Below are 55,565 nucleotides of genomic sequence, written 5' to 3'. Positions count from 1 at the left end.
GACTGCCGCGTTCACGGCGGAAGCCGGCCGCGCTGCGCTTGTGCCGTGGGGGACGCGCACTCGGTAAGGCTGAAATTAGGTAGATCAGGTAAAGCGACCGATGGAGGAGAGTGAACGCACGGTGAACCTCGGCCATCGGCTGGGTGCGGGCCGATAAGTGCCGTTCGAGGGGTACAAAACGGCACGTCACCCTGTTGAATTACCGGCCGGTATGGCAGCATCCGCGCCTGAGACGGCGCGAATTGGTGCGGTAGGACCGGAGGTGGCTGGTGGGGAGTCAGGGGGCGCAGCGGGACGTTCGGGACGTGCAGGAGATTCGGGGCAGATGGGGCATACGGGGTGGCCGGGTGGTGGCGTGCACCGCCGTCGTCCTGTGCGCGACGGGGCTGCTCGGCGGTACGGCCACGGCCGCCACCGCTGATGACCCGAAGAACCCGTCCGCGGACCCGGCGCGGACCGCGGACGCCGACGCCCGCCACCTCGACGACGTACGCAAGAAGATCGACGCGCTCTACCGCAAGGCCGAGCAGGCCACCGACGCCTATAACGCCGCCAAGGAGCAGGTCGACGTCCAGCAGAAGCAGATCGTCCAGCTGGCGCGCACCATCGACACCACCCAGCACAAGCTGGCCGCCCTCAAGCGGCAGGCGGGCGCGTTGGCCAGTGCCCAGTACCGCGGCGGTGGGCTGCCCGCCGAGGCGAAACTGGTGCTCAATGCCGACCCGGAACGCTTTCTCGACAACGCCACCCTGGCCCGTAAGGGGCAGCTCGCCGCAAAACGAGTGATCAGTCAACTGGCGCATCTCAAAGGCGACTTGCAGCGGTATTCGGCCTCCGCCACGGACCGCTGGGAGAAGCTGGAGGCGAACCGCAAGAAGAAGGAAAGCGCCCAGCGGGACATCAAGAAACAGATCGACGCGGCAAAGGAACTGGAATCCCGGCTGGCCGCCAAGGAAAAGGACCGGCTGAAGAAGCTGGAGGACGAGCAGGCCTTCAAGCAGCAGCAGAAGTGGCTCGACTCGGGCGTTCTCAAGGACATCAGCAACAAAGCATCGGCCGAGGGCAAGAAGGCGATTTCGTACGCCACCGCGCAGATCGGCAAGGACTACGTGTGGGGCGCGGTGGGGCCGGACACCTTCGACTGCTCCGGGCTGACCCTGCGGTCCTGGCAGTCCGCCGGCCGCACGATTCCGCGGACCTCACAGGAGCAGTGGCGGCAGCTGCCCCGGGTCGCCCTGAAGGACATGCGGCCGGGCGATCTGATTATTTATTTCTCCGATGCCAGCCATGTCGGGATGTATCTCGGTGACGGCGCGATTGTGCATGCGCCGCGCCCCGGCCGGCAGGTCACGATCACCGGTGCCGGTTCGATGCCGATCCTCGGCGTCGTCCGCCCCGATGGTGACGCGGGCCACGATGGCGCGGCTCACACCGGCGATAACTGACCTGATTGTTTTGCTCTCCGAGGGTTGCCGCCGCGTCGCTGAATGCACTCAAGCGGGGTGATGTTCGTCATTCCGCATTCAGCCCTCTCCAGGTCAAATGGCTGATCGGTCGCGGCATATGACGATGGCCGATTGCTGTCGGGCATTCCATCCCACTCCGTACTGACGCTATGGTCGCCTCTCAGTGCCCGTCAGCACCCGGCTCAATTGACCGACGAGTGGTGGGAGCCGGGCACGGTGGAGCGCCGGTCGGCGTCCCATCGCACCCCTCGGGGGGAGGGAAGGAAGCAGACCGATGCCCGTACCCGTACCGCACCAGCGGACGGTCGTGCTGCCGCACCAGGCAGGACCGGTGGATGACGCCTGCGCGGTTACCGCGCGGGTCGCCGACGCACCGGGCGCGGGGGACGCGACGGCCCAGGGCGTGCGCGCGCCCGCCGCAGGCCAGGAGGGCGCCCAGTCGGCCGTACAGGGCTTCCCTGAGCCCACTCAGCCGCTGCCGGCCGAACAGCGACTTTCGGCCGACCACGGACCCGCCCCCCAGGGCCTGACCCTGCTCCTCATCGGCGAGGACCCCAACAGCCATGTCCCCGACATGTGGGACTGGGCGGGCCACAAGGTGCGCCTGCGTACCGCCCGAAACCTCACCGAGGCCGAGCGGCTGCTCACCGACGATGTGCACTGCATCCTGCTCGACCTGCCCCCGCGGGCGCCCGAGGGCCGCGCGGCACGTGACGCCGGTCACGGCGCCCGGGATGACGAACTGGGCGTCCTGCGCGACGTCCTGCGCCTGGCGCCGTCGCACGCCGTCCTGGTGCTCACCTACGAGACGGACGCCGAGCGCGCCGCCGACGCCGTACGCGTCGGCGCCCAGGACTACCTTTTCCGGGACGAACTGGACGGCGCGGTGCTCAGCCGTGCGGTCCGCTACGCCGTCGAACGCAAACGTGCCGACCTCGCCCAGCGCCAGCTCACCGAGTCGCGGATGCTCGCGCAGGAGAACGCCCGGCTGGAGCGGGGCCTGCTGCCCACGCCCCTGCTCGACGGCTCCGATCTGCGCTTCGCCGCCTGCTACCGCCCCGGCCGCAGCCGCGCCCTGCTCGGCGGCGACTTCTACGACACCGTGCGCACCCCGGACGGCGCCGTCCACGCGATGATCGGCGATGTCTGCGGCCACGGGCCCGACGAGGCCGCGCTCGGCGTCGAGCTGCGGATCGCCTGGCGCGCGCTGACCTTCGCCGGCCTGTCCGGTGACGAACTGCTCGCCACCCTCCAGAAGGTGCTGGAGCACGAGCGCGCCGACGACGAGATCTTCGCGACGCTGTGCACCGTCGACATCTCCGCCGACGGCCGCCGCGCCGGGCTGTGCCTGGCCGGCCACCCCGCACCGCTGCTGGCCAAGGCCGGCGAGAGCCCGCAGCTGCTGCCCTACGAATTCGGCGGCCCGGCACTCGGCCTGCTGCCGCACGCCCGCTGGCCGCGCCGGCAGGTCGAACTGGGCGGCTCCTGGAGCCTGATGATGTACACCGACGGGCTGATCGAGGGCCGGATCGGCGTCGGCAACCAGCGGCTCGGCCAGGAAGGTATGACCGAACTGGTCAGCCGCCAGATGGCGGCCGGCCTCAGCGGCGAGGAACTGCTGGACGCCTCGGTCAGGGAAGTACGCGACCTCAACGGCGGCGAGCTGACGGACGATGTGGCCGTGCTGCTGCTGGACCGGCGCTGACACGGCCGCGGGTGAAACGGCCGGGGGCGCAGGGCCGCGGGGCCAGGGGCTGCCGCGAGTGAAGCGGCACTGAAGGGCCGAGGGCGAACGGCCCGCGAGGGAAGCGGCTCAGGCCCTCCGCGGCTCATGCCCTCCGGAGCCTCGCCGGCCGGGCTCAGCGCCCGCCGTTGAAGGGCCCGTACGGCCCGTCCGAGCTGGAGCCCCCGCGGCGCGGGCCGCTGCCGCCACCGGAGACCTCCCGGAGCGCGGGCCGTACGTCAACCGTGTAGACGATCACCGCGATCACGCCGATGATCGGCAGGAACGACATGATCGGGAGAATGAACAGCAGCGCCGTGGCAAGGGCGAGGAAGATCAGCCACATGCCCTTGGTCTGCTTGCTCGCGGCGCGGTAGGCGTCCTCGCGGCGCACGGCGGCATCGATCAGCATCACTGCGGCGTAGACGCCCAGGGCGAGCTGCACCCAGCTCAGAATGCTCTGGAACCCGTAAACCAGCACGCCGTCCACCGCCCGTTCGCCGTTCGTCTTCGTCGGTCCGTTCTCGGCCGTCTGTGGCCCGTGCCGCCCCACGGTACCCGCACAACGGGCCGGGCACCTGAAGGGTGCCCGGCCCGACCCCGGAAACGGGGGCCCTCACGGAAGCGTGAGGGACGTCACATCGCGCTCACTTCGCGGACGGCGGGGTGCTCTTCTTCGTCTGCGCCGGCGCCGGCTTGCGCTGCGAGACGGGCTTCTTCGGCGACGCGGGCTTGGGCTGGGCCGCGGGGGTGGCCTTGGTCTGCGCCTTGGCCCCGTTCGCGGACTGGGGCTTCGGGGTGCTCTTGGCCGCCGGCTTCGGCTCCGGCTCGATCGCCACCGCGAGGTCCTCGACCTGGTCGGCGGCCTCGCCGCGCCAGGTCGCCACCGCGCCACGGCCGCGCTCGGCCAGCTCCTCGTAGCCCTCGCGGGCCCGCACGACGGCCTCGGCCGCCCGGCCCACGCCCTGCAGCGCCAGCTCCTGCGCCTGGTCGCGGACCTTCTTGATGTCGCCGTCCAGCGAGCCCAGCAGCTCGGAGAGCTTCTCCTGGGCGTCCTTGGCCTGCTTGCTGACCAGGGCCTGGACGTCCTTGGGGTCGGTGCTGCGCACGGAGTCGAAGCGCTTGGGGGCCTCGGCCCGGATCTTCTCGACGAGCTGCGGCACCTCGCCGAGCTTCTCGGCGGCCAGGTCGACGGTGCCGGCCAGGGCGTACAGCGGGGTGGCGTCGGTCAGGGTCTTGCGGAGGTCATCGGAGATGGCCATGACGTTCTTCCTCCTGGAAACGGAATCGGTTGCTCAGGTGGCGTGCGGGCCGCCGTCGGCCTCTGTGTCGAGGGTGTCCGTGCCGCGCCCCTTCTCGCGCCCGCTCGCAGTGCTGTCCTTGCCGCCGCTCCCGAGCCCGTTCTCCTTGCGGAAGGACTCGTAGATCTGCAGCAGGACCTGCTTCTGCCTCTCGTTCAGCGCCGGGTCGGTGAGTATCGCGGTCTGCACCTCGACCCCGTCCAGACCGTGCCGCTCGTCCAGAATCCCGGCCTGGACGTACAGCGTCTCCGCGGATATCCGCAGCGCCTTGGCCAGCTGCTGCAGAATCTCCGCGCTCGGCTTGCGCAAGCCGCGCTCGATCTGGCTGAGGTACGGGTTGGACACCCCGGCGGCATCCGCGAGCTGCCGCAGACTCAGCTGCGCCGTGCGCCGCTGCTCCCGCAGGAACTCGCCGAGGTTGCCGACGTTGAGTGATGCCATACCCCGATGGTGCCTCCCGGTGCTAACTTTTGCAAGCAAGCGCTAGCAAAAGTGGCCTGGCGGGGTGAGGGGCGTGGACAGGGGGGCGGCTTCAGCCGTCGTGACCGGCGGTTCGGCGCTGTTCGGCGCGGTGGGCGAGGGCGTCGAGGACGCGTTGCCAGGCCGGGGACGCCTCGGAGATCCGGGAAGAGATCAGCGGCAGGGACCCTGCCCGGTTGCTGTCCCGTTCGTGGGCGATCTCCCATGCGTCCAGGTCGTCGATGAGCCGGTCCAGGCGTGGATCGTGCGGGTCCCAGTCGACCGATTGATCACAGGCGAGGTACAGGCGCGTCGTCTCGGGGTCGTCGAAGGCCGCGTGCTTGTCCCGTATCCGCTGCGGCATGGCGTGCGGGTCCAGTGCCTGCATCAGGATCCACGCGTCGCGTTCGAGGCGTATCCGCAGTTCGCTGATGCCGAGACTGCGCATCCGGTCCAGGATGGCGACCACCTCGGGGGGCAGGACTAGCCGTTCTCCGCCGGCCAGTTCGGCGATCCTGTGGCGGTTTGCGGTGAGCTGGTCGATCTTTCGCTGCAATGCGGCGTCGATCTCGGTGACGGCCGCGGCGAATTCGGCCGGCTCAGCATGCAGCAGCGCGTCGATACGGGCCAGCGGCACCCCGGCATCGGCGAGGGTCCTGATCCGGATGAGATCCACCGCTGCCTGCGCGCTGTAGCGGCGGTAGCCGGAGGCATCGCGTTCGGGCTCGGGCAACAGGCCGATGTGGTGGTAGTGGCGAACGGTGCGCACGGTCACGCCGGCGGTTGCCGCGAGCTGGCCGATCGTGAGCACCGTCCCCCTCGGATCTTCGTGCAACGTGGTCGCGCCGAGTCTAATGAGGGGCGAGATCGGCCGACTCAGGGGTGAGCCCGGTCGACGTGGGGGCGAGCCCGCCCGATGACGTCGCGGATCGCCTGGACCACGGCATCGGGGCGGTCGAAGCAGAGCCGGTGGTGGACGGTGTCGGAGAGGATGCGTTGTTCCCCGTGCGAGACCGCGCTCACCAGGGCCGCGTCCATTCTCGTGCGGCCGGCCTGCATCTCTTGCACCGTCCGCTCCGACGTCAGTGCCTGCTGGGCCGGGTCGCTGCCGACCACGGTGAGGGCAACCACCGGGACGTCGGGAATGGCCGGGCCGGCCCGCAGTTCGGTGGCGAGGGCGGCCAACTCGGTGCGCTCGGCGATGCCGACGTGGGTCCATGCGTCGCTCGCCTTGGCTTCGATCAGCGCCTGCCGCATGTGTTCCGGGTAGTCCGCGAGCAATTCGGCGCTCATCTCGCGCAGGGCCGGGCGCATCCGTGCCAGCTGCTCCCGATCAGGTGCCATCCGCTCGACCGCGGCCAGGCCCGCAGCGGGCGGCATGAAGTCGTCCCAGTCGCGGTGGAAGGCATCCAGCCAGACCAGCCCGGCCACGTCCTGCGGGTACAGCTGCGCGAACCGATGCGCGTAGAAGCCGCCGAGGGAGTGCGGCACCAGCACGTAGGGGGCGGCGATGTGCTGGGCGCGCAGCAGCTCGCGCAGTTCCGCGGCGACCGCGGCGGCGGTGCGCGGCAGCGGGAGGGGATCGCTGTAGCCGGTGCCGCCGCGGTCGTACACCACGGCGGTGGTGAACTGCGAAACCCCCTGCTGCACACCGAAATAGTCCAGGCCGACCGCGCCGGCGCCCGGCAGGAACACCACGGCCGGTCCGCCGCTGCCCGACCGATGCACGAAAACGCGGCGGCCGTCGATCTCCTGGAACCCTCCGATCGGCGGCGCGAGCCGAGGGAAGGAAGTGCTGTTGTTCGTCATGCGACCAGCCTCCAACCCTGACGCAGGGTCAGGGTCAAGGGTCAGGGGCACCCTCTTCCGTCGCCGTACCCGAACCAGACGCATGAGACGGGGGAGTGGGGCATGGGCGGGGTCATGGCGTGGGGTGAGGGGCGGGCGGTTGCCTCGTCCCGTGCGGAGGTGGGGCGGTCCCGATGATGACCGTGGCGTAGAGCTCGTCGGAGACGGCCACACGGGGCAGGAGCCCGTTGTGGGTGAAGGCTTCGACGGCCGGTGACGCCTGTCGTTCGCTCGTTTCGACCAGCAGGTGCCCCCCTGGCGCCAGCCACTGCGGCGCGGCCGCGGTCACCCGGCGCAGGACGTCCAGCCCGTCCGCGCCGCCGTCCAGGGCGACCCGCGGCTCGTGCTCGCGGGCTTCGGGCGGCAGCAGCCCGACCTCTTGGGTCGGCACGTAGGGGACGTTGGCCACCAGCACATCGATACGGCCCCGGAGGCCGGCGGGCAGTGCCTCGAAGAGATCGCCCTCGTAGACCTCGCCCCCGACGGCCGTGACGTTGCGACGGGCGCAGCGCACGGCGGCGGGCTCGATGTCCGCGGCGTACAGCTCGACCCGGTCCAGGGCGGCGGCCAGCGCGGCGCCCACCGCACCGGATCCGCAGCACAGGTCGACGACGACCGTGGGCCGTCCGGTGCGGGCGGCGGTCCGGCGGCCGAGGCCGATGGCCTGGCCCACGAGGAATTCGGTGCGGCGCCGCGGCACGAAGACGCCGGGGTCGACGGTGACCCGCAGTCCGTGGAACTCCGCCCAGCCGACGACGTGTTCCAGGGGCAGGCCGCCGACGCGGTGTTCCACCATGGCGGCGAGTGCGTCCGCCGTACGCGCGGTGGCTATCAGCAACTCCGCCTCGTCCTCGGCGAATACGCAGCCGGCGGCGCGCAGCGTGGCGATGACGGTGGCGCGGGAGAGCGGCGGGCAGGGGCGCGGGGAGAGACGCGGAGGGAGGGGTGACGTGCCGTCCGGGCGGTGCGGCGGCGGTGCGGACAGCACGTGGGGGGACGGCATACGAGGTGGGGACGGCATACGAGGTGACGACATGTGAGCCTTTCGGGGCGCCGAGGGCGCATCCCGGATCACGTGTGTCGGGTGGTCACCTGCATCGGGTGGACCTGAAGGGCGTGAGCCGGGAGCGCCTGCCTGGTCTGGCGGGGAATCGGTCTCACCTCCTCGTTCGGTCCACTACTGAGGGGGCAACAGTACCTGACCTGGGGTGCGGGGCACAGGTGGGTGGCGTGTGGCGGGCGGTTCCGGGCGTCGGGTTCGGCCCGTCGCTTCCCGGGCGTCCTCGGTGCCGGTCACGGGGGCAGCGAGTCGTTCGCCCGAGTCGGTCTTCACGCGGTCCGACCTCAATGCGCGCGCGAGAGGGCGGAGAGCCGGCGCGGCGGCAGCTCCGAGGGACCCGTTGACCCGACGCGAAGCCAACGACCCGAAAGTACTTGTCATATTGGAAAGTACTTGTCATTCTGGAGTCGGAAGTCGAGTTCACCGGCGGCCGGTTGGGGCTCGTTCGCGCTCTTCGCGGAACGACCGTGTGCGAAGCGTTGGCGAAGCGTGGAAACGGGGCGCGGGATTCCGGGGCTGCCCGGGTCGTTGGCCCAGCGAAGCCCGGAGAAACCGGCGGCAGTGGACACAGTGAAAGCAGCAAGGGGGATGACATGGCGGAGTACGCCTCGAAGGACGCGCTGGCCGCGCTGGCCCGTGCGCAGGAGCTGCGCTCGACCGTGCGGGACGGCACGAAGTGGTACGCCTGGTACCAGGTGATCTTCGGCGGCGCGGCGGCGGTCATGGTGCTCAGCATCGGGCTGATCAGCAGGCCCTATGGAGTGGCCATCGGATGCGGCATGTGGGTCGCCGTCATCAGCGGGCTGTCCGTCTACGCCGCCCGGCAGCGCGTTGCCCGGTTGGGTTTCCAGCGGCGGCATGCGAGTTTGATCATCGTGGGAGGGCTGCTCTACGGAGGGGTGCTGAGCGCCGGCCTCATCTGGTTTCCCGGCGTCGTGGCGTGGTGGGTGCCCGGGGCGCTGCTGGTCGCGCTTCCCGGGTTGATAGGCGGCTACTTGGAGACCCGACAGTGAACACCTCGCAGTCCGGCATACATCCGCGTCACGGACTCGACGAGGTGATCCACGCACCCGTCCGGTTCTCCATCGTGGCGACCCTGGCGGCCGCCGACAAAGCCGAGTTCGGTTTCGTCCGTGACACCGTCGAGGTGAGCGACTCGGTCCTCTCGCGGCAGGTCGCCACCTTGGAGAAGGCCGGTTATGTCGCCGTCACCAAGGGGTACGTCGGCAAGCGCCCACGCACCTGGCTCGCCCTCACGCCCGACGGCCGCGCCGCCTTCGCCGCCCATTGCCAGGCTCTGCGGGCGATAGCGGATACGGCGGCCGACCACTGACGCGTGGACGGGCGTCCCGCGACGGGCGGGCCTCGGCCGAGAGGCGGAGGGGGTGGACGTCTCGGTGACGAGCTCTCGTCGTGCTGTCGTGATGCTTGGTTGACTTGGAGCGCTCTCCAACTCATAGCGTTCCAGACGGATTCCGGGACCGGGACCACGGCACACGGCCGCCGGTGGGGAGGTCGCTGCCGTCAGCCGGTAGGTGGCTGCCGACAGCCGACAGCCGACAGCCGACAGCCGACAGCCGACAGCCGACAGCCGACAGATGGCTCGGGCTCGGGCGGGGCGGTTGGCTCCGTTGTCGCAGTCCGGGCCCGGGCTCAGTGTTCAGGGGCTGCCGGTCCGGGATCCAGATCCGTCCGTCGTACGCCACGTCCAGGAGGCAACAGCATCATGACCACGACGAGCATTCCGACCCGTCACCTCGGTGAGCTCGCGGTTTCCGCGCAGGGGCTCGGGTGCATGGGGATGAGCCATGGGTACGGCGCGTCGGACGACGCGCAGTCGATCGCGACCATCAACCGGGCCCTGGATCTCGGCGTCACCCTGCTGGACACCTCCGACTTCTACGGGGCGGGCCACAACGAGGAGTTGATCGGGCGGGCCGTCGCCGGCCGGCGGGACGAGGCGGTGCTGGCGACGAAGTTCGGGTTCGCCAACCGGCTCGGCGAGCCGACGGCGATCCGGGGCGACGCCGCCTATGTGCGGGAGGCCTGTGACGCGTCCCTGCGCCGGCTCGGGGTCGACCACATCGACCTGTACTACCAGCACCGCGTCGACCCGAACGTGCCGATCGAGGAGACCGTCGGTGCGATGGCCGAGCTCGTCGCGGTCGGCAAGGTGCGGCACCTCGGGCTGTCCGAGGCGAGCGCCGCGACCGTCCGGCGGGCGCATGCGGTGCACCCGATCGCCGCGCTGCAGAGCGAATGGTCGCTGTGGACCCGCGATCTGGAGCACGAGATCGCGCCGGTGTGCCGTGAACTCGGCATCGGCCTGGTGCCGTTCTCGCCGCTCGGCCGCGGCTTCCTGACCGGCCGCTACACCTCGGTGAAGGGACTGCCGGAGTCCGATATGCGCCGCAGCCAGCCGCGCTTCGCCGACGGCAACCTGGAGCAGAACCTGGCCATCGTGGAGAAGCTCGACGAGATCGCCGCCGAGAAGGGCGTCAGCGCCGGGCAGCTCGCCCTGGCCTGGGTGCAGCACCGCGGAAGCGATGTGGTGCCGATTCCCGGCACCCGTCGGCAGAAGTATCTGGAGGAGAACCTCGGCGCGCTCGCCATCGAGCTGACCGCCGAGGAACTCGCCGCAATCGACGACGCAGCCCCCGCCGGCCGGATAGCCGGCACGCGGTACGACGAGGCCAGCATGGCGTTCGTCGGGGGATGAGGCACCGGTCGGCGGCTGGGTGGCTCACGCGCTCCCGGGGCTCGCGTCGAGGGTGCCGTGCAGAAGGACGGAGATGAGTTCTTCGGGGGTGAGCGGGGCGTCGTCGCCCTCCGCGGCCGGAGACTGCAGCCGGGTGAAGAGCAGGCCGAGGAACGCGGAGGCGACCTTCTCGGGGCTCAGGCGGAACGCGGTGCGGTCGGGTGCGAGCAATTCGATGATGCCGTGGCGCAGGGCGGCGAAGGACCGGGCCCGGGCGTCCGGCGGCGGGCCGTCACCGGCGTCCCGCGCCGCCGGGCCGGCCGCGCGGCCGCGGAGGTGGCCGGAGGCGTGCAGGGCGCCGATGACGGTGCCCATCCGCTCCATGTGGGCGCGCAGCGCCTCGGCGGCTTCGGTCAGCCGGGTGGCAAGCGGCTCGTCCAGGGAGATCGAGGCGAGCTCGCGCAGCACATGGTCCGGGCCCACGGCCTCGGCGACACAGGCCTCCAGCACCTCCTCCTTGTCCTTGAACGCGCGGAAGATCGTGGCCTCGCCGATACCGGCGGCGCGGGCGATCTGGCTGGTGGTGACGGTCGCGCCGTACTCCGCCACGAGCGGCAGCGCGGCGGCCACGATCATGGCCCGGCGCTGCTCGACGCTCATGCCGGGGGCGCGTCGACGTGAGGATGGTGAGTGTGGGGTCATGCGTCCATGGTGCGGAGTGAGTGCTCACTCCGTCAATGGGCGCGCGCCTTCGCCTCCGCTGCCCGTGCGTGCCTCCGCCCCCGCTGCCTAGACTTTTTGCAGCGCGGAGAGCCGGTGCCGACGGCAGCCGTTCCTGGTCCGTCGGCCGAGCGGAAGGACGGCGCGCCATGGACTGGAAGCTCGAACTGGTGCCGATTCCGGTCGCGGACGTGGAACGGTCGAAGCGCTTCTACAGCGAGCAGATGGGCTTTGTCGTCGATCACGACATGTGCGTCGGCGGTGACGTCCGCATCGTGCAGCTGACGCCGCCGGGGTCGGGCTGCTCGATCGTCATCGGCGAGGGCGCCGATGACCCGGAGGCGAAGCCCGGTGCGGTGCACGGGCTGCAGCTGGTGGTGCCCGATATCGCCGCGGCCCGTGCGGAGTTGGCCGAGCGGGGGGTGGCGGTCGGCCCCGTACAGCATGTCGAGAACGGGACGATGGTCGACGGTCCCGGCGGCGCGTGGAACTCCTTCGTCTACTTCAGCGACCCGGACGGCAATGGCTGGGCGCTCCAGGAGCGCCCCTCTGTGGGGTGAGAACTCCCCCAGAGGGATGGGAAGTTGGGTTCCCGACGGAAGGGCGGAGGCGAGGGTCGGGGTCCCTAGGATCGGCGGATGGCGACGAACCAGGAAGAGACGGCGACGGATGAGAAAGAGACGGTGACGGACCGGGAAGGGACGGTGACGGACCGGGAAGGGACGGTGACGGACCCGGAAGCGTTTCTGCGGGCCTTTCATGACGCGCATCCCGCGGTGACCGTGCAGGCCATGGCGCACGGGCGGGCCGAGGGCGGCCGGTCCAGTTACGAGATCCTGCGGGACCGGGTGGCGGCATGCGACCGGGTGCTGGATCTCGGCTGCGGCGACGGGCTGCTGCTCGAACTCCTCGCCGAGCGGGACGGGGGTTCCCGGCGGGAGCTCGCCGGGCTCGATCTGTCCGCCGAGGAGTTGGCGCTGGCGAGCCGCCGGCCGGGTGTCGACCGGGCCGACCTCCGTAGGGGGCGGGCGCAGCAACTGCCTTTCCGGGACGGTCGGTTCGATGGCTGTGTGTCCCATATGGCGCTGATGCTGATGGGCGAGGCGGACCGGGTGGCGGCGGAGCTGGCGCGGGTGCTGGAGCCCGGCGGCACGCTGGCCGTCGTCCTGGGCGGTGGGGCGGCCGGAGGTGAGGCGTGCGAGCTGTTTCTGCGGCTGGCGAAGCCGGTGTTCCTGGCAGCGCCCGCGGAACAGCAGATTCCGCGGCTCGGGGACCCGCGGCTGCGGACCCGCGAGGGCTTCGACGCGGTCTTCCGCCCGGCCGGATTCGGCCCGGTGGAGTGGGAGACCGTACGTGTCGATCTGACCGGCCCGCCCGACCGGATCTGGGGCACCGTGAGCACGTTCTACGACCTCGGGCCGCTCGATGCCTCGGTCACGGCGGATCTGCGGGCCCGCTTCGAGGCGGAGTCTGCGGCGATGGCGTTGCCGGACGGGCGCATTCCGTGCGCGATGCGCATGCATGTCGCGACGGCGGTGCGCTGACCTCGGGCACGTCCGACCAGCAGCTAGCTCACGTAGGGGCACCGGCGCAGCTCAAGGCCTACGCCGAAGACGGTCGGCCGGGCCTTGCGGTGGGAGACGAAGACCTCCGGGGTGGTGGAGTCCTGGACGGCTCCGCCACGCCGGAGGTCTTCGTCATGGACCACACCGAGCGGGGTGTGGACGGCGGGGTGTGGACCACGCTCGTGAGCGATACGGCCTAGCCGCCGTAGGGGCGGGCGGCGCGGGCTTCGCGGAGGGTCACCGCCCACCAGGTGAGCTGGCGGAGCAGGGCGTCGGCGGCCTGGGTGGCGGCGGCCGGATCGTGGAGCTCTCCGGCGTCGTCGAAGAGGTTGCCGGCGAGCGGGAAGCTCACCGTTTCGCGCACCGTGGTGGCGTGCAACTCGGCGAAGACCAGCCGCAGTTGTTCGACGGCGCGGAGGCCGCCGGAGATCCCGCCGTACGAGACGAAGCCGACCGGCTTGGCCTGCCACTGGGCGTGCAGCAGGTCGATGGCGTGTTTGAGCGGCGCGGGGAAGGAGTGGTTGTACTCCGGGGTGATCACGACGAACGCGTCCGCCTCGTCCACGCGCTTGGCGAAGGACTCGTACTCCTCACTGCCGTAACGGAGTTCGTACGGGCGGACCGCGTCCAGATCGATGACGTCCACGTCGGCGTGCGGGTGGCGTTCGGCGTGCCGGGTGAACCAGTTCGCGATGACGGGTGCGAACCGGCCCTCCCGGGTGCTGCCGATGATCACTGCGAGGCGGTACGGGTGCTCGGACATGCGGGCCCTTCATGGTGTGGCGTGACGACGCGTGAGTCGGTGACGGCTGGGGTGCCGTCGGGGCCCGACGCTAGGACCTCAAGCGAACTTGAGGTCAAGCGCGGGCAGGGGTGCCCCTGCCCGCTTGCCGGGCCATCTGCCGTGCCGTCCGCCGGGCCAGGTCACTCCGTCCCGAACAGCTTCAGCAGCTCCGCCTTCTCGAACATCCGGGCCGTGTCGATCGCCGAGGGGGTGCCCGCCGACGGGTCCGCGCCGTGCGCCATCAGGACCTTGACGACCTCGTCCTCGGCCTTGAAGACCGCGCCGGCGAGCGGGGTCTGGCCGCGGTCGTTGGCGCGGTCGGCGTCGGCGCCGCGCTGCAACAGGGCCTCCACGGTGGCCGGGTGGCCGTGGTAGGCCGCCAGCATCAGGAGCGAATCGCCCTTGTCGTTGGTCAGGTTGGCGGGAACGCCCGCGTCCACGTATGCGGCGACGGTGTCGGTGTCACCGTTCCGTGCCAGGTCGAACACCTTGGCCGCGAGTTGCAGGACCTCGGGGTCGTGCGCGTGCTCGATCGCCTCGGGCCCCTGCGGCTCGGAATTCGCGTCGCTCATGGTCGCCGGCCTCCTGCTGTGGTGGGTGGTGCGTGCGCTGTCATCGCCACCTTATGCAGGCCCACGCCGTTGCGGCAGCGGGCACGGGCACGGGCACGGGCACGAGCACGGGCACGGGCGGGGCGGGCGTGCGGTGGCTCAGCAGTCGCGCCCCCGCCGCCACAGCCCCGGGGCCGCCGCCCCGCCCGCAGCCGTCGTCCAGGACGGCCCCCGCCCCGTCGCTCAGAAGCTGGCGCGGATTTCGCCGACCCGGGCGCCGCCGCCGAGGAGCGGGGCGTCTTCGAGGCGGGAGAGTACGGGGTGGTCGATGCCCATGAGGCGCAGGGTGCGGGCGAGGACCGGGCCGAGGGTGCGGGTGGCGCCGTCGTCGATCTTGAAGGCCAGGGCGCGGCCGTCGGGGAGGGCCAGGGCCTGGACGGCCTCGGCGCCCATCTTGGCGAGGGTCCCGGGGAGGGCCTGCATCAGCCAGGTGTCGGGGCGGCGGGTGCCGGCGACGAACTCCGGGTGGGCGCGCATCGCGTCCGCGACCCGCCGCTCGGGGGTGCCGGGCGCGGCCAGGACGAAGTGCCGGAAGGCGCGGGCCAGCCCCGTCAGGGAGAGCGAGAGCAGGGGCGCGCCGCAGCCGTCCGTGCCGATGTGGGCGACGTCCTCGCCGCCGGCGGTGCGGACCCCTTCGGCCACCAGCTGCTGCAGCGGATGGTCCTGGTCGAGGTAGGAGGCGAGCGGCCAGCCGTTGAGGGCGCAGGCGGCCAGCATGGCGGCGTGCTTGCCCGAGCAGTTCATGGTGAGACGGTCACGGGCCCGGCCCGAGGCGAGGTAGGCCTCGGCCTCCTCCGGGTCCAGCGGCAGGTCCGCCGGCGTCTGGAGGTGGTCGGCGGTCAGCCCGTGCTCGGCCAGCATGGTCCGTACGAGCGCGAGGTGGAACGACTCGCCGGAGTGGCTCGCGGCGGCCAGCGCCAGCCGCTCGCCGGAGAGGTCCAGGCCCGCCCGCAGCACCGCCGCGGCCTGCATCGGCTTGTTCGTGGAGCGGGGGAAGACCGGCGTGGTGACCTCACCCAGTGCCCAGTCCACGCTGCCGTCGGCCGCGAGGACCACCAGCGAGCCGCGGTGCCGGCCCTCGACGAAGCCGGAGCGGACGACCTCGGCGAGGACGGGGTGCGCCGCCAGGGGCACCACCGCCCCGGAAACCTGGGTCGCGGCGGAGCCCGGGATCGGCTCGGGTATCGGAGTGGGCGAGGTCATCGGTGGCCTTCCGGGGAGTGGCCTGCGCCCCCGAAGGCTTGTGGCCGGTCAGGACAGCAGGTCGTCTACTTGCGCTTCGCCTTCACGGTACCTGCGGGCGATTTCGGCACTGCAATCGTCGGTGGTGCGCTGCAGCGACTGGCGGCGCCGCGACACCTGCTGCTCGTAGCGGATCAGGCGGCCCATCGCGTCGTGCAGCTCCTGGTCCGTGCGCGCGGTGAGGTCGGACAGCTCCACCTCGCCGAGCATCTCCTCGGCCAGCCTGCGGTACTCCTCGCTGTGCGGGGTTCCGAGCGTCACGTGCCGCGCCGAGGAGCGGTGCCGCGACGGCAGGTCCGTCAGGATCTCCGGGAGCCGGTCGAGGAGGGGGGAGTGCTGGGTGGTCCGGCGGGCGATCTCGGCCCGCAGAATGTCGATCCGGCCCTGCAACAGCCGCCGCACGTAGCTGAGATCGGCCTCTTCCTGCTGCGAGTCACGCCGTACCACCCGCAGCTCGGGCAGCCCCAGACCGGCCAGATCGGGGGTGGTCGCCGGACGGCAGTGGTCGCGCTGCTGCGGGGGGCGGGGGTGCTTGCCTGCCGGGAGCATGGGACCGTCCTCCGTGCCGGGGGGCTCGACGCGAGCCGTTGCCGCGGTCGTGGTCGTCGTCAGGGCGGTGGGCGGCGGTGGGGTGCCGGGTGCCGGACGGGCCGGGTCTGTCGTGGGGGCGGTGGATGTCGTCCGTCCGGTCGGTGTCGTACGGGCGGTTGGTACGGGACCGGGTGTCTGTCCGGCGCCGAGAGTGTTCATGAATCGTTCCGTCCCCTCGTCCGGTGCCGCGTCCTGGGCATGTTGTCCATGAAACGCACCACGTGCACGCATCGTGCCACTCTGGGCGGTCCTTCTGCAGGGCCATGGCACCCGAACGGCCCCCGTGGGGGCACTGCTGTCCGAAGGGCGCGGCCCGCCCGGCATCATGGCGGGTATGCGAGCTGTGGTGCAGAGGATTGACGGCGCACGCGTCGAGGTGGCGGGCGAGACGGTCGGGGAGATCGTCGGTGAGGGGCTGTGCGTGCTGGTGGGGGTCACGCACGACGACACACCGCTCAAGGCGGCGCAGCTCGCCCGCAAGCTGTGGTCGGTGCGGCTGCTGCAGGGCGAGAAGTCCTGCTCGGACACCTCGGCGCCGCTCCTGGTGATCAGCCAGTTCACTCTCTACGGTGACGCCCGCAAGGGGCGTCGGCCCACCTGGAACGCCGCGGCCCCGGGGCCGGTCGCCGAGCCGCTGGTCGAAGAGGTCGTCGCGCAGTTGCGGGCGCTGGGCGCCGCTGTCGAGACCGGCCGCTTCGGGGCCGACATGAAGGTGTCGCTGACCAACGACGGGCCGTTCACGGTATTGGTCGAGGTGTAGCCGGGAACGGGGCGGCCCGTCAGGCAGGTGGTGACCGGGCCGGGGTCCGCCGCGGCTACGGCTCAGCCCGTCGCGGCTACGGCTCGACGACGACCTCCTGGGCCGCGGCGGTGCCGCCCGCCATCAGCGGGGCGTCCACCGGAACGTTCCGCTTGACCAGGGCGAGCGCGATCGGGCCGAGCTCATGATGGCGGGCCGAGGTGGTGACGAAGCCGAGCTGGCGACCCTCCTCGCCGTCCGCGGCGAGGCGGATGGGGGTGCCGTGCGGCGGCAGATGGACCTCACTGCCGTCCAGGTGCAGGAAGACCAGGCGGCGCGGCGGCTTGCCGAGATTGTGGACCCGGGCGACGGTCTCCTGGCCGCGGTAGCAGCCCTTCTGGAGGTGGACGGCGCCGCCGATCCAGCCCACCTCGTGCGGGATGGTGCGGTGGTCGGTCTCCAGGCCCAGCCGCGGGCGGTGCGCCTCGACCCGCAGCGCCTCCAGCGCCAGTACGCCGATGGCCGGGCCGTTGGCGTCGGCGAAGGCCTCCAGGCCGGTGCGCGGCAGGAACAGATCGCGGCCGTGCGGGGTCTCGCGGACGACGGTGTGCTCGGGCGCCTCGGCGATGGAGCCGGCCGGCAGATGCACGACGGCGATCTCGCCGGTGCGGTCGGCGACCTCGACCCGGTAGAAGAACTTCATGCTCTCCAGGTAGGCGATCAGCGCCTCCTGCATGCCCGGTTCGGTGTGCATCCAGGTCGTCTCGCCGTCGTCGACGAGCGAGACGGCATGCTCGATGTGGCCGTGCGCGGACAGGATCAGCGCCTCGGTGGCCTGGCCGGGCGGGAGGTCGCTGACGTGCTGGGTGAGCAGCAGATGCAGCCAGCTCAGCCGCTCGGGGCCGGTGACGGTGACCACGCCGCGGTGCGAGAGGTCGACGAAGCCGGAGCCGTCGGCGAGCGCGCGCTGCTCCCGGAAGAGGTCGCCGTAGTGCGCGGCAACGCCTTCGTCGGGGGCCTCGGCGGGGACGGCGCCGGGCAGCGACAGCAGGGGGCTGGCGGGTGATTGTCGCAGCATGTGCCCAGCCTACGACTCGCCGGCGACTGCCTCAGCCGTCGCCCGGGGCCGCCTTGCCACGGCAGGCCGCGCAGCGCCCGAAGATCGCGAAGTGCTTCATGTCCGTCTCGAAGCCGAACTGTTCGCGCAGCCGCGCCGTGAAGGGTTCGGCCACCGACAGATCCGCCTCGATGACGTCCGTGCAGTCCCGGCACACCAGGTGGATGTGGTGGTGGCGGTCGGCGAGGTGGTACGTGGGGGCGCCGTGGCCGAGGTGGGCATGGCTGACCAGGTCCAGCTCCTCCAGGAGCTCCAGGGTCCGGTAGACGGTGGAGATGTTGACCCCGCCCGCCGTCTTGCGCACCTCGGTGAGGATGTCGTCCGGGGTGGCATGCTCCAGCCTGTCCACCGCCTCCAGCACGAGCTGACGCTGCGGGGTCAGGCGGTATCCGCGCCTGCGGAGGTCGCTCTGCCAGTCTTTGGTCACCACACCGCCAGTATGAAGTGCTCTCCCCGGGACGGCGAAGATTCCTGGGGAGAGCGGATCCTCCGGCGCCTTACGGGTTGTAGGGCGTGCCGTCCGGCCGGAAGAAGGAGACGCCGTCCGGCATGTCGTCGGGGAGGCTCTCCGCCCATTCCTTGAGGTCGGCGACCTTCTTCAGATGCGCCGACATGTAGGGCCGCAGCGGCACGTCCGGGGTGGACTTCTCGCCGACCCACATCAGATCGCTGTTGACGTAGCCGTAGAGCCGCTTTCCGCCGCTGTACGGGCCGGAGGCGGCGGTGCGCGCGATGGCGTCGGTGGCCAGGTCGATCTGCGGCTTCTGGTCGGCCAGCTCGCCGTACCAGACCTCCACCACGCCCTGGTCGCGGCACATCACGATCTCGACCTTGCGGTCCGCGTCGATGCGCCAGAAGCCGGATTCGGTCTCCAGGGGGCGGACCTTCTTGCCCTCGCCGTCGAGCACCCAGCTGTGCGAGGTGTATTCGAGGAAGTCACGGCCGTCGTGGGTGAAGGTGACCGCCTGCCCGAAGTTGCACTTCTCGGTGCCCGGGAAGTCGGCGACGCCGGCGCCCTCCCAGGTGCCGAGGAGGAAGGCGAGCGGCACCAGGGCCGGGTTCAGGTCGGACGGGATCTCGATCATGAGAGCTCAGACGATCTATAGAAGGGGGCGGACGGTGTGCGCGAGGCGCGTGGCCGGCGCGGACCGGCGGTCGGTCAGCGCTGGCCCTGGTAGAGCTTCTGCCAGGTCAGAGCGGCGAACCCGAGCACGCCGACGGCGACCAGAACCAGCAGGGTGGTGAAGAATGCCTCAAGCACGAGCGCGCTCCTTGGACGGAGTGAGGGTGTAACGGACCGCCTGCGAGTCTAGTCGGCGGCACTGACGGCGGCGCTGTGAGGTATCCCGCCTGCCTCTCGCCCCTACTCTTGCCCCATGGCGAAGAAGCTCGTGATCAAGGTGACGGCGGGTGCGGATGCGCCCGAGCGGTGCTCGCAGGCGTTCACGGTGGCGGCGGTGGCGGTCGCCAGCGGCGTCGAGGTGTCGCTGTGGCTGACCGGGGAGTCGGTGTGGTTCGCGCTGCCGGGACGCGCGGCGGAGTTCGAGCTGCCGCACGCGGCGCCGCTGCCGGAGCTGCTCGACGGCATCCGGGCCGGCGGCGGGGCGCTCACGGTCTGCACCCAGTGCGCGGCGCGGCGTGACATCGAGCAGAAGGACCTCATCGAAGGGGCCGGGATCGCCGGCTCCCAGGTGTTCGTCAGCGAGATCATGCCGGACGACGTCCAGGCCCTGGTCTACTGACGCGGGCGCGGGCGGGCCTACTGGGGGTGCTTGTCGTCCCCCCGGTCGTCCAGCTCGCGCCACCAGCGGTCGGACTCCGGATCGCCGGACTCGTCCCACCAGCGCTCGCCGGGCTCGCGGCGGTTGCCGATGATCGCCGCGACCGGCGGGATCACCATGGCGACGACGCACATGCCCACCGCCGCCGGCACCGACCACAGCCGCACCACACCCCAGGCCAGGACGAACAGCACCAGGCACACGCCCATCAGGACGAAGTACCTGCGATGGCGGCGCTCTACGGGCGACCGGCGGTGCGCGTCCATGTCTCCACGGTAAGTCCGCACGGGGCCGGACAGAAGTCGGAGAGAAGCCGGGCGGAAGTGGGGGGAATGGCCGGGCGGAAGCCGGGTGGAGTCCGGCCCGGCCGCGCGGCGCCGGGCACGCCGAAGGGCCGCACCCCCGATCAAGGCGTCCAAACCTCTGGGGTGCGGCCCTTCGGACATTCATTGCCGTCAGACGGCGATGGCAACCTCCGCCAGGCCGCCCTTCTGGGCGACGACGGTGCGGTCCGCGGTGCCGCCCGGGACGAGCGCACGCAGCGTCCAGGTGCCCTCGGCCGCGTAGAAGCGGAACTGTCCGGTCGCGGAGGTGGGGACCTCGGCGGTGAACTCGCCGGTGCTGTCCAGGAGTCGGACGTAACCGGTGACGGGCTCGCCGTCGCGGGTCACGCTGCCCTGGATCGTGGTCTCACCGGGCTTGATGGTCGAGGCGTCCGGGCCGCCTGCCTGTGCTCCACACATAGGGGTACGTCCTTGAGAGGTAAGGGAGAAGCGGGGGTGGTTACTTGTTGGCGCCGAGCTCGATCGGCACGCCGACCAGCGAGCCGTACTCGGTCCAGGAGCCGTCGTAGTTCTTGACGTTGGTCTGGCCGAGGAGCTCGTGCAGCACGAACCAGGTCAGCGCGGAGCGCTCACCGATACGGCAGTAGGCGATGGTGTCCTTCGCCAGGTCGACCGACTCCTGCTCGTAGAGGGCCTTGAGCTCCTCGTCCGACTTGAAGGTGCCGTCGTCGTTGGCGTTCTTCGACCACGGGATGTTGCGGGCGCTGGGCACGTGGCCGGGCCGCTGCGACTGCTCCTGCGGGAGGTGCGCCGGGGCGAGCAGCTTGCCGCTGAACTCGTCGGGGGAGCGCACGTCGACGAGGTTGAGGTTGTCGATCGCGGCGACGACGTCGTCACGGAAGGCGCGGATGGCCGTGTTCTGGGGCTTGGCCTTGTACTCGGTCGCCGGGCGCTGCGGGACCTCGGAGCCGTCGACCAGGTCGCGCGAGTCCAGCTCCCACTTCTTGCGGCCGCCGTCGAGCAGCTTGACGCTGTCGTGGCCGTAGAGCTTGAAGTACCAGTAGGCGTAGGAGGCGAACCAGTTGTTGTTGCCGCCGTAGAGGACGACCGTGTCGTCGTTGGCGATGCCCTTGGCGGAGAGCAGCTTCTCGAAGCCCGCCTGGTCGACGAAGTCGCGGCGCACCGGGTCCTGGAGGTCCTGCTTCCAGTCGATGCGGACGGCGTTCTTGATGTGGTTCTTGTCGTAGGCCGAGGTGTCCTCGTCGACCTCTACGAGGACGACCTTCGGGTCCTCAAGGTGGGCTTCGACCCAGTCGGCGTCTACGAGGACGTCGCTACGGCTCATGGTGTTCTCCTCCGGGGCAGTTGCGGGGGCGGTTGCAGAGTGGCACGCGGTTCCGCCGGGTGCGCGCGGATGATCTCCGGGCGGGGGGTCCGGGCGGGCGCTGTGCGGGGCGAGCGGACGGCGGCCCGAGGGGCCGGCCGGGTGAGGACGGGCGGGGAAAACCCGTCAGACAGGGCGACAGAGCATGGCGGCGACGCGGCACAGGTCTACTGCCCGCCGCTTCGTCAGTACCGCACGTCCCCGTGGACGGAGACCGCTCAATGAGCTCTGCATGGCTCCGATCGTAGGGAGACAGAGTGGGGCGTGTCACCGGCGTGTCGAATAGTGAGACGTGATTGTCCGCGATGCGGGACAAGGGGGCCCTGTCGCGCCCGCCTCCCCAGGTCCGCGGGGCCCGCATGCCGGTGGAGGTCTGGCGTGCGGACCAGGGCGTCTCAGGAAATGGACGCGGGGCGGATTCGGGCTACGGCGCGGGCCGATCGGGCGGCGCGACCGGTCAGCCCGGAAGCTTGACGTTCTTGCCGGAGGCGGAGATCGAGATGCCGTCGGGCATCGTCACGACCTTGTCCAGCTTCAGATTGCCGGGCAGCTGGTCCAGCTTCCAGTCGTGGTCGGTCTGGGCACGGACCTTGGACTCGCAGCCCGGGAGGATCTTGCACATCCGGGGGAGCCCGTCGGCCCGCAGCCGGACGGTGTCGCCGTGCACGATGCTGATGGAGCCGGTCACGTCCAGCTGGCTGAGCAGCGGGACGTTCGGCGATATCTTCACCTGGCTGCGGCCGTCCTTCTGCCCGCCGTAGGTGACCTTGACGTCGGCGCCCGCCGCCTTGGTCAGGTCGGCGTAGTTGATCCGGGCGTTGCCGGTCGCCCAGGCGGCGCTCTCGATGGACGTGTAGTCGCTGTTCAGCGTGACCTCGTGGAACTGCGCGGACAGCTGGTCGATGCGCAGCGTGCGTCCCTCGGCACGGGCCTGGATGCCCCCGAGGTCGGCGTCCACCTCCTGGAGGTTGCGCCCGGCGACCTGGGTCAGGAACGGGAATCCCTTGATCGCGACGTTCGGGGCCTTGTCGAGCCCCTGGCTGCTGCGGATCTTGTCCGCGGCCTTGTCCTCGGCGAGATTCACCGCGACCCGGTCGGCCGCCACGAACAGCCCGCCGAGTATGACCACGACGAAAAACAGCACGCGAAGTGCACGCATCGAACCACTTCCCCCCACACCTGGGCCGGATACCGGCCGACTCGTCCGGGCAGGCCGCCTGCCTGCGTTCCGGGGGAGCCTAAACGACGGGGTCCGGGAAGCGGGAGGCGGCGGTCGCCGGGCAGCACAGGGTGCTTTTCCGGCGGCCGCCGCTCCGTTTCGCCGCTGATTCCCGGGGTTCCCGAGGTTCCTGCGGCTTCTGTGCTTCCGTGCTCGCTTCGGTGGTCATCCCTCGGTGGTCATCCCAGCGTCCGCCCCAGGACGTAGACCGCGGGCGCGGCCAGGGCCAGCGGCAGGGCCACGCCGGCCGTCAGATGGACGAAGCGGGACGGGTAGTCGTAACTGGCCACCCGCAGCCCGATCAGGGCGCAGCCGCCGGCCGCCAGGCCCAGCAGCGCACCGGAGGCGCCGAGGCCGGTGAGCTGGCCGGCCGCGATACCGGCGCCCGCGGCGGCCACCAGGGCGACGCCGATCGAGGCGGGGCCGGGCAGCGGCAGCGCCCGGGCGAGGGTGGCCACCGCCGCCCCGGCGGCGCCGACCACCACCGCATACGGGCTCGCCGCGAGCTGGCCGGCGGCGAGCACCGCGAGCGCGGTCGAGGTCAGGCCCGCGGTCAGCGCGTACATCCGCTCGTCGGCGCTGCTGCGGTTGCGCAGTTGGAGGACGAGGACGAGCAGACACCACACGCCGAGCGTGCCGATGCCCACCAGCGGCGCGCTCTCACGGTCGGTGGCCAGCAGCGCGACATCGGTGGTCAGCCCGGCCAGGAAGGCGAGTGCGATGCCCTGCCGGGCCGGCCACATGCCGTTGAGCCGGAACCAGCCGGCGGCGGTGACCGCTTGCAGCAGCGCCACCGGGACGGCGAGCACCGGGCGGCCCAGCGGCGCGGTCAGCGCCAGCAGCAGGGCGAGCCCGGCGGTCAGCGCGGCCGGCTGGATGCCGGGCGGGATGATCGGCGAGCGGCCCTCGGCGCGGGCGCGCTGGTTGGCCGCGAGCGGTGCGCTGGAGACCGGCGGGGTGGGCAGCGGCGGCTTGGCCGCGGGCGCCGCGGGCGCCGGCCTGGCCTGCTGGGGGTGGGCGCGGCCGTAGGGGTCCTCGGCCGGCCGCGCGCTCTGGTGCTGGGTGGGCAGCTGCGAGGGCTCCGCGGACGGGACGCGGTGGCCTTCGTGGCCGTAGGGCGGCTGCTGTGCGGGCTGTTGGGGTTGCTGGGGCTGCTGTTGTGCGGGCTGGTGGGGCTGTTGCGGTTGCTGCTGCCGGGCGTGCTGCGGCCGCTGCCCGTATTGCTGCTGCCCGTACGCCTCCCGCCCGTACTGCTGCTGGCCGTGCTGCTGCCCGTACTGGCGGCCGTACGGGTCGTGCCCCGGCTGCTGCCCGTACGGCTGCTGCCCGTAAGGGTCGTGACCCTGCTGCTGCGGGGACGCGGCGTGGGCCGGCCGGCCGTACGGCGCCTGCGCGGACTGCTGCGGACGGTGGGCGTGCGGGTCCTGCGGCGCGTACGGATCCTGCGGGGCGTAGGGATCGGGCCGGCCGTACGGATCGGGCCGGCCGTAGGGATCCGGCCGTACGGCGGGATCGTGCGGCGGGTACGGGTTGCGGTGCTGCGGCTGGTTGTCGCTCATGATCGTGTGCTCACCCTCCCGCGAACGGCGGCAGTACCTCGACGGTCCCGCCCTCGGCCAGCGGCACCGCCCCGTGGTCGCGGGTGCCGACCGGATCGCCGTCCACCAGGAAGGAGCAGCGCAGCAGTACGCGCGCGAACTCCGGGTTCGCGGCGTGCGCCGCGCGCGCCGCGTCGAGCGCCTCGGCGAGCGTCGCCGCCGCGTACGGCTCCTCTGCCGTGCCGGCGGCGGCCTTGGCCGCGGCCCAGTAGCGCACGGTGCCAGTTGTTGTCACGGCGGCCTCTTCGTCGTGTCGGTCGGGGGCTGCCCGTGGTGGCGGGCACCCCGTCGTTGCCGCCTCCATGATGGCGTACGTGGCGGGCGGCCCGGTCCCGGCACATCCCGGCACGGCCGACCGTCCGTGCGGTTCCGGCCGCGGTATATCGGTTGCCGTGGGCACATGTTCGCCTAGGCTCACTGTGTGTTGGTCCGACTTGCATGGGGGCATTTGCGGCCCCACCGACGAGCGATCTCGCTGATCGTGCTGCTCCAGTTGACCCAGACCCTGGCCACCCTCTATCTGCCCACCCTCAACGCCGACATCATCGACAACGGTGTCGTGAAGGGCGACACGGGCTACATTCTCGGCACCGGCGCTTTCATGATCGCCGTCACTCTCCTGCAGATCGTCTGTGCGATCGGCGCGGTCTATTTCAGCGCCCGTACGGCCATGGCGCTCGGCCGGGACGTCCGCGCCGCGGTCTTCGACCGGGTGCAGTCCTTCTCCGCCCGGGAAATGGGCGCCTTCGGGGCACCGTCGCTGATCACCCGCACGACCAATGACGTCCAGCAGGTCCAGATGCTGGTGCTGATGACGTTCACGATGATGGTCTCGGCGCCGATCATGTGCATCGGCGGCGTGCTGATGGCGCTGAACCAGGACGTGCCGCTGTCCGGTCTGCTGCTGGTCATCGTGCCGGTGCTGGCCATCCTGATCTCCCTGGTCGTGCGCCGGCTGCGTCCGCTCTTCCGCGGGGTGCAGGAGCGCATCGACACCGTCAACCGCGTCCTGCGCGAGCAGATCGCCGGTATCCGCGTCATCCGCGCCTTCGTCCGCGACGGCTACGAGCGCGAGCGCTTCGCCCGGGCCAACACCGAGCTGTTCGAGGTGTCGCTGCGCTCCGGCCGGCTGATGTCGATGATGTTCCCGATGGTCATGCTGATCGTGAACCTCTCCAGCGTGGCCGTGGTCTGGTTCGGCGGGCTGCGGATCGACGCGGACGAGATGCAGATCGGCGCGCTGACGGCGTTCCTCAGCTACCTCATGTACATCCTGATGTCGATCATGATGGCGACGTTCATGGTGATGATGCTGCCGCGCGCCGAGGTCTGCGCCGAGCGCATCCAGGAGGTGCTGTCGACCGACTCCAGCGTCACCCCGCCCGAGAACCCGGTCACCGAGCTGCGCCGGCGCGGTGAACTGGAGCTGCGCAACGTCGAGTTCCGCTTCCCCGGTGCCGAGCAGCCGGTCCTCAAGGGCATCTCGCTGCGCGCCCGCCCCGGTGAGACCACCGCCGTCATCGGCTCCACCGGCTCCGGCAAGTCGACCCTGCTGGGGCTGGTCCCGCGGCTGTTCGACGCGACCGGCGGCACGGTCCTGGTGGACGGCGAGGACGTCCGCACCCTCGACCAGGAGACGCTGGCCCGCACCATCGGCCTGGTCCCGCAGAAGCCGTACCTCTTCTCCGGGACCGTCGCCACCAACCTGCGCTACGGCAATCCGGACGCCACCGACGACGAGCTGTGGCAGGCCCTGGAGACCGCCCAGGCGCGGGAGTTCGTCGAGCGGATGGAGGGCGGTCTGCAGGCTCCCGTCGCGCAGGGCGGCGGCAATGTCTCCGGCGGCCAGCGACAGCGGCTGGCCATCGCGCGGGCGCTGGTGCGCCGGCCCGAGATCTACCTCTTCGACGACTCCTTCTCCGCGCTGGACTATGCGACGGACGCGGCGCTGCGGGCCGCGCTGTCCCGGGAGACCGACCGCGCGACGGTGGTGATCGTCGCCCAGCGGGTCGCCACGATCCGCGGTGCCGACCGGATCGTGGTCCTCGACGAGGGCAGGGTGGTCGGCACCGGCACCCACACCGAGCTGATGGCCGGCAACGAGACCTACCGGGAGATCGTGCTCTCCCAGCTCACCGAGCAGGAGGCGGCGTGACCACCGCGGACAAGGCGCCGGCCGCCGGGACCCCGTCCGCCGGCGGCCAAAGTGCGCAGGCGGCGCCCCGACGCGGCCCGGCACCGGCGATCGGGCCCGCCCGGATGATGGGCGGCCAGCCCACCGAGAAGTCGATGGACTTCAAGGGTTCCGGCAAGCGGCTGCTGGCCCAGATGCGGCCCGAGCGCGGCGTCATCGGCTTCGCGCTGGTGCTGGGCGCCCTGAGCGTGACGCTGACGGTGGTGGGCCCCAAGGTCCTCGGCCGGGCCACCGACCTGATCATGTCCGGCATCGTCGGCCGCCGGCTGCCCGAGGGGATCACCAAGGCCCAGGCGGTGGCCCAGCTGCGCGCCCACGGCCAGGGCGGGCTCGCCGACATGCTCGGCGCGATGCCGGTCGTCCCCGGCCAGGGGATCGACTTCGGCGCCGTCGGCGGGGTCCTGCTCTGGGCCACCCTGATCTACGCGGGCGCCTCGGTGTTCGGCTTCGTGCAGGCCCGGATCGCCACCCGGGTCGTCCAGCGGACCGTGTTCCGGCTGCGCGAGCAGGTCGAGGAGAAGCTGGCGCGGCTGCCGCTGAGCTACTTCGACCGGCAGCAGCGCGGCGAGGTGCTCTCCCGGGCGACCAACGACATCGACAACATCCAGCAGACGCTCCAGCAGACCCTCAGTCAGATCGTGGCCTCGCTGCTGACCATCGCCGGGGTGCTGACCATGATGTTCTGGATCTCGTGGCTGCTGGCGCTGGTCGCCCTGGTCACGGTCCCGGTCTCGGTGCTCGTCGCCACCCGGATCGGCAAGCGCGCCCAGCCGCAGTTCGTCCAGCAGTGGAAGACCACCGGCCGGCTCAATGCGCACATCGAGGAGATGTACACCGGCCACAGCCTGGTGAAGGTCTTCGGCCGCGAGCGGGAGTCCGCCGAGCTGTTCCGGCAGCAGAACGAGGCCTTGTACGCCGCCGGATTCCGGGCCCAGTTCATCTCCGGGATCATCCAGCCCGCGATGATGTTCATCGGCAACCTGAACTACGTCATGGTGGCGGTCGTCGGCGGTCTGCGGGTCGCCTCAGGGGCGCTGTCCATCGGTGACGTCCAGGCCTTCGTCCAGTACTCCCGGCAGTTCAGCCAGCCGCTCACCCAGGTCGCCTCGATGGCCAACCTCGTCCAGTCCGGCGTCGCCTCCGCCGAGCGGGTCTTCGAGCTCCTCGACGCCACCGAGCAGGAGCCCGACGCCGCCCGGCCGGCCCGGCCCGAACGGGTCGAGGGACGCGTCGGGTTCGAGGACGTCACCTTCCACTACACGGCCGACAAACCGCTCATCGAGGGGCTGTCGCTGGCCGTCCACCCCGGGCAGACGGTGGCGATCGTCGGCCCGACGGGCGCCGGCAAGACCACGCTCGTCAATCTGCTGATGCGCTTCTACGAGGTGCGCGGCGGCCGGATCACCCTCGACGGCACCGATATCGCCGACATGTCGCGCGAGGAGCTGCGGTCCCACATCGGCATGGTGCTCCAGGACACCTGGCTCTTCGGCGGCACGGTCGCGGAGAACATCGCCTACGGAGCGCCCGCGGGCACCTCGATGGACAAGATCGTGGCGGCGGCCCGGGCCACCCACGTCGACCGCTTCGTGCGCACCCTGCCGGACGGCTACGACACCGTGCTCGACGACGAGGGCGGCAATGTCTCGGCCGGTGAGAAGCAGCTGATCACCATCGCCCGGGCCTTCCTCGCCGAACCGGCCATCCTCGTCCTGGACGAGGCCACCAGCTCGGTCGACACCCGCACCGAGGTGCTCATCCAGCAGGCGATGGCCCAGCTCCGCAGCGGCCGCACCAGCTTCGTCATCGCCCACCGGCTCTCCACCATCCGCGACGCCGACGTCATCCTGGTGATGGAGAACGGCGCGATCGTCGAGCAGGGCCCCCATGACGTCCTGCTGGCGACGGGCGGCGCCTATGCCCGCCTGTATGCGGCGCAGTTCGCGGAGGCGGTGGCCGAGCCGGAGTGAGCGTGGCGTGGCGCACGCCCGACAGGGCCTACGCCGGGGTGTGGGCCGTGATCCACTCCCCGATCCGCCCCAGCAGCTCCGGCGCGGCCGCGTTCTCGGCGTGCCCGAAGCCCCGCTCGATCCACAGCTCCGTCGTCGCCGGGTCGGCGGCCGACATCAGCATCCGTGGATGGTCGAGGGGGAAGTACGGGTCGCGGTCGCCGTGCACCAGCAGCAGCGGGGTGGGCGCGAGCCGCCCGGCGGCCTCGGTGGGGGAGAGCGGGACGGGGTCCCAGTCCTCGGGGTGGATACGGGTGCCCAGCCCGAACCGGGAGACGAGCCGTCCGGTGGGCCGGGTGATGGCCCAGTGGAGGCGGCGCATGGGCGCGGTGCCGCGGTAGTACCAGCGGGCGGGGGCGCTGACCGCGACGACCGTGTCGGGCCGCGCATCCGTGCGCTCCCCGTGCTCCCCCGGGCCGTGCAGCGCCGCCTGCCGCAGGACGACCGAGCCGCCCATGGAGAAGCCGACGGTGGCGACCCGGCGGTGGCCCAGGGCGCGGGCCCAGCGGACCGCGGCGGCCAGATCCTCGACCTCGCGGTCGCCGACCGTGGACCGCCCGCCGGATCCGCCATGTCCACGGAAGGAAAACGTGATCACGTCCGCATGCTGGGAAAATGCGGCAGCCGCCCGACGAAGTGCGGGGCGTTCCAGCGCCCCGGTGAAGCCGTGCGCCAGGACGATCGCCGGGGTGCCGGCGCAGGTGGCCGGATCCGCTTCAGGACGGGCCCGACGGGGGGTGTGGGCGGCCTCGATCCGGACCCCGTCGGAGGTCAACAGGCACACCCGATGACCACTCGAAGTGATCGAGGAAACACAAGAGGCTGCACATTCGGCCTCGGGTCCGGGAGTCATGTGAGCTATTCTGCTGGGCAAGAAGGATCCGGGCAGCGTTGCCCCCGGGTCCTTTTGTGCTTTCAGCCGCGTTCACGCGCGGCTGCGAGGACCCGTACGAAGCAGTGCCGCAGACACCCCGGCCGAGGCCGGGAGGTGCCCCCGTCGCAGGGACCGAGGAGGAACCAGACGTCATGGGCGAGCGAAGCAGGCAGAACCGCACACAGCAAGGGGCAAAACGCCCCGCCAGCCGGGCAGGTGGTCGCGCGTGAGCTCCCTCCTGCTGCTGACCAATGCACTCCAGCCGTCGACGGAGGTGCTCCCGGCGCTCGGCCTGTTGCTGCACAGCGTGCGGGTGGCCCCAGCCGAGGGGCCGGCACTCATCGACACCCCCGGGGCCGACGTCATACTGATCGACGGCCGCCGCGACCTGCCGCACGTACGGTCCCTGTGCCAGCTGCTGCGGTCCACCGGACCCGGCTGTCCGCTGGTGCTGGTGGTCACCGAGGGCGGGCTGGCCGCCGTCACCGCCGACTGGGGCGTGGACGACGTCCTGCTGGACACCGCGGGCCCGGCCGAGGTCGAGGCGCGGCTGCGGCTGGCCATGGGCCGCCAGCAGATCACCACCGACGACGGTCCGATGGAGATCCGCAGCGGTGATCTCTCGGTCGACGAGGCGACCTACAGCGCGAAGCTGAAGGGCCGGGTCCTGGACCTGACCTTCAAGGAGTTCGAGCTGCTGAAGTATCTGGCGCAGCACCCGGGCCGGGTCTTCACCCGCGCCCAGCTCCTCCAGGAGGTGTGGGGCTACGACTACTTCGGCGGCACGCGGACGGTCGACGTCCACGTCCGGCGGCTGCGCGCCAAGCTCGGCCCCGAGCACGAGTCGCTGATCGGCACGGTCCGCAACGTCGGCTACCGCTTCGTGGTGCCGGAGAAGCCGGAGCGGTCGGGGGAGAAGGGCAAGGGCGACGCCGCGAAGGCGGCGAACTCCTCGGGGGCCCCGGGGGCCCCGGGCACGGCGCAGCGGGACGGCCGTGGCGAACCGGACGGTGACGGCTCCGGGAGGGCGGTCGGCGCCGGCGCGGACTCCCCCGATGCGCAGCCTGCCCGCCGGTAGCACCACCCGCGTAGACTGCCGCGCGTGGCCAAGGTGACGCGGGATGATGTGGCAAGACTGGCGGGTACGTCCACCGCCGTTGTCAGTTACGTCATCAACAACGGACCACGGCCGGTCGCCCCGGCCACGCGCGAGCGGGTACTCGCCGCCATCAAGGAGCTCGGCTACCGGCCGGACCGGGTGGCGCAGGCGATGGCGTCCCGCCGTACCGACCTCATAGGGCTGATCGTGCCGGACACCCGGCAGCCGTTCTTCGCGGAGATGGCGCACGCCGTCGAACAGGCCGCCGCCGAGCGCGGAAAGATGGTCCTGGTCGGCAACGCCAACTACCTCGACGAGCGCGAGGTGCACTATCTGCGGGCCTTCCTCGGCATGCGGGTGTCCGGGCTGATCCTGATCAGCCAGGGCCCCAGCGAGCACGCGGCCGCCGAGATCGACGCCTGGGACGCCCGGGTGGTGCTGCTGCACCGCAGGCCGGACGCCATCGACGACGTCGCGGTGATGACGGACGACGTCTGGGGCGCGCAGCTGGCGACCCGGCATCTGCTGGAGCACGGCCATCCCTACGTCGCCTTCCTCGGCGGCACGGAGGAGACCCCGAAGTCCGGCGACCCGGTCACCGACCATGTCGAGGGCTGGCGGCGGGCCATGCAGGAGTCCGGCAAGTCCGCGGAGGGGCGCTACTTCCAGGCCCCGTACAACCGCTACGACGCCTACCAGGTCGCGCTGAAGCTGCTGGCCGGGCCGCAACGGCCGCCGGCCATCATGTGCGCCACCGACGACCAGGCGATCGGCGTGCTGCGGGCCGCCCGCGAGCTGCGCATCGATGTGCCCGGTGAGCTGGCGGTCGCGGGCTTCGACGACGTGAAGGAGGCCGCGCTCACCGATCCGCCGCTGACCACGGTCGCCTCGGACCGCGAGGCGATGGCGCGGGCGGCGGTCGATCTGGTGCTGGACGACGGGCTGCGGGTGGTCGGCTCCCGGCGGGAGCGGCTGCGGCAGTTCCCGTCGCGGCTGGTGGTACGGCGGTCCTGCGGCTGCGGCGGCTGAGGCCGCGGGGCGTCCCTGAACCGACGTCTTTATGTCGGGCATACCCACTTCTGTCGGGTCTCTCAGGACGCTCTCAGCAAGCTCTCATGGACCGGGCGGAGAGTTTTCCCATGACCGAGAGCTACCGCCGAAGCGGCGATGACACACCCCAGGACCGGCCGTCGGCGGACGGCAACCACTACGCCTCCGCGTACGGGTACGGATACGGCAGCGAGTACGCCCAGGGCGCCCAGGACGGTGCCGGGCAGGCCGTGCCACCGCCGCCCCCGTACGCCCCCTCGTCACGGCGCCGGACCCGCCGGCCGGTCGCGCTGATCGCGGCGGTGGCGCTCATCTCCGGCCTCATCGGCGGCGGCAGTGCGGCGCTGATCGCTGACGCCACCAACCGGGCGACGCAGAACAGCGCGTCCACCCCGCTGGTCAACGCGGGCAACAAGCCCAGCGGCAGCGGGGTCTCCGCGGTGGCCAAGGCGGTCAGCCCGGCGATCGTGGAGATCAAGGCCCGGACCGCGAACGGGCAGTCCACCGGCTCGGGCGTGGTCGTCACCAGCAACGGCGAGATCGTCACCAACAACCACGTGGTGGCCGGCGCGCACACGGTGACCGTCACGTTCAGCGACGGCAGCCGCAAGACCGCCAAGGTCGTCGGCACCGACCCCGACAAGGACCTGGCGATGGTCAAGATCAGTGGCGCCAAGAACCTGACCGCGGCCCAGCTCGGCGACTCCGACAAGATCGCGGTCGGCGACCAGGTGGTGGCGATCGGCTCGCCCGAGGGGCTGACCGGCTCGGTGACCAGCGGCATCGTCTCGGCGCTCAACCGGGATGTGACCGTGCCCAAGGAGGAGAGCCGGGGGCAGCAGGACAACGGGGGCGACGGCGGCTGGCCGTTCGAGTTCGGCGGCCGGCAGTTCAACGGCGACCCCGGCCAGTCGAAGACCTCGTACAAGGCGATACAGACCGATGCCTCGCTCAACCCGGGCAACTCCGGCGGCGCCCTGATCAACATGCAGGGTCAGATCATCGGCATCAACTCCGCGATGTACGCACCGAGTTCGGGGGCGTCGGGCAGCTCGGCGGGCAGCATCGGCCTGGGCTTCGCCATCCCGATCAACACCGTCAAGGCCGACCTCGACTCGCTGCGCGGCGGCGGGAGCGGAGGCAGCAACAGCGGCGTCTGACCTCCCCCTCCGCCGGCCGGTGGCCCCGGCCCGCCACCACCCGGCACGAGAACCCTCCGCGTCACCCCCGCCATCATCCCGTCGTCGTGCAAGGCTGAAGAGCAGCCGTTCCTGATCCCACCCGAGGTAGCCACACCCATGAGCCCCGCCGAGCACGGTGACCACCCCGCCCGCATCCTGATCGTTGACGACGAGCCCGCGGTCCGGGAGGCCCTGCAGCGCTCCCTGGTCTTCGAGGGGTACGTGACCGAGCAGGCGGTCGACGGCCTGGACGCGGTCGAGAAGGTCGCGTCCGGCGACCCCGAACTGATCGTGCTGGACGTCCTCATGCCCCGGATGGACGGGCTGACCGCCGCCCGCCGGCTGCGGGCGAGCGGGGTCACCGTGCCGATCCTGATGCTGACCGCCCGTGACACGGTCGGCGACCGGGTCACCGGGCTGGACGCCGGCGCCGACGACTACCTCGTCAAGCCCTTCGAGCTGGACGAGCTGCTGGCCCGGATCCGTGCCCTGCTGCGCCGCAGCGGGTACGCGGCCGGCGGGGGCGCCCCCGAGGAGGGCGAGACGCTGAGCTTCGCCGATCTGCGGATGGACCTGGCGACCCGCGAGGTGACCCGGGGCGGCCGGCCGGTCGAGCTGACCCGTACCGAATTCACCCTGCTGGAGATGTTCCTCGCCCATCCGCGGCAGGTGCTGACCCGGGAGCAGATCCTCAAGGCCGTATGGGGCTTCGACTTCGAACCCACCTCCAACTCCCTCGACGTGTACGTGATGTATCTGCGCCGCAAGACGGAAGCGGGCGGCGAGCCGCGGCTGGTGCACACCGTGCGGGGGGTCGGCTACGTCCTGCGGGCGGACGGCGGCGCGGAATGAGCGGCACCGGGGCACACATTCCGGGCGGGGCGGGCCCGGCGCACAGCAGGCTCGGCGCCCGCTTCGCACAGCTGCCGCTGCGCTCGCGGCTGACCCTGCTCACCGCGGCCGCGGTGGCGGTGGCGGTGGCGGTCTCCGCGCTGGCCTGCTGGCTGCTCACCCGCGCCCAGCTGCGCGACGAGGTGGACAACACGCTGCAGAACGTCAGCGTCCCCGCGGAATATCTCCAGCTGACCGCCAACTGCGAGCCCACCGACCCGACCGAGAGCAGGAACGCCCCGCCCTCGTACTACAACGTCCAGATCGTGCAGGTCGACGGCTCGCGGTGCGTCGGACCCAACTCCCAGCCGGTGCGGGTGCAGCGCGCGGACGTCGGGGTGGCCCAGGGCGTGGAGCGCGACACCCTGCACGACGCCGTCACCACCGGCGGCGCGGACGTCCGGGTGCTGACCAAGCACATCGGTGTCCAGGGTGTGCAGTTCGCGGTGTCCATCTCGCGCCCGCTGACCGAGGTCAACAGCGCGCTGGACCGCCTGGCGCTGCTGCTGGCGGCCGTCGCGGGGCTGGGCGTCGTCGGCGCGGGCACGGCCGGACTGGCCGTCGCCCGTTCCGGCCTCAAGCCCGTGGACCGGCTCACCGACGCCGTCGAGCACGTGGCCCGCACCGAGGACCTGGCCATCCGGATCCCCGCCGACGGCGACGACGAGATCGCCCGGCTCTCGCGCTCCTTCAACTCCATGACCGCCGCGCTGGCCGCGTCCCGTGATCTGCAACAGCAGCTGATCGCGGACGCGGGCCACGAGTTGCGCACGCCGCTGACCTCCCTGCGGACCAATATCGATCTGCTGGTGCGCAGCGAGCAGTCCGGCCGGCCGATCCCGGCCGCCGACAAGGAGGCCCTGCTGGCCTCGGTGAAGGCGCAGATGGGGGAGCTGGCGGCGCTGATCGGCGATCTCCAGGAGCTGTCCCGGCCCCCCGAGCCGGGGCACAGCGCCATCGCGGTCGTCGCGCTGCACGACGTCGTCGGCGCGGCGCTGGAGCGGGCCCGGCTGCGCGGCCCGACGCTGACCTTCGCGGCGGACCTGCACCCCTGGTACGTACGCGCCGAGCCGGACGGGCTGGAGCGGGCGGTGGTCAATCTGCTCGACAACGCGGTGAAGTTCAGCCCGTCCGGCGGCACCGTCGAGGTCCGGCTGGCCGGTGGGGAGCTGACCGTACGCGATCACGGCCCCGGCATCCCACAGGACGAACTGCCGCACGTCTTCGAGCGGTTCTGGCGCTCCCCGTCCGCCCGCAGCCTGCCGGGCAGCGGCCTGGGGCTGTCGATCGTGGCCCGGACGGCCCAGCAGGCGGGCGGCGCCGTACGGCTGCGGTCCGCGGACCCCGGCGGCACCGAGGCGGTGCTGACGCTGCCGGGCGCCGCGACCCCACCACCGGACGTGCCGGGCCCGGGGCCGCAGGAGACCGGGGAGCCGCCTCCCACACCGCACTAGGACCCGGGCGGGCCGTCGGCCAGCTACTTCCTACTTCTCACTTCTTCTTCGCCGCGTCCCCGAACGGCAGGTTCGACCCGGAGATGTCGGCGCGGATGCCGTCCCGCTCGACGGAGATGTGCTGGAGCCGGACGTCCCCCGGCATCTTGGGGAGCTGGAAGGACAGCGACAGCCGGTCGGCGAGCTGCGGCTTGGTCAGCCCGGTCAGCGTGCCGAGGATCTTCGGGTCGATGCCGACCTTCTGGAGCAGCCAGGGGTGGTCCGCGACCACATCGACCAGATTGACCTTCATCAGCTGCTGGATGAAGCGCGGCGAGCCGGTCAGCTCGTGCAGCTTCTCCTCGCTGCGCAGCGCGTCCTGGATGTAGGGCTTGGGGATGCCGATCCGGTCGGCGATCGCCGGGATGCTCAGCATCGACTTGACCTTGGCGGCCTCCCGGCTGAGCTGGGCGGCGGTCTTGCGGGTCAGCCGCAGGCCCTCCTCCTTGCCGGTGCCGGGGCGGTAGACGGCGATGTCGCCGATGTCCAGCCGCATTTGGCTGATGTCGGTGGAGATGCCGCGCTCGCCGGCCCGCCGGATGTGTGCCTGGGCCCGGACGCGCAAGTCATGGCCGGCGACCGGCAGTTGGCCGACCGCCCGGACCGCGTCGGGCCCCATCTCACTGAACTTGACCTGCGAGGCGCCCAGTTCGCGGTTCATGTCGTCGAAGGCGAGCAGCACGCTGCCGTGCATGGTGCCGATCGTGGCGCCCTTGATGGAGCTGGGCAGATCACCGTCGAGCTGTACGTCGTCCGCGGTGGTCTCGACCTTGGCCAGCGACACCCGGTCGGCGGCCAGGTCGGGAATGGTCACCTTGACCCGGTCGACGCGCTTGTCCGCGACCTGGGTCAGGAACGGGAAGCCCTGGATGTCGACTTCCGGGGTGGCGTTCAGATGCAGCGCGTCCTTCAGCTTCTGCGCGGCCGCATTCTGCGCGTACAGCACCGCGAACCGGTCCCCGAGCGCCAGGAACGAGGTGCCGACCAGGACGGCGACCAGCAGCTTCAGGGTGATCGGGATGGCCGCGAAGCGGCTGATGCCACGCTTCCTGCCACGCTTCCTGCGGCGGTGGTTCGGCGGTTTCCACCCCTCGTCCACCTCGTCGTCCGAGCGCAGCCCCAGGCCCAGCGGGTCGTCGCTGTCGTCGCGCTCGTTGAGGTAGGTGCGACGCCGGGGCACCCCGTCGGCATCGAACGAGCCGTATTCCGGCTCGGGTTCGGGCTCCGGCTCCGGGTCGGCGAGCGCTGCCAGGTCCGCATACGGGTTGACCGGGTGGACCGGGGTGAGCTTTCTGGTCTCGCCGGCGGGGTCGTCCTGGGTGCCCGTCGCAAAGGACTCGGCGCGGTGCGGCGCGGCGGGCGAGGGCGACGGTATGCGTGTGGGGGTGCGCATCCGTACATCCCACCATGAGCGGGCCCCTCGAACGCAAGTTGCCCTGAAAGTAAGTCGGTTATGGGCGGGTTGTCGCCTCGTCCTTGATGAAAAATTGCCTTGCGTGTGGGCGGAGCTGAACTACCGTCATGCCTCTTGGTGACCTGAGTGATGGGACGTCATGGTGCCGAGGCCGTTGACCGGTACCGGTCTCGCCTCGCCCTGCCGACCCGGGTAACGAGCCCTGCCCATGGTCTCTCCGCCACACCCTGCCTTTCCCTCCCGCAGCCACGCGACAACCGAAAGACGGACGCCCTCACATGAACTCTTCTGAACGCGCACCCCTGATCGTGGTGACCGGAGCAACCGGCAATATCGGCCGCTGTCTTGTCGGCCGGCTCCTCGCGGACGGCGCCGCCGTACGCGCCCTGACCCGCGATCCGGCGCGCGCCGCTCTGCCGGACGGTGCCGAGGTCCTCCGCGCCGACCTCACCGGCTCGGCGGACCTCTCGCCGCTACTGACCGGCGCCGACGCGCTGTTCCTCAACCTGGCGGCCGGCGGCGGCCAGGCCGTGACCGCGCTGGTCGACGCCGCCGTCGCGGCCGGAGTCCGCCGGATCGTCCTCAACTCCTCGATGGCGGTGACCGATACCGCGGCCGACGACGCGAACCACATCGCCCGCATGCACGCCGACGTGGAGCGCACGGTGCGCGACTCCGGCCTGGAGTGGACCTTCGTCCGCGGCAGCAACTACTCCACCAACACCCTTGCCTGGGCTCCGTCGATCCGTGCGTCCGGTGTCGTGCGCGAGGCACACCCCGGCGCCCAGGGCACGCCCGTGCACGAGACCGACCTCGCCGATGTCGCGGCCGTCGCCCTGCTGGACCGCAGCGGCGCACATCTGCGCCAGGCCTATCGCGTCACCGGCCCGGAGGTGCTGACCACGGCGCAGCAGGTCGCCGAGATCGGCCGGGCGATCGGCCGGCAGACGCAGGTGGAGCAGATCTCCGAGGAGGCGGCGGCCGAGGCGATGGCCGGGCCGCATCTGCCGCTGGAGGCCGCGCGGGAACTGGTCCGGCTGTTCGGCACGATGGTCGATGCGCCGGCCTTCCCCCTCTCGGACGCCGTCGAACGGGTCACCGGCCGCCCGGGGCGGACATACGCCGAGTGGGCGCGGGATCACGTGGCGGACTTTTCCTGAGGTGAGGGGGTGCCCTCCTTCTGAGGGGGCCCTTTCCCTGAGGGTGCGGGGGCGTTGGCGTCCGAGGGTCGACATCGTGGGCTGACGGCTGCTGTGGAGAAGCTCGTGCGGACGCGTCTCGATGCAGAGGTGAAGACGTACGAGCCGACAGAGCTCTGTGGGGTTTCGTGCCTCGCAGACGGCCCCGATGCCTGGTTCGCCGAGTCCGTGCTCGCGGCCGGTGGGCGAGTCGAGGCGGTGATTCCGGCCGCTCAGTACCGGAACGGGTTGCCTGCCGCACACCACGCCACCTATGACGCGCTGCTCCACCAGGCTGTCGACGTGCACCACACGGGCCGGAGCGAATCGTCCTCACAGGCCCACTTGGCGGGGAGCGAAATCCTCGTCGGCCTGGTGGACCGTCTGATCGCTGTATGGGACGGGAAGCCCGCCCGCGTGGGTTCGGGGGGACGGCGGATGTGGTCGCCTACGCGCGGCGTACGGGAGTGCCGGTGGTCATTCTGTGGCCCGATGGCGCTACGCGCGACCAGCGCACATGACCACGGCCCGGCGGGGATCCGCCGGGCCGTCACCGAAGCCGTCACGCCATGACCGAGTGCTCCGCGCACTCATGTCGTGGCGTGCCGTGCCGTGGCTACTTCTCCACCGTGATCCGGTCCGCCTTGGGCGGGCTGAGCGGGTCGGACGCCGACGAGTGCGCCGTCAGGTAGGCGGTGAAGGCGTCCAGGTCGGAGGGGCCGACGTACTTGTTCTTGGCGTCCTTGAGGACGGGGAAGCCGTCGCCGCCGCCGGCCAGGAATTCGTTCATCGCGACGCGGTAGGTCTTGGCCGGGTCGAGGGCGGCGCCGTTCAGCTTCACCGAGTCCTTGACGACGCGGTCCGCGCCCGACTTCTTCATGTCCAGGGTGTAGGTCAGGCCCTTGGAGACCTGGAGGATCTTCGGGGAGGCCGCGTTGGGGCCGCTGACCTGCTGCTGGAGTGCGGTCAGGAGCTGGGCGCCGGTGAGGTCGACGACGTTCATCATGTTGGTGAAGGGCTGGACGGTGAACGCCTCGCCGTAGGTGACGACCCCGTCGCCCTCCGAGCCGGACGCCTTGAAGGCGAGGTCGGAGCGGATGCCGCCGGGGTTCATCAGGGCGAGCTGGGCGCCGCCCTTGTCGGCCGCCTTGGTGGCCTCCAGCTGGGCGTCGGAGATGACGTCGCCGAGCGGTGACTCGGGGGCCTCGGCGCCGCGGCCCGCGATGTCGGCGGAGATGTGGCCGACGGGACGGTTCGCGACCGGGGCGGCCAGCTTGTTCCAGCGGGCGATCAGTGACGTCATGTCCGCGGCCTTGGGCTGGGTGCGGTTGACGACGTGGTTGACCGCGCCGGGTGCCGTGACGCGCGTGCGGACGATGTCCTGGGTGCGGCGGTCATAGGTCAGCGTGGTGTCGGTGTAGAGCTTGCCGTAGGACGCGGCGGAGGTGACGGTGCGCGGCCGGCCGGAGGGGTCCGGGATGGTGCAGGCGTAGGCCTGGTGGGTGTGGCCGGTGACCAGCGCGTCGACCTTCGGGGTGACGTGCTTGGCGATGTCGGTGATCGGGCCGGAGATCCCGTCGCCGGGCCCGGGGCTGTCGCAGTTGTAGTTGTACGAGGTGGAGGCGGGCAGGCCGCCCTCGTGGATGAGCGCGACGATCGCCTTCACGCCCTGCCGGTCGAGGACCTTGGCGTACTTGTTGATCGTCTCGACCTCGTCATGGAACTTCAGGCCCTTGACGCCGTTGGCACTGACGACGTCCGGGGTGCCCTCCAGGGTCAGGCCGATGAAGCCGATCTTGACGCCCTTGTGCTTCCAGACGGTGTACGGCTTGAGCAGCGGCTTACCGCTCTTCTCGTCCGTGACGTTGGCGGTCAGGTACGGGAAGTCGGCGCCCCGGAACTTCCTGCCCTTCACGTAGCAGCCGTCCTTCGGGTGGCAGCCGCCCTTCTGCAGGCGCGTCAGTTCCGCCCGGCCCTCGTCGAATTCGTGGTTGCCGACAGAGGTGACGTCGAGGCCCAGCTTGTTCATCGCCTCGATGGTCGGCTCGTCGTGGAACAGGCCCGACAGCAGCGGACTGGCGCCGACCAGGTCGCCGGCCGCCGCGGTGACCGAGTAGGGGTGTCCCTTACGGGCCGTGCGCAGCGACTGGGCCAGATACTCGACACCGCCCGCCGCGACGCTCTTCTTGCTGCCGTCCGGCTGGAGCTCCTCGACGGTGCCGGAGGAGCCCTGCGGCGGTTCGAGGTTGCCGTGGAAGTCGTTGAAGGAGAGCAGCTGCACATCGACGGTGCGGCCGGCGCGGGCCCCGTGGCCGGTGTCGGCGCCGGCCGGCAGGGCGGTGACGGTGACCGTGGCGGCCGCGGCCAGTACGGCGGCGCCGATCGTCAATCTGCTGATGGTGCGGCGCCGTTGAGGTCTTGCTGGCATGTGTTCCCCTCCTGGATGGTCCTGAGCGGACGGCAGCATATTGTCAACGCGCGTAGCGCAACAGAGGGAAACGGTGACGTCCTGGTTGCCGGTCAGGGGCGGGAGCGCGGGTGGTGCCCCGCACCGCACCCGGCCGGGTCGTACCCTTCACGCATGACTGACGCTGCACAGGAGATGGGCCGGGTCGGCCGCAGGATCCAGGTGGTCGACGAGATCACGCCGGAGACGGCCGCGGCCGTGGTCGAGCTGATCGAGCGGGCCGCGCGGACGGACGGGCAGCCCGCCGTGTCCGAGCAGGGGCGGCTGCAACTGCGCGGGGGCCGGCGCCCCGGCGTGCGCCATGTACTGGTGTACGCGCACGGGGCCGAGGCCGATGAGCTGGTCGCGTACGGGCAGCTGGAGGACACCGATCCGGTGGAGGCGCCGGCCGCCGAGCTGGTGGTGCACCCGGGGCACCGCGGCCGCGGGCACGGCCGGGCGCTGGGCGGCGAGCTGCTGGAGCAGTCCGGGCGCCGGCTGCGGGTCTGGGCCCACGGCGGGCACCCGGCCGCCCGGCACCTCGCCCAGACCCTGGGGCTGACGATGTTCCGCGAGCTGCGGCAGATGCGGCGCCCGCTGAGGGATCTGGAGCTGCCGGAGCCGGTGCTCCCCGAGGGGGTGTCCGTACGGTCCTTCCAGCCGGGTACCGATGACGCGGCCTGGCTGGAGGTGAACGCGGAGGCCTTTGCGCACCACCCCGAGCAGGGCGCGCTGACCCAGCGCGATCTGGACGACCGCAAGGGCGAGGCGTGGTTCGACCCCAAGGGGTTCTTCCTGGCGGAGAAGGAAGGCCGGCTGGTCGGCTTCCACTGGACCAAGGTGCACGCCGACGAGGGGCTCGGCGAGGTCTATGTGCTCGGGGTGCGGCCTGGCGCCCAGGGCGGTGGCCTGGGCAAGGCGCTGACCTCGATCGGACTGCGTCATCTGGCCGCCGAGGGGCTGCCGACGGCGATGCTCTACGTGGACGCGGACAATGCCGCGGCGGTGAGCGTGTACGAGCGGATGGGGTTCGCCACCCATGAGACGGATCTGATGTACCGATCGGAGACGTGAGATCCGAGACCTGATGCCGGAGGCCTGAGCGTCGAGCCCGCGGGGGCGGGCGCCGGATGAGCGGACGGCGGGGCGGGCCCAAGGTGGTCCGCCCCGTTCCTCATTGCCCGGGTGCGGGGGTGCTGTTGCTCATTGCCGGGGTGCGGGGTGCCGCTGCGCGCGCCACTCGCGCGCCAGCATCGCGTAGATGACCTCGTCGGCCCACTCCCCGTCGAGGAACTCGTTCTCCCGCAGATGGCCCTCCCGGCGCATCCCCAGCCGTTCGAGGAGCCGGGCCGAGGCGGTGTTGCGGCCGTCCAGTTCCGCCTGGATGCGGTGGAGTTGCAGCTCCTCGAAGCCGAGCTTCAGCAGCGCCCGGCCGGCCTCGGTGGCGTAGCCGTGCCCCGCGTGGTCGGGGTGGAAGACATAGCCGATCCCGCCCTGGCGGTGCTCGCGGCTGTTCCAGACGAAGGTGACGTCGCCGACCAGCACGCCGGTGGCCCGGACGACCACGGCGAGCTGGAGGACGTCGCCGGACTCGCGCAGCGTCGTGCGGGTGGTCTTGGCGGTGACCGAGGCCCGGGACCCGGCCTCGTCGAGGGGGCCCCAGTAGAGGTAGCGGCAGACCTCGGGGCGGCGCTGATAGGCGTGGATCGCGGCGAAGTCGTCGAGGGTGACGGGGCGCAGGTCCAGCCGTTCGGTGCGTATCGGGTAGTCGGGGGTGTAGGGCAGCGGCGGCGTCTGGGGCACGGAAGGCAGGGGCACGCGGGCAGCGTACGCAGTGGAGGTTGACAGGTGCAGCCCACTTCCCTCACCCTTTCACTACTTAATTAGTGGAATGCATCAGAGGGGGGCGGCGATGCGGCCGACGGTCAGGGGTGAGGTGGACGGCCGGGCCTCGGGGCGCACCGCCATCGAGGCGATCGGCCTCGGCAAGCGCTACCGCCGTCGTTGGGCGCTGCGCGACTGCACCTTCCGGCTGCCGGCCGGCCGTATCTGCGCCCTGGTCGGGCCGAACGGCGCCGGCAAGAGCACCCTGCTCTCGCTGGCGTCCGGGCTGGCCCGCCCCAGCGAGGGGTCGGTACGGGTGTGCGGCACGGCCCCCGCCACCGCCGCGGTCCGCCCCGTCATCGCCCATCTCGCCCAGGACAGGCCGCTCTACCCCGCCCTGACGGTCGCCGAGACGCTGCGGCTGGGCCGCGCGCTCAACCCCGGCCGCTGGAGCGGGCGGTGCGCCGAGCGGATCCTCCGCGACGACCGGATCCCCCTCGACGCCCGGGTCGCCGCCCTCTCCGGCGGACAGCGCACCCGGCTCGCGCTCGCCCTCGCCTTCGCCAAGCGCCCCGAACTCCTGCTGCTCGACGAGCCGTTGGCCGATCTCGACCCGCTCGTACGGCACCGGATCGCGGCACTGCTGCTGGCCGAGGCGGCCGCGCACGGCACCACCGTCGTGCTGTCCTCGGATCTGCTCGCCGAGCTGGACGGGGTCTGTGACTACCTGCTGGTGCTGGGTGGCGGCCGGGTACGGCTCGCGGGCGAGGTCGATGACGTCATCGGGGCGCACGCCCTGGTGACGGGCCCGCACCGGGGCGCGGGGCTGCCGCCGCAGGTCGCCGCGCACCCGGTCGTCGAGGCCCAGCTGTCCGGGCGGCGCTTCATCGCGGTCGTACGGCGCAACGGCACGGTGGCCGCGGGGCCCTGGGAGACCGCGGAACCGTCTCTGGAGGAACTTCTGCTGGCCTATCTCCGCGCGCCCGACGCGCCCGAGCTGATCGCACCGAGCGCGGAGCCGGTCTCGGCGCCGCTGCGCCGTCGGCCCGGCAACAAGCCCGGCATCCCCGGTATGCCGCGCAACGGACCGCCCCGCCCGGGGGCACTGCCCGGCGGCCGGGCGGAGGTGCCGCGCGGCGCGGCAGGCACACGGCACGACCATCACAGCGGCAAGGGAGCGGCGGCATGACCAGCACGGCACACCTCGGGGCGAGCGGGCGCGGGCGGACCGCGGACGCGCCGGAGCGCTCCCGCACGGCGGGCGGCCGCGGACCGCTGGGCGGCCTGGTCTGGCTGGTGTGGCGCCAGCACCGGCTGGTCCTGGGGGTACTGCTCACCGCGGCGGTCGGCGGCACGGTCTGGTGCGCGATGCTGCGCGGCCGGATGGCCGGGTTCATCGACGCCCACCACATCGCCGGCTGTTCGCAGATCTCCCTCGTGGCGCGCTGCTCGGGCACCCAGCGCGCGGTCACCGCGTTCCGCGACGCCTACAGCTCGTCCATGACCCTCGTCGAGATGGGCCTGGTGCTGCTGCCCGTCCTGATCGGCCTGTTCCTCGGTGCCCCGCTGATCGCCCGTGAGCTGGAGGCCGGCACCCACCAGCTCGTACTGACCCAGTCGGTCGGCCCGGTGCGCTGGCTGGCGGCGAAGGTCGCGCTGCCCGCAGCGATCGTGTTCGCCGCCACCACGCTGCTGTCGGCGGCCTTCACCTGGCTCTGGCAGGTCGGCGGCGACGAGGTGTCCGGCTCCTACTGGTACTCGACCGGCGGCTTCCATTCGCTCGGCCCGGTGCCCGTCGCCTACTCGCTGCTCGGCCTGGCGATCGGCCTGCTGACCGGTCTGCTGCTGCGCCGCACGGTGGTGTCGATGGGCGTCACGCTGGCCGCCACGGCCCTGGTCCAGTACGCGTTCATGCAGCTCAGGCCGTATCTGATGCCGATCGTCACGACCAAGTTCGGGCCTGATCAGCCCACTCAGCTGCCGGACAACGCCTGGCAGGTGGGCCAGGGGTACTACACCTCTTCCGGCGCCCATGTGCCCGACGTGCCGTGCCGGCCCGACCAGGACTTCGCCGGCTGCCTGCGCCGGGAGCACGTGGTCGGCCAGTACATGGACCAGCACCCGGTGACGCACCACTGGCCGCTGGCATGGATCGAGTCCGGGATCGTGCTGGCGCTGGCGGCGGCGCTGGTCGTGATCACCTTCCGGGTGGTGCGACGCCGGTACGGCTGAGGGGGCGGCGGCGGACGGCGGAGGGCGCGGCGGCGCGGCAGGGGGGACGGCGGGCCGGACCGGCCCCGGACCGGCCCGGGGCCGCGGCGGAGATCTCCCGTCCTTTCCTCGGATCTCCCGTCCTTTCCCGCCCCTTGGAGATTTCCCCACTCACCCCGCACGCATTTCCCGCTCCGGCACATTCCGCCCCACTCCCCTTACCCCTGGGAGAAATTCCGGACGGGGAGAGTGAAGAGGAAGCCAGGCAGTCCGGCGGTCAAATGCCGGAAGGCGGCGACCTGTTCGGTGTGCCTCCTGCCGGACGGGGCGGCGGGGGAGCGGTCGCCCGTAAAGCGCCGCGGCGCCGCCCCGCGCGCCCCGCCGGCCGGGTTTCCGGCGCCTGCCACGCCTCCCCGTCCGCGGCCGGAGAATGCGCGCAGGCAAGAAAGCAGGAAACTGCATACGTAAGGGACGGGGAAATCGAGAGGCTCGCACCTCATTCCCATGCGCCGTCGCTTGATCAAAAAGGGTGGGCTATTTCCCGTCTATAATCGGGCGTGTGAAAACGGCTGCGTCGGGGCAGACACCCAGGGCGCGCGGCACCGCAGAGCCCGGCGCCGGGGTCCGGATTCCGGGCGCCGCCGGCCCGTACGCACCGCCCAGGCCCCGGCCGACGGCACCGGAACGGCCGTACGCACACAGAGTCACGGGCGCACACGGGCACCCGCGGAGGCCTGTGCCCGGCGCCCCCGGAATACCCCGGGGAGTAGCACCCCGCTTGCCTGGCCGCCATATCCGCGTTACCGGCGATTCAATGTTGCTTGCGAGCATCACTGAATGCAGCCCGCTGTGCCGAACGCCCCGACTCCCCGGCTCCACGTCGCGCCGCCACTCCTTCCTGACGCGCCTGGAACCCCCGGGACGCGGAAGAATAAGGTCATGAACCAGCAGCCCGGCGCTCAGGCACAGGTCCAGCCCGAGACGTCCACCCCGAAGCCCCCCAAGGCCGCGGCCCCCGCGGCCCAGCCGTCCGTGGGCTCCATCGCCGCGCACCGCCCGCAGGCGGTCCGCGGGACGGTGCCCGGGCTGGAGCCCGACCTCGACGCCGATCCCGATGCGTACGAGGACCGCGGCGTGGTGGGCGTGGACGGCGAGGAACTGCCCGGCGACCGGTTCCTGGACCGCGAGCGCAGCTGGCTGGGCTTCAACGAGCGGGTGCTGGAGCTGGCCGAGGACCCGGCGACCCCACTCCTCGAACGGGCCAACTTCCTTGCGATTTTCGCCAGCAACCTGGACGAGTTCTTCATGGTCCGGGTCGCCGGACTCAAGCGACGGATAGCCACCGGCGTCGCCACCCGCTCCGCGTCCGGACTGCAGCCCCGTGAGGTGCTGGATCTGATCTGGACCCGCTCGCGCGAGCTCATGGCCCGGCATGCCGCCTGCTTCCAGCAGGACATCGCCCCCGAGCTCGCCGACCAGGGCATCCATCTGATCCGCTGGCCCGAGCTGACCGAGAAGGAGCAGGCCCGCCTGTTCACCCTCTTCCGTCAGCAGATCTTCCCGGTGCTCACCCCGCTGGCCGTGGACCCCGCGCACCCCTTCCCGTACATCTCCGGCCTCTCGCTGAATCTGGCCGTCGTCGTACGCAACCCGGTCAGCGGCCACGACCACTTCGCGCGGGTCAAGGTGCCGCCGCTGCTCTCCCGTTTCCTTGAGGCCTCCCCGCAGCGCTACGTCCCCATCGAGGACGTCATCGCCGCCCACCTGGAGGAGCTGTTCCCGGGGATGGAGGTGCGCGCCCACCACATGTTCCGGGTCACCCGCAACGAAGACCTGGAGGTCGAGGAGGACGACGCGGAGAACCTCCTCCAGGCCCTGGAGAAGGAGCTGATGCGGCGGCGCTTCGGCCCGCCGGTCCGTCTGGAGGTCGAGGAGTCCATCGACCCGGGCGTGCTCGATCTGCTCGTCCAGGAGCTGAAGATCTCCGACGCCGAGGTCTACCCGCTGCCCGGCCCGCTGGACCTCACCGGGCTCTTCGGGATCGGCGCGCTGGACCGGCCCGAGCTGAAGTACCCCAAGTTCGTGGCCGGCACCCACCGCGACCTCGCCGAGGTGGAGTCGGCCTCCGCCCCGGACATCTTCGCCGCGCTGCGCGCTCGCGACGTCCTGCTGCACCACCCCTACGACTCCTTCTCCACCTCCGTGCAGGCGTTCCTGGAGCAGGCCGCGGCCGACCCGGACGTCCTCGCGATCAAGCAGACGCTCTACCGCACCTCCGGCGACTCCCCGATCGTCGACGCCCTGATAGACGCCGCGGAATCCGGCAAGCAGGTCCTCGTCCTGGTCGAGATCAAGGCCCGCTTCGACGAACAGGCCAACATCAAGTGGGCGCGGAAGCTGGAGGAGGCCGGCTGCCACGTCGTCTACGGCCTGGTCGGCCTCAAGACGCACTGCAAGCTCTCGCTCGTCGTCCGCCAGGAAGGCGAGATGCTGCGCCGCTATTCCCATGTGGGGACCGGCAATTACCACCCCAAGACGGCCCGGCTCTACGAGGATCTCGGGCTGCTGACCGCCGACCCCCAGGTCGGCGCGGACCTCTCCGATCTCTTCAACCGGCTCTCCGGCTACTCCCGCCGGGAGACCTACCGCCGCCTCCTGGTCGCGCCCAAGTCCCTGCGGGACGGCCTGATACAGCGCATCACCAAGGAGATCGCCCAGCAGCGCGCGGGCCGGCCGGCCTACGTCCGCATCAAGGTCAACTCGATGGTCGACGAGGCCGTCATCGACGCGCTCTACCGCGCCTCGCAGGCCGGCGTGCCGGTCGACATCCTGGTACGCGGCATCTGCGCGCTGCGCCCGGGAGTCCCCGGCCTGAGCGAGAACATCCGCGTCCGCAGCATCCTCGGCCGCTTCCTGGAGCACTCCCGGATCTTCGCGTTCGGCAACGGCGGGGAGCCCGAAGTGTGGCTGGGCAGCGCCGACATGATGCACCGCAATCTCGACCGGCGGATCGAAGCACTGGTACGGGTCGCCGACCCGGCACACCGCGCCGCACTCAACCGGCTGCTGGAGACCGGGACGTCGGACTCCACGTCCTCCTGGCACCTGGGCCCGGACGGCGACTGGACCCGGCACGCGGCGGACGCGGACGGCGCGCCGCTGCGCAACATACAAGAAATGCTCATTGACGCCCGGAGGCGCCGGCGTGGCCCAGCGACATGACCAGCAGACCGGAGGGCCGGCGGGTCTTATCGGCACCGGATACGAGCGCGGCGGGGCGCCCGGAGCCCGCTCCGCAGTGATGGACGGACCCCATGCGGAAGACGGCAGCCCCCATGGCACCTCCCAGGGACCGCTGATGACCTACGGCCTCGGGGAGGACGGCACCCGCGCCGGGCCCGACCTCGGCACCGGGCTCACTGCCCGCACGGCCGAGGAGGTCCTCGCCGGCTATCTGCACCAGCAGGCCGCGGACTTCCTGCGCAGCCTGCGGCTGCACCGCGAGAGCGGTTCGGACGCCGAGGGCGCCGGCGACGCGGCCCGCCTGCTGCGCCGCGCCGCCCGCCGGATCAGCGCCACCCTGCACACCTACCGGCCGCTGACCGACGAGGCCTGGGCCGACCAGCTCCGCTCCGAACTCGGCTGGCTGTCCGGCGCCCTGGCCCGCGAACAGGCCTGCGAGGCCCGCCGCGACCGGCTGATGGCGGCCCTGCAGCGGCTGACGGGCCGGGGGGAACGGCCCGAGCGGCCCGACCGCGCCGGCCCGGACGACCGGGGGGACCAGGCGACCCGCGAGAAGCGGGACCCCCGGGGAAGCCGGCGGGACCGTCCGGCACCGAGCCGCTCCACCGCAGCCGCCGCCTCGCCACCCGTTGCCGCCACCGAGACCGACCCCGACGGCGCACTGGCGGCCGGTGCGGCGCGGGCCGGCGCGCTGCTCGACCGCCAGCTCACCCTCGCCCGCACCCGCGCCCACTCCGCCGCGCTCCAGGCTCTGGGCTCCACCCGCTTCCACGCCGTCGCCGACTCCGTGGCCGTGCTCGCCTCCGAGGCCCCGCTGGCCGGCAAGAACGCCGAACTGCCCGCCGCCGAGGCGCTGCCGCCGCTCGCCGACCAGGCGTACCGGCGGCTGGTGGAGGCGGTGGCCGCGCTGCCGCTGTCCCGCGCCGGCTACCCGTACAACGCCGCCGCGCTCGCCGCCGACCAGCGCCAGGACGCGCCCTGGCACCAGGTCCGGATGCTGGTGCGGACGAGCCGCTACGCCCGGGAGGTGCTCGCGCCGGAGTACGCCGATCACCGGCTGGCGGAAGCGGGCCGGGCGCTGGAGTGGCACCGCGACGCCGCGGAGGCCGCCGCCGCGGCCGCCGCCGCGGCCCGTACCCCCCGCATCGCCCCGGCCACCGCGTACGCCCTCGGCGTGCTGCACGCCGACCAGCGGCACGAGGTGGAGGCGGCCCGCTTCGCCTTCGGCCGGGTGTGGCTGCCGCGCGCGGGGGAGCGGCCGGGCGCGGGGACGGGCGACGTCTCCGGAGGGACGCCGTGACCGGGCGGAAGGGGATGAGGACGTGACGGTGGTGCAGCCGCCGGTACGCGCGGCGGGGTGCGTCCTGTGGCGCCGCGTGGCCTCCGAGGACGGCCTGGAGATCGCGCTCGTCCACCGTCCCAAGTACGACGACTGGTCACACCCCAAAGGCAAGTTGAAGCGCGGCGAGAGCGCCCTGGCCGGGGCGGTGCGCGAGGTGGCGGAGGAGACCGGCATGGACTGCCGGCCCGGCGCGCCGCTGCCCACCTCCTGTTATGTGGCCAACGGCCGTCCCAAGCAGGTCCGTTACTGGGCGGCCGAGGCCCTCGCCGGCGCCTTCACCCCGAGCACCGAGGTCGACCGCATGGAGTGGCTCTCCCCGGCCGCCGCCCGCCGCCGCCTCACCCAGGAACGGGACCGGGAACTGATCCCCGCCCTTCTCGCCGCGCTCGGGTGGCGGGACGGCTGAGCGGAAGACCCGCAACCGCCTGAACGGAGGCTGGCCGCACCACTGTTACGGCGCGGGGGCGGCGCGCCGGAGGCTGCGGAACACCGCGGGGGTGGTCCAGCCGCGCAGCGTCGCGTGAATCGTCGACCGGAAGGTGGCCTCGGCCGTGGCGGCGTCGAGGGCTCCGGCCAGTTCGAGGGTCACCACCCCGTGCAGGGTCACCCAGAGCGACAGCGCGATCAACGTCGCCTCGCCGGCGAGGACGGACTCCGTCACGCCGCGCTCGATCGCCGAGAGCAGCGGCCCGATGGGGTCGCCGGCACCGACCGCCCCCGACGGGTCGAAGGATTGCACCCCACCGAACAACACCGTGTAGAGATGCTGGTGTTCGCGTCCCCATCGACGGTACGCGGCGGCCAACGCGTAGAGGTCGGCGAGCGGCTCCGCGGAGGCCGGCACCGCCGACAGGTCCTGGAACAGACCGGCGACGGCTCGGTTGCGTACCTCGCGGATCAGCTCGTCCTTGCCACCGAACAGCGAGTACACCGCGGTCGTTGACGTCCCGGCGCCGGCAGCCAGCGACCGGACCGTGACCGACTCCCGCGGACGGGTGGCGAGCATCTCGGTCGCGCACGTCACCAGCCGCTCTTTGACGGTCTCGTCGTTCGTTCTCGGCCTACCCACGGCGCACAGCCTACCTTCTTTGATAACGTCGTTTTGAAACAGCGTTCTGAAACTCCGGGGGTACCAGTGCCGAGGTCCGTCATACGTGTTCGTGCTGTCCGCTGGGCTCGTGGCCTGGTGGCGGTCCTGGCCGCCATCGCGGGGCCGGTCGTCCTCTTCCTGGCGCTCCTCGTCCTCACGGACGGGGCGGGCTCGGGGCTCCCCGCAGGGCTGACCACCCTGGGAATCGCGACAGTTGCCGCACTGTGGTGGGGGCGGCGCCGTACCTGGCCGGGGCGGCTCGTGCCGTTCCTGCCGGTGGTCATCGCGGCGGCAGTGACCGCGTCGGTCTGCCTCCCGACCGTGCCCATGACACGGCGGTACCCGCCCGCCCTGCCCTTCGTCGCCACGCAGCACTGGCGACTGGCCACCGGCAGCCGAGTGGCGGTCTACCACTACCCGCCCGCGCCCGCCGGCGCCCGGCACCCCATTCCGCTCGTGTACCTCAACGGCGGGCCGGTCCGCGCCATTTCGGTGCTCGACCACCGGTTCCTTCAGCTCCTGGCACGACAGGGCTACGACGTCTACACCTACGAACAGGCCGGTGGCGGACGAAGCGATCTGCTCCCCATGGGCCAGTACACGATCTCCAGGTCGGTCCGCGACCTCGCCGCCTTCGTCGACCGCCTGGGCAAGGGCAGGCCCGACATCCTCGGATTCTCCTCGGGCGGGGCCGTACTCACCCGAGCTCTGGCCGACCCGCGCGTCGCCGCGCGCCTGCACCGGGCGATCATCGCCGAGCCCGGCCCGATGGACGGCCCCACCGCGCGCCTCACCGGGCACAAGGGCCGGGAATCCGCGCGCGGCCTCGCGCCGGCCATGACCGGACCGCGCTCGACGAGCACCCCCCGGTACGCCGCCGCCTTCGGCCTCATGCGCCTCGGGCTTCTCACCCCCGACAACGGGCTGATCGGACAGGCCGAGGGCGACAACGCGTTCACCGCCGCCGATCTCGGCAGCGACACCGCATCCGCCTACTGCGCACGCGACGCGCACCGCATTCCCGTCGAGGACACCGCACGGAACTTCTCCTTCAGCCCCGCCGCCAGCCTCCGCGTCCAGCAGACGGTCACGGACTCGCCCTCCCTCGCCCCGCGGCTGCGGCACTCCCGGACCCCCGCGATGCTGATGATCGCCGAGTGCTCCTCCCAGGTCCGTCAATGGGAGACCGCCGTCCTCGCCGGTGACCCGGCCATCCGGCGCACGCAGTACATGCCCGGCGTCGGACACCACATGTGGAACGGCCTCGACGACAACAGCGAGCGAGCCGCCGCCGTCATCACCGCATTCCTCCAGGACAAGCCCGCACCCCTGCCGAACTACCCGACCCGCGACGAGATCCCCGCCTTCCTCCGCGCCCACAAGTGACGAGGCACCGCGGCCTCGCCCCTGAGGCGTCACGAGGGCCCTCCCCGGATACGTGGGGAGGGCCCTCGGCTGTGCGTGTGGGGTTCAGATGGACTGGCCCTTGGCGTACTCGACGAAGTGGCTCCACTCCGAGACAGAGAAGGCGAGAGCGGGGCCGTTCGGGTCCTTGCTGTCCCGAACCGGCACGACACCGTGGGTCGCCGCGTGCTCCGGTGCCCACTCGATGCACTGTCCGCCGTTTTCGCTGTACGAGGATTTGACCCATCGGGGGGATTCGGTCACGGGGTGCCCCTTCGCAACTCATTGATCATGGCTACGGATTCCGCCTGAGAGCGGGCGTCCGCCTGTAGCTGATGGTAGGCCGTCAGTATGGGCAGCACCGAGGTGCTTTCTCGCTCCAGATGGCCCCGTTGCGACGACTCTGCGTACGACATGAGCGAGCGGTCCGGCAGCGTCAGCACCGTGATCGGCAAGCTGAATGGTCGGCGCTCCCCCATATCGAATGGGGCGACATGGAGCACAGTGTTCGGCAGCTCGGCGAACTCGACCAACCGCGCCAACTGGGCTTCCATGACGGCCGGTCCGCCGATGGGCCGACGGAGGCAGCTCTCGTCCAGCACCACGAAGACCAGCGGCGGGGGAGTACGGACCAACTTCGCCTGCCGTTCCTCTATGAGCGACACGCGTTCGTCCGCCTGTTCGGGCGTGATCGCTCCGCGCTTGACGTCGCTCCCGGCGAGCACGGATGCGTACTCCGGGGTCTGGAGCAGGCCGTGGACGACGCCCACTTCGTACAGCCGGATCTCCGCTGCCCGGCCCTCGTGACTGACGTACTCCGGGAAGCCCTCCAACAGGCTGCCGTGCCGGATCTCGCGCCACTGACGCTCGAAGGTGTCCACGGTGCCTTCGGTGCCGAACGCGCGGTCGGCACTGCGCGAAAAGCGCAAAGTCGGGGGCTTGCGACCAGTTTCGACCGCTGACACGTGCGTACTGGAATACCCCAGCCGCTCGGCAAGCTCATCCTGCGTCCAGCCGCGTGCCTCCCGGGAGCTGCGTAAGCGCGCCCCGAACGCTTCGCGAGGGCTATGGTCCGGCGTCAACTCCTTGCGATTCAACGGGCTTTCACCAACGCTTCCTCCTCCTTTGACAGGTTGAACACCTTTTGACTCTAGGTCACGCTGAACCGCGCCGGTAGTGGAATGACTACAGAGAGGAGCGGACGTTGCCCGGGAAGCGCACTCCCCCCGAAGGCCGTACTGCTCGGCACCGCACCGACGCGGGCGAGCCGGCAGGCGCAACAGCCGGAGCCGGCGACCAATCGGTGCACGAGCGGACGGCCGACAACGACAGCGAGGCGTTGACGCACCTTCGCGCACGGATGCATCAGGACTACGCGCGGCGGCAGCAGTACGGACCGCTGGGGCGGACGCTGTGAGCTGTGCCAAGTGCCGGACGCTGCGGGCCGAATTGGCGGATGCCGAACGCAGCGGTGACAAGACGAAGGCCGTTGACTGCCGCGTGTTGCTGCGGCGGCATCCCCAGCACGACGGAGTGCCGGTGGAGAGGGGAGCAGTGGATTCCCCGGCTTCAGACCGTCCCCGAGCCCAACCGGGCCGGGACCCACAAGAGAAGGAGGTCGCGCAATGATCGCGCTCACCGACAAGACCGAGACCATCACTCGCCCATGGGGTGCCGGTCGGCTCGCGCCGTACCCGACCACCGTTCGCCGCCCGCACGCCACGGTCGCCATCGACCCCGCCACACAGCTCGGCGTCTTCCGCGACCGTGCCGGCAACGTGGTCGAGATGGGCAAGCACGGCACCAGCTCCGGTACCGAGACCTCCACGACCACGAATTCGGACTCGCAGCACGACCAAGGCCACGACCAGGACAGCACGCAGGACTGATGACCGTGACCGAGGAGAGGCCGGTTCTCGTGGTCACCGAGGCGGACGATGTCACCGCCGACATGGTGATCACCGAACTCAACCGGCGAGATGTGCCGGTGGTCAGGGTCAACCCCTCCGACATCGGTGCGGGCCTGACGGTCTCGGCCCGGTTCGGTACCCGCCCGGCCCCCGTGGCCGGGCGGGTGCGCACCCCGTCGCGAACCGCTGACCTGACTCACGTACGGGCGGTGTACTGGCGCCGTCCCCATTGGCCCACGTTCCCCGACCTGAGTGAGGACGATGCGCGGTTCGCGGCTGCGCAGGTTCGCTACGGGCTCGGAGGCACCCTCTACGCTCTCGGCGGCGCTCTCGACGGCCCGTTGTGGGTCAATCACCCGCTCCACAATGCCGCTGCCGACTACAAGCCCGCACAACTTGCCATCGCTCAGCGGCTCGGCCTCACCGTGCCGCCCACGCTCGTGACCAACGAGCCGAGCGAAGCGAGGGAGTTCATCGCCGCCCACGGCCAGGTGATCTACAAGACGCTGCGGTGGACCCCGTACGAGCGGGACGGAGTCCCGGTGACGGGATGGGCGGACCCGGTCACGGCTGCCGAGATCGATGACAGCGTGCGCGTGGCACCGCACCTGTTCCAGGCCCGCGTGCACAAGGTCGCCGACGTGCGGGTGCTGGTGGTCGGCCGGCAGGCGTTCGCCGTACGCATCGACTCCGGCCTTCTGGACTGGCGCAAGGACTACTCCGCGCTCTCCTACGCCGTGACGGACCTGCCCGCCCGCATGAACACGGCACTTCTGGCCCACCTGGATCACTTCGGGTTGGTATCCGGGAGCTTTGACCTCGCCATGGACCAGGACGGGAACTACTGGTGGCTGGAGCTGAATCCGAACGGCCAATGGGGGTGGCTGGAGGGACGGACCGGACTCGACATGTCCGCCGCATTCGCTGACCTGCTGACACAAGGGAAAACCCATGACTGATACCGCGCCGGAGCGGCGTGCCCTCGCCGATCGACTGGAGAAGTCCGGAGTCCTCACCACTCCTGAATGGCGAGCCGCGGTGGAGGCCGTACCACGTGAGCTGTTCCTTCACCCTGGAGTGTTCCTGCCCGTGGAGGGCGGGCGGTGGCGGCCGGTTACCGCGGTCGGGTCCGATCCGGCCGAGTGGGCAAAGATCGTCTACAGCGACCGGTCCCTGACCACACAGCTCGACGGACACCTGACCGCCGACCAGATCAGTGATCTCGTAACGGGCTCTCCCACGTCGTCCTCCACCACCCCGTTCACCGTGGTGGACATGGTCGAGCGCTTGGAGGTCGAAGCCGCACACCGCGTGCTGGAGATCGGCACCGGTACCGGTTACTCCTCGGCCCTGATGTGTCACCGACTCGGCGAAGACAAGGTGACGACGGTGGAAGTCGACCCCGCCGTGTCGGCCCGCGCGGACGCCGCGTTGGAGACGGCCGGATTCGAGACGTGGACCGTGACCGGTGACGGGCTCCTCGGCCACCCCCGCCGCGCCCCGTACGACCGTGTCATCGCCACCTGTGCCGTCCGCCGTATCCCCTACACCTGGGTCAGGCAGACCAAGCCGGGTGGCATCGTCCTGGCCACTGTCGGCGGCACCTGGGGCCACGGCACGGGTCTGGCCCGCGTAGTCGTGGGTGAGGACGGCACTGCCGAGGGGAGGATCACCGGCCGTTCCTCCTTTATGCAGGCACGGTCCCAGGCCGCACCACCGGTCTCCGGGGATCTGTCCGCCCGCACGGCCTACGCCGACAGCGAGCGACAGGCAGAGGTCCCGCCCACCCTGCTGGAAGAGTGGATGCCTGCCTTCCTCGCCCAGCTCGCTGCGCCGGGCGCACAGTTCGTCCGCGCTGCGACGCGCGAAGGCGCCCCGCTCCGGTACCTCTTCGATCCCGAACGCGAGTCCTTTGCCGAGTTCACCGCGGTCGGCGATGCCTGGACGGTCCGCCAGGGCGGCCCCGTGGCGCTGTGGGACGTCGTCGAACGGGATCTGACCTTGCCGTTTAACCTCGCCGCTGTTTGTGTTCCTTGATCGTCTCGGCTCGCTTGACGGTCTTCCCTACGGGCTGCGGCCGGGTCTTGTGCTTGTTGCGGCTACCGGGCGGGCGTCCTGGGCCGGGCCTGCTCGGTTTCGGTGCGGCTGCGGGACGGGCCGCTTTCCGGCGGAGGTTGCGAAACCCCCGTCGGACACGGGCCGGGGACAGGTGTTCGTTTTTCGCGGGCCGTTCCCAGGGGCGGCGCAGGTCCTCGGCGAGCGGTCGGGCGAGGCGGAGCTGGGTGTGCGCGGCGATGATCAGCCAGGTCCATAGGTCGGCTGCCTCGGAGTGGCGTACATGCGGGGCGGTCCAGCCGAGCGTTTGCTTGATCATTCTGAAGGTGTGCTCGATGTCGAATCGGCGCAGGAATGCCTGCCACCACCGGTCCACCGTGTCAGCGTCGGTGCCGGTGGTCGAGGCCCACAGCCACACCGGCTTCGGCGCCGCCTCGCCGGGTAGGCGCTCGACGCTCAATCGGATC

General features: G+C 71.4%; 55 protein-coding genes and 2 pseudogenes. 28 read left to right on the top strand and 29 right to left on the bottom strand.

Annotated features, from left to right (window positions below):
• The first annotated feature begins 350 nt into the window (after nt 1–350).
• Both EST92_RS07285 and EST92_RS07280 read left to right on the top strand, forming a co-directional pair.
• On the top strand, nt 351–1,445 hold the full coding sequence (locus EST92_RS07285) for a C40 family peptidase (protein WP_129280130.1): 1,095 nt from the start codon (nt 351–353) through the stop codon (nt 1,443–1,445).
• A gap of 295 nt (nt 1,446–1,740) precedes the next feature.
• Nucleotides 1,741–3,171 carry a PP2C family protein-serine/threonine phosphatase gene (locus tag EST92_RS07280; protein WP_129280111.1) on the top strand — a complete coding sequence of 477 codons (1,431 nt, stop codon included), beginning with the start codon at nt 1,741–1,743 and terminating at the stop codon, nt 3,169–3,171.
• Nucleotides 3,172–3,325: 154 nt separating this feature from the next.
• On the opposite strand, the gene EST92_RS07275 is transcribed toward EST92_RS07280, so the two are convergent.
• From EST92_RS07275 to EST92_RS07250, 6 genes are all read right to left on the bottom strand, one after another.
• Nucleotides 3,326–3,670 carry a DUF2516 family protein gene (locus EST92_RS07275; protein ID WP_174243947.1) on the bottom strand — a complete coding sequence of 115 codons (345 nt, stop codon included), beginning with the start codon at nt 3,668–3,670 and terminating at the stop codon, nt 3,326–3,328.
• A 166-nt stretch (nt 3,671–3,836) separates the two neighbouring features.
• Nucleotides 3,837–4,451: a hypothetical protein gene (locus tag EST92_RS07270; protein ID WP_129280110.1), complete on the bottom strand. Its 615-nt coding sequence runs from the start codon at nt 4,449–4,451 to the stop codon at nt 3,837–3,839.
• Between the two features lie 33 nt (nt 4,452–4,484).
• Entirely contained in the window at nt 4,485–4,931 is a 447-nt protein-coding gene (locus EST92_RS07265; RefSeq protein WP_129280109.1) for a helix-turn-helix transcriptional regulator, read from the bottom strand.
• 91 nt (nt 4,932–5,022) lie between these two features.
• A complete protein-coding gene (locus EST92_RS07260) occupies nt 5,023–5,760 on the bottom strand; it encodes a MerR family transcriptional regulator (protein WP_129280108.1) in 738 nt (245 codons plus the stop codon).
• A gap of 65 nt (nt 5,761–5,825) precedes the next feature.
• On the bottom strand, nt 5,826–6,758 hold the full coding sequence (locus tag EST92_RS07255) for an alpha/beta hydrolase (RefSeq protein ID WP_129280107.1): 933 nt from the start codon (nt 6,756–6,758) through the stop codon (nt 5,826–5,828).
• A gap of 112 nt (nt 6,759–6,870) precedes the next feature.
• On the bottom strand, nt 6,871–7,800 hold the full coding sequence (locus EST92_RS07250; RefSeq protein WP_254068594.1) for a putative protein N(5)-glutamine methyltransferase: 930 nt from the start codon (nt 7,798–7,800) through the stop codon (nt 6,871–6,873).
• Between the two features lie 650 nt (nt 7,801–8,450).
• On the opposite strand from EST92_RS07250, the gene EST92_RS07245 reads away from it, so the two are divergent.
• The 3 genes from EST92_RS07245 (at nt 8,451) to EST92_RS07235 (ending at nt 10,576) form a co-directional block, all read left to right on the top strand.
• Nucleotides 8,451–8,870, top strand: coding sequence for a hypothetical protein (locus tag EST92_RS07245; RefSeq protein WP_129280105.1), 420 nt, complete (start codon nt 8,451–8,453; stop codon nt 8,868–8,870).
• Nucleotides 8,867–9,190, top strand: a complete 324-nt coding sequence (locus EST92_RS07240; protein WP_129280104.1) for a transcriptional regulator — start codon at nt 8,867–8,869, stop codon at nt 9,188–9,190. Before EST92_RS07245 ends, EST92_RS07240 begins: the two co-directional genes overlap by 4 nt.
• Nucleotides 9,191–9,583: 393 nt before the next feature.
• A complete protein-coding gene (locus EST92_RS07235; protein WP_129280103.1) occupies nt 9,584–10,576 on the top strand; it encodes an aldo/keto reductase in 993 nt (330 codons plus the stop codon).
• Nucleotides 10,577–10,600: 24 nt separating this feature from the next.
• On the opposite strand, the gene EST92_RS07230 is transcribed toward EST92_RS07235, so the two are convergent.
• Nucleotides 10,601–11,191, bottom strand: coding sequence for a TetR/AcrR family transcriptional regulator (locus tag EST92_RS07230; RefSeq protein WP_129280128.1), 591 nt, complete (start codon nt 11,189–11,191; stop codon nt 10,601–10,603).
• 233 nt (nt 11,192–11,424) lie between these two features.
• Here EST92_RS07230 and EST92_RS07225 point away from each other — a divergent pair, with 233 nt between their 5' ends.
• Nucleotides 11,425–11,835 carry a VOC family protein gene (locus EST92_RS07225; protein ID WP_129280102.1) on the top strand — a complete coding sequence of 137 codons (411 nt, stop codon included), beginning with the start codon at nt 11,425–11,427 and terminating at the stop codon, nt 11,833–11,835.
• 78 nt (nt 11,836–11,913) lie between these two features.
• A complete protein-coding gene (locus tag EST92_RS07220; protein WP_254068592.1) occupies nt 11,914–12,819 on the top strand; it encodes a class I SAM-dependent methyltransferase in 906 nt (301 codons plus the stop codon).
• A 23-nt stretch (nt 12,820–12,842) separates the two neighbouring features.
• Here the strand turns inward: EST92_RS07220 and EST92_RS31085 are convergent, their stop codons facing one another.
• From EST92_RS31085 to EST92_RS07200, 5 genes are all read right to left on the bottom strand, one after another.
• On the bottom strand, nt 12,843–12,983 hold the full coding sequence (locus EST92_RS31085) for a hypothetical protein (protein ID WP_154073962.1): 141 nt from the start codon (nt 12,981–12,983) through the stop codon (nt 12,843–12,845).
• Nucleotides 12,984–13,036: 53 nt separating this feature from the next.
• The gene (locus EST92_RS07215) at nt 13,037–13,603 is read right to left on the bottom strand and encodes an NAD(P)H-dependent oxidoreductase (RefSeq protein WP_129280101.1); all 567 of its coding nucleotides are present in this window, start codon (nt 13,601–13,603) and stop codon (nt 13,037–13,039) included.
• 161 nt (nt 13,604–13,764) lie between these two features.
• Entirely contained in the window at nt 13,765–14,196 is a 432-nt protein-coding gene (locus tag EST92_RS07210) for an ankyrin repeat domain-containing protein (protein ID WP_129280100.1), read from the bottom strand.
• Nucleotides 14,197–14,418: 222 nt separating this feature from the next.
• The gene (locus EST92_RS07205) at nt 14,419–15,438 is read right to left on the bottom strand and encodes an asparaginase (RefSeq protein ID WP_129280099.1); all 1,020 of its coding nucleotides are present in this window, start codon (nt 15,436–15,438) and stop codon (nt 14,419–14,421) included.
• Nucleotides 15,439–15,486: 48 nt separating this feature from the next.
• Nucleotides 15,487–16,227, bottom strand: a complete 741-nt coding sequence (locus EST92_RS07200) for an ABC transporter substrate-binding protein (protein ID WP_129280098.1) — start codon at nt 16,225–16,227, stop codon at nt 15,487–15,489.
• Between the two features lie 175 nt (nt 16,228–16,402).
• Here EST92_RS07200 and dtd point away from each other — a divergent pair, with 175 nt between their 5' ends.
• Complete coding sequence (gene dtd, locus EST92_RS07195; RefSeq protein WP_129280097.1) at nt 16,403–16,828, top strand: D-aminoacyl-tRNA deacylase; 426 nt, start codon at nt 16,403–16,405, stop codon at nt 16,826–16,828.
• 76 nt (nt 16,829–16,904) lie between these two features.
• Here the strand turns inward: dtd and EST92_RS07190 are convergent, their stop codons facing one another.
• From EST92_RS07190 to EST92_RS07180, 3 genes are all read right to left on the bottom strand, one after another.
• Nucleotides 16,905–17,885, bottom strand: coding sequence for a glycine cleavage T C-terminal barrel domain-containing protein (locus tag EST92_RS07190; RefSeq protein ID WP_129280096.1), 981 nt, complete (start codon nt 17,883–17,885; stop codon nt 16,905–16,907).
• Between the two features lie 31 nt (nt 17,886–17,916).
• A complete protein-coding gene (locus EST92_RS07185; protein WP_129280095.1) occupies nt 17,917–18,354 on the bottom strand; it encodes a transcriptional repressor in 438 nt (145 codons plus the stop codon).
• Nucleotides 18,355–18,421: 67 nt separating this feature from the next.
• A complete protein-coding gene (locus EST92_RS07180) occupies nt 18,422–19,009 on the bottom strand; it encodes an FABP family protein (RefSeq protein WP_129280094.1) in 588 nt (195 codons plus the stop codon).
• 291 nt (nt 19,010–19,300) lie between these two features.
• Here EST92_RS07180 and EST92_RS07175 point away from each other — a divergent pair, with 291 nt between their 5' ends.
• On the top strand, nt 19,301–19,666 hold the full coding sequence (locus EST92_RS07175; protein ID WP_129280093.1) for a DsrE family protein: 366 nt from the start codon (nt 19,301–19,303) through the stop codon (nt 19,664–19,666).
• A gap of 17 nt (nt 19,667–19,683) precedes the next feature.
• Here the strand turns inward: EST92_RS07175 and EST92_RS07170 are convergent, their stop codons facing one another.
• The 6 genes from EST92_RS07170 to EST92_RS07145 all read right to left on the bottom strand — a co-directional run bounded on the left by EST92_RS07170 (nt 19,684) and on the right by EST92_RS07145 (nt 24,407).
• The gene (locus tag EST92_RS07170) at nt 19,684–19,971 is read right to left on the bottom strand and encodes a DUF3099 domain-containing protein (protein WP_078568648.1); all 288 of its coding nucleotides are present in this window, start codon (nt 19,969–19,971) and stop codon (nt 19,684–19,686) included.
• 189 nt (nt 19,972–20,160) lie between these two features.
• Nucleotides 20,161–20,448: a DUF1416 domain-containing protein gene (locus EST92_RS07165; protein WP_006603933.1), complete on the bottom strand. Its 288-nt coding sequence runs from the start codon at nt 20,446–20,448 to the stop codon at nt 20,161–20,163.
• 40 nt (nt 20,449–20,488) lie between these two features.
• Complete coding sequence (locus tag EST92_RS07160) at nt 20,489–21,334, bottom strand: sulfurtransferase (protein ID WP_129280092.1); 846 nt, start codon at nt 21,332–21,334, stop codon at nt 20,489–20,491.
• Between the two features lie 496 nt (nt 21,335–21,830).
• The gene (locus EST92_RS07155; RefSeq protein WP_174243946.1) at nt 21,831–22,532 is read right to left on the bottom strand and encodes a DUF2993 domain-containing protein; all 702 of its coding nucleotides are present in this window, start codon (nt 22,530–22,532) and stop codon (nt 21,831–21,833) included.
• A 239-nt stretch (nt 22,533–22,771) separates the two neighbouring features.
• Entirely contained in the window at nt 22,772–24,151 is a 1,380-nt protein-coding gene (locus EST92_RS07150; RefSeq protein ID WP_129280091.1) for a hypothetical protein, read from the bottom strand.
• Between the two features lie 10 nt (nt 24,152–24,161).
• Complete coding sequence (locus EST92_RS07145) at nt 24,162–24,407, bottom strand: MoaD/ThiS family protein (protein WP_093484552.1); 246 nt, start codon at nt 24,405–24,407, stop codon at nt 24,162–24,164.
• 204 nt (nt 24,408–24,611) lie between these two features.
• Between EST92_RS07145 and EST92_RS07140 the strand changes: the two genes are divergently transcribed.
• Together EST92_RS07140 and EST92_RS07135 are read left to right on the top strand one after the other, a co-directional pair.
• The gene (locus EST92_RS07140; RefSeq protein ID WP_129280090.1) at nt 24,612–26,345 is read left to right on the top strand and encodes an ABC transporter ATP-binding protein; all 1,734 of its coding nucleotides are present in this window, start codon (nt 24,612–24,614) and stop codon (nt 26,343–26,345) included.
• Nucleotides 26,346–26,452: 107 nt separating this feature from the next.
• Nucleotides 26,453–28,354, top strand: a complete 1,902-nt coding sequence (locus EST92_RS07135) for an ABC transporter ATP-binding protein (protein ID WP_174243950.1) — start codon at nt 26,453–26,455, stop codon at nt 28,352–28,354.
• A gap of 28 nt (nt 28,355–28,382) precedes the next feature.
• On the opposite strand, the gene EST92_RS07130 is transcribed toward EST92_RS07135, so the two are convergent.
• On the bottom strand, nt 28,383–29,177 hold the full coding sequence (locus tag EST92_RS07130; protein WP_129280088.1) for an alpha/beta fold hydrolase: 795 nt from the start codon (nt 29,175–29,177) through the stop codon (nt 28,383–28,385).
• Nucleotides 29,178–29,493: 316 nt separating this feature from the next.
• On the opposite strand from EST92_RS07130, the gene EST92_RS07125 reads away from it, so the two are divergent.
• The 5 genes from EST92_RS07125 to EST92_RS07105 all read left to right on the top strand — a co-directional run bounded on the left by EST92_RS07125 (nt 29,494) and on the right by EST92_RS07105 (nt 34,942).
• Nucleotides 29,494–30,345 carry a response regulator transcription factor gene (locus EST92_RS07125; protein ID WP_129280087.1) on the top strand — a complete coding sequence of 284 codons (852 nt, stop codon included), beginning with the start codon at nt 29,494–29,496 and terminating at the stop codon, nt 30,343–30,345.
• A gap of 24 nt (nt 30,346–30,369) precedes the next feature.
• Complete coding sequence (locus tag EST92_RS07120; protein ID WP_129246611.1) at nt 30,370–31,395, top strand: LacI family DNA-binding transcriptional regulator; 1,026 nt, start codon at nt 30,370–30,372, stop codon at nt 31,393–31,395.
• Between the two features lie 110 nt (nt 31,396–31,505).
• Nucleotides 31,506–32,576, top strand: coding sequence for a trypsin-like peptidase domain-containing protein (locus EST92_RS07115; RefSeq protein ID WP_129280086.1), 1,071 nt, complete (start codon nt 31,506–31,508; stop codon nt 32,574–32,576).
• Nucleotides 32,577–32,714: 138 nt separating this feature from the next.
• A complete protein-coding gene (locus EST92_RS07110; protein ID WP_129246608.1) occupies nt 32,715–33,449 on the top strand; it encodes a response regulator transcription factor in 735 nt (244 codons plus the stop codon).
• The gene (locus EST92_RS07105; protein WP_129280085.1) at nt 33,446–34,942 is read left to right on the top strand and encodes a HAMP domain-containing sensor histidine kinase; all 1,497 of its coding nucleotides are present in this window, start codon (nt 33,446–33,448) and stop codon (nt 34,940–34,942) included. Before EST92_RS07110 ends, EST92_RS07105 begins: the two co-directional genes overlap by 4 nt.
• A 37-nt stretch (nt 34,943–34,979) precedes the next feature.
• Here EST92_RS07105 and EST92_RS07100 read toward each other — a convergent pair whose 3' ends face one another.
• Nucleotides 34,980–36,374, bottom strand: a complete 1,395-nt coding sequence (locus EST92_RS07100; protein WP_129280084.1) for a DUF2993 domain-containing protein — start codon at nt 36,372–36,374, stop codon at nt 34,980–34,982.
• Between the two features lie 299 nt (nt 36,375–36,673).
• On the opposite strand from EST92_RS07100, the gene EST92_RS07095 reads away from it, so the two are divergent.
• The gene (locus tag EST92_RS07095) at nt 36,674–37,555 is read left to right on the top strand and encodes an NAD(P)H-binding protein (RefSeq protein ID WP_254068590.1); all 882 of its coding nucleotides are present in this window, start codon (nt 36,674–36,676) and stop codon (nt 37,553–37,555) included.
• A gap of 54 nt (nt 37,556–37,609) precedes the next feature.
• A pseudogene (locus EST92_RS32015) lies at nt 37,610–38,094 on the top strand (hypothetical protein).
• Between the two features lie 95 nt (nt 38,095–38,189).
• Here the strand turns inward: EST92_RS32015 and EST92_RS07085 are convergent.
• Nucleotides 38,190–40,001 (bottom strand): bifunctional metallophosphatase/5'-nucleotidase, encoded by a 1,812-nt coding sequence (locus tag EST92_RS07085; RefSeq protein WP_129280083.1) that lies wholly within the window; start codon nt 39,999–40,001, stop codon nt 38,190–38,192.
• Between the two features lie 153 nt (nt 40,002–40,154).
• On the opposite strand from EST92_RS07085, the gene mshD reads away from it, so the two are divergent.
• A complete protein-coding gene (gene mshD, locus EST92_RS07080; RefSeq protein ID WP_254068588.1) occupies nt 40,155–41,093 on the top strand; it encodes a mycothiol synthase in 939 nt (312 codons plus the stop codon).
• Between the two features lie 129 nt (nt 41,094–41,222).
• Here the strand turns inward: mshD and EST92_RS07075 are convergent, their stop codons facing one another.
• On the bottom strand, nt 41,223–41,837 hold the full coding sequence (locus EST92_RS07075; protein WP_129280082.1) for a GNAT family protein: 615 nt from the start codon (nt 41,835–41,837) through the stop codon (nt 41,223–41,225).
• 94 nt (nt 41,838–41,931) lie between these two features.
• On the opposite strand from EST92_RS07075, the gene EST92_RS07070 reads away from it, so the two are divergent.
• From EST92_RS07070 to EST92_RS07050, 5 genes are all read left to right on the top strand, one after another.
• Nucleotides 41,932–43,032, top strand: coding sequence for an ABC transporter ATP-binding protein (locus EST92_RS07070; RefSeq protein ID WP_129280123.1), 1,101 nt, complete (start codon nt 41,932–41,934; stop codon nt 43,030–43,032).
• Nucleotides 43,029–44,075 (top strand): ABC transporter permease, encoded by a 1,047-nt coding sequence (locus EST92_RS07065; RefSeq protein WP_129280081.1) that lies wholly within the window; start codon nt 43,029–43,031, stop codon nt 44,073–44,075. Before EST92_RS07070 ends, EST92_RS07065 begins: the two co-directional genes overlap by 4 nt.
• Before the next feature lie 918 nt (nt 44,076–44,993).
• A complete protein-coding gene (locus EST92_RS07060; RefSeq protein ID WP_129280080.1) occupies nt 44,994–47,276 on the top strand; it encodes an RNA degradosome polyphosphate kinase in 2,283 nt (760 codons plus the stop codon).
• Nucleotides 47,239–48,597, top strand: coding sequence for a CHAD domain-containing protein (locus tag EST92_RS07055; RefSeq protein WP_129280079.1), 1,359 nt, complete (start codon nt 47,239–47,241; stop codon nt 48,595–48,597). The genes EST92_RS07060 and EST92_RS07055 overlap by 38 nt, the downstream gene beginning before the upstream one ends.
• Nucleotides 48,598–48,619: 22 nt before the next feature.
• The gene (locus EST92_RS07050) at nt 48,620–49,045 is read left to right on the top strand and encodes an NUDIX hydrolase (protein ID WP_129280078.1); all 426 of its coding nucleotides are present in this window, start codon (nt 48,620–48,622) and stop codon (nt 49,043–49,045) included.
• A 45-nt stretch (nt 49,046–49,090) separates the two neighbouring features.
• Here the strand turns inward: EST92_RS07050 and EST92_RS07045 are convergent, their stop codons facing one another.
• Entirely contained in the window at nt 49,091–49,708 is a 618-nt protein-coding gene (locus tag EST92_RS07045; protein ID WP_129280077.1) for a TetR/AcrR family transcriptional regulator, read from the bottom strand.
• Nucleotides 49,709–49,825: 117 nt separating this feature from the next.
• On the opposite strand from EST92_RS07045, the gene EST92_RS07040 reads away from it, so the two are divergent.
• Nucleotides 49,826–51,115, top strand: a complete 1,290-nt coding sequence (locus EST92_RS07040) for an alpha/beta hydrolase (protein ID WP_254068586.1) — start codon at nt 49,826–49,828, stop codon at nt 51,113–51,115.
• A gap of 84 nt (nt 51,116–51,199) precedes the next feature.
• Here EST92_RS07040 and EST92_RS07035 read toward each other — a convergent pair whose 3' ends face one another.
• Nucleotides 51,200–51,397, bottom strand: coding sequence for a DUF397 domain-containing protein (locus tag EST92_RS07035; protein WP_129280076.1), 198 nt, complete (start codon nt 51,395–51,397; stop codon nt 51,200–51,202).
• Complete coding sequence (locus EST92_RS07030) at nt 51,394–52,230, bottom strand: helix-turn-helix transcriptional regulator (RefSeq protein ID WP_129280075.1); 837 nt, start codon at nt 52,228–52,230, stop codon at nt 51,394–51,396. The genes EST92_RS07035 and EST92_RS07030 overlap by 4 nt, the downstream gene beginning before the upstream one ends.
• A gap of 528 nt (nt 52,231–52,758) precedes the next feature.
• Between EST92_RS07030 and tgmA the strand changes: the two genes are divergently transcribed.
• Genes tgmA through tgmC form a run of 3 tightly spaced genes read left to right on the top strand, consistent with a single transcriptional unit; the run spans nt 52,759 to nt 55,080 of the window.
• On the top strand, nt 52,759–53,022 hold the full coding sequence (tgmA, locus tag EST92_RS07020; RefSeq protein ID WP_129280073.1) for a putative ATP-grasp-modified RiPP: 264 nt from the start codon (nt 52,759–52,761) through the stop codon (nt 53,020–53,022).
• Nucleotides 53,023–53,027: 5 nt separating this feature from the next.
• On the top strand, nt 53,028–54,002 hold the full coding sequence (tgmB, locus tag EST92_RS07015) for an ATP-grasp ribosomal peptide maturase (protein WP_129280121.1): 975 nt from the start codon (nt 53,028–53,030) through the stop codon (nt 54,000–54,002).
• Nucleotides 53,995–55,080, top strand: coding sequence for an ATP-grasp peptide maturase system methyltransferase (gene tgmC / locus EST92_RS07010; protein WP_129280072.1), 1,086 nt, complete (start codon nt 53,995–53,997; stop codon nt 55,078–55,080). The genes tgmB and tgmC overlap by 8 nt, the downstream gene beginning before the upstream one ends.
• Here the strand turns inward: tgmC and EST92_RS31305 are convergent.
• A pseudogene (locus tag EST92_RS31305) lies at nt 55,052–55,565 on the bottom strand (transposase); the annotation flags it as partial. The gene tgmC and the pseudogene EST92_RS31305 sit on opposite strands and share 29 nt — an antisense overlap.

Origin of the sequence: Streptomyces sp. TM32 (assembly GCF_004122755.1) — a bacterium.
Taxonomy (GTDB): Bacteria; Actinomycetota; Actinomycetes; order Streptomycetales; family Streptomycetaceae; genus Streptomyces; species Streptomyces sioyaensis.
Note: the sequence above shows the minus strand (reverse complement) of the source record. Positions and strands in the feature narration are given on the sequence as shown.

What these genes read in the sequence shown, in the direction of transcription:
- EST92_RS07150 (WP_129280091.1), bottom strand. Translation starts at nt 24,151, where the DNA reads ATGAGCGACAACCAGCCGCAGCACCGCAACCCGTACCCGCCGCACGAT.
- EST92_RS07165 (WP_006603933.1), bottom strand. Translation starts at nt 20,448, where the DNA reads ATGTGTGGAGCACAGGCAGGCGGCCCGGACGCCTCGACCATCAAGCCC.
- tgmA (WP_129280073.1), top strand. Translation starts at nt 52,759, where the DNA reads ATGATCGCGCTCACCGACAAGACCGAGACCATCACTCGCCCATGGGGT.
- EST92_RS07205 (WP_129280099.1), bottom strand. Translation starts at nt 15,438, where the DNA reads ATGACCTCGCCCACTCCGATACCCGAGCCGATCCCGGGCTCCGCCGCG.
- EST92_RS07210 (WP_129280100.1), bottom strand. Translation starts at nt 14,196, where the DNA reads ATGAGCGACGCGAATTCCGAGCCGCAGGGGCCCGAGGCGATCGAGCAC.
- EST92_RS07070 (WP_129280123.1), top strand. Translation starts at nt 41,932, where the DNA reads ATGCGGCCGACGGTCAGGGGTGAGGTGGACGGCCGGGCCTCGGGGCGC.
- EST92_RS07095 (WP_254068590.1), top strand. Translation starts at nt 36,674, where the DNA reads ATGAACTCTTCTGAACGCGCACCCCTGATCGTGGTGACCGGAGCAACC.
- EST92_RS07180 (WP_129280094.1), bottom strand. Translation starts at nt 19,009, where the DNA reads ATGATCGAGATCCCGTCCGACCTGAACCCGGCCCTGGTGCCGCTCGCC.
- EST92_RS07235 (WP_129280103.1), top strand. Translation starts at nt 9,584, where the DNA reads ATGACCACGACGAGCATTCCGACCCGTCACCTCGGTGAGCTCGCGGTT.
- EST92_RS07190 (WP_129280096.1), bottom strand. Translation starts at nt 17,885, where the DNA reads ATGCTGCGACAATCACCCGCCAGCCCCCTGCTGTCGCTGCCCGGCGCC.
- EST92_RS07170 (WP_078568648.1), bottom strand. Translation starts at nt 19,971, where the DNA reads ATGGACGCGCACCGCCGGTCGCCCGTAGAGCGCCGCCATCGCAGGTAC.
- EST92_RS07255 (WP_129280107.1), bottom strand. Translation starts at nt 6,758, where the DNA reads ATGACGAACAACAGCACTTCCTTCCCTCGGCTCGCGCCGCCGATCGGA.
- EST92_RS07100 (WP_129280084.1), bottom strand. Translation starts at nt 36,374, where the DNA reads ATGCGCACCCCCACACGCATACCGTCGCCCTCGCCCGCCGCGCCGCAC.
- EST92_RS07225 (WP_129280102.1), top strand. Translation starts at nt 11,425, where the DNA reads ATGGACTGGAAGCTCGAACTGGTGCCGATTCCGGTCGCGGACGTGGAA.
- EST92_RS07215 (WP_129280101.1), bottom strand. Translation starts at nt 13,603, where the DNA reads ATGTCCGAGCACCCGTACCGCCTCGCAGTGATCATCGGCAGCACCCGG.
- EST92_RS07115 (WP_129280086.1), top strand. Translation starts at nt 31,506, where the DNA reads ATGACCGAGAGCTACCGCCGAAGCGGCGATGACACACCCCAGGACCGG.
- EST92_RS07250 (WP_254068594.1), bottom strand. Translation starts at nt 7,800, where the DNA reads ATGCCGTCCCCCCACGTGCTGTCCGCACCGCCGCCGCACCGCCCGGAC.
- mshD (WP_254068588.1), top strand. Translation starts at nt 40,155, where the DNA reads ATGACTGACGCTGCACAGGAGATGGGCCGGGTCGGCCGCAGGATCCAG.
- EST92_RS07245 (WP_129280105.1), top strand. Translation starts at nt 8,451, where the DNA reads ATGGCGGAGTACGCCTCGAAGGACGCGCTGGCCGCGCTGGCCCGTGCG.
- EST92_RS07160 (WP_129280092.1), bottom strand. Translation starts at nt 21,334, where the DNA reads ATGAGCCGTAGCGACGTCCTCGTAGACGCCGACTGGGTCGAAGCCCAC.
- EST92_RS07065 (WP_129280081.1), top strand. Translation starts at nt 43,029, where the DNA reads ATGACCAGCACGGCACACCTCGGGGCGAGCGGGCGCGGGCGGACCGCG.
- EST92_RS07085 (WP_129280083.1), bottom strand. Translation starts at nt 40,001, where the DNA reads ATGCCAGCAAGACCTCAACGGCGCCGCACCATCAGCAGATTGACGATC.
- EST92_RS07175 (WP_129280093.1), top strand. Translation starts at nt 19,301, where the DNA reads ATGGCGAAGAAGCTCGTGATCAAGGTGACGGCGGGTGCGGATGCGCCC.
- EST92_RS07135 (WP_174243950.1), top strand. Translation starts at nt 26,453, where the DNA reads ATGGGCGGCCAGCCCACCGAGAAGTCGATGGACTTCAAGGGTTCCGGC.
- EST92_RS07270 (WP_129280110.1), bottom strand. Translation starts at nt 4,451, where the DNA reads ATGGCCATCTCCGATGACCTCCGCAAGACCCTGACCGACGCCACCCCG.
- EST92_RS07280 (WP_129280111.1), top strand. Translation starts at nt 1,741, where the DNA reads ATGCCCGTACCCGTACCGCACCAGCGGACGGTCGTGCTGCCGCACCAG.
- EST92_RS07265 (WP_129280109.1), bottom strand. Translation starts at nt 4,931, where the DNA reads ATGGCATCACTCAACGTCGGCAACCTCGGCGAGTTCCTGCGGGAGCAG.
- EST92_RS07200 (WP_129280098.1), bottom strand. Translation starts at nt 16,227, where the DNA reads ATGAACACTCTCGGCGCCGGACAGACACCCGGTCCCGTACCAACCGCC.
- tgmC (WP_129280072.1), top strand. Translation starts at nt 53,995, where the DNA reads ATGACTGATACCGCGCCGGAGCGGCGTGCCCTCGCCGATCGACTGGAG.
- dtd (WP_129280097.1), top strand. Translation starts at nt 16,403, where the DNA reads ATGCGAGCTGTGGTGCAGAGGATTGACGGCGCACGCGTCGAGGTGGCG.
- EST92_RS07105 (WP_129280085.1), top strand. Translation starts at nt 33,446, where the DNA reads ATGAGCGGCACCGGGGCACACATTCCGGGCGGGGCGGGCCCGGCGCAC.
- EST92_RS07155 (WP_174243946.1), bottom strand. Translation starts at nt 22,532, where the DNA reads ATGCGTGCACTTCGCGTGCTGTTTTTCGTCGTGGTCATACTCGGCGGG.
- EST92_RS07220 (WP_254068592.1), top strand. Translation starts at nt 11,914, where the DNA reads ATGGCGACGAACCAGGAAGAGACGGCGACGGATGAGAAAGAGACGGTG.
- EST92_RS07060 (WP_129280080.1), top strand. Translation starts at nt 44,994, where the DNA reads ATGAACCAGCAGCCCGGCGCTCAGGCACAGGTCCAGCCCGAGACGTCC.
- EST92_RS07110 (WP_129246608.1), top strand. Translation starts at nt 32,715, where the DNA reads ATGAGCCCCGCCGAGCACGGTGACCACCCCGCCCGCATCCTGATCGTT.
- EST92_RS07230 (WP_129280128.1), bottom strand. Translation starts at nt 11,191, where the DNA reads ATGATCGTGGCCGCCGCGCTGCCGCTCGTGGCGGAGTACGGCGCGACC.